This window comes from Streptosporangium nanhuense (genome assembly GCF_059358815.1).
This window is the reverse complement of the sequence record NZ_JCADBG010000001.1, coordinates 287,849-344,591: the sequence shown is the minus strand read 5'-3', so window position 1 is coordinate 344,591 and position 56,743 is coordinate 287,849. Positions and strand designations below refer to the sequence as shown.

At 71.9% G+C, this 56,743-nt stretch carries 53 protein-coding genes and 1 riboswitch (1 of these 54 only partly in view); of the genes, 24 read left to right on the top strand and 29 right to left on the bottom strand.

What is annotated here, in order from left to right; genetic code table 11:
* Positions 1–20: 20 nt before the first annotated feature.
* Positions 21–1,241, bottom strand: a complete 1,221-nt coding sequence (locus AC5L38_RS01450; RefSeq protein WP_362867144.1) for an ABC transporter ATP-binding protein — start codon at positions 1,239–1,241, stop codon at positions 21–23.
* A gap of 177 nt (positions 1,242–1,418) precedes the next feature.
* Between AC5L38_RS01450 and AC5L38_RS01445 the strand changes: the two genes are divergently transcribed.
* Positions 1,419–2,417, top strand: coding sequence for a LacI family DNA-binding transcriptional regulator (locus AC5L38_RS01445; protein WP_495240889.1), 999 nt, complete (start codon positions 1,419–1,421; stop codon positions 2,415–2,417).
* Here AC5L38_RS01445 and AC5L38_RS01440 read toward each other — a convergent pair.
* A complete protein-coding gene (locus tag AC5L38_RS01440) occupies positions 2,389–2,874 on the bottom strand; it encodes a glutathione peroxidase (RefSeq protein WP_495240888.1) in 486 nt (161 codons plus the stop codon). The two genes, AC5L38_RS01445 and AC5L38_RS01440, sit on opposite strands and share 29 nt — an antisense overlap.
* A gap of 221 nt (positions 2,875–3,095) precedes the next feature.
* Between AC5L38_RS01440 and AC5L38_RS01435 the strand changes: the two genes are divergently transcribed.
* From AC5L38_RS01435 to AC5L38_RS01420, 4 genes are all read left to right on the top strand, one after another.
* Entirely contained in the window at positions 3,096–3,488 is a 393-nt protein-coding gene (locus tag AC5L38_RS01435; protein ID WP_495240887.1) for an aggregation-promoting factor C-terminal-like domain-containing protein, read from the top strand.
* Between the two features lie 339 nt (positions 3,489–3,827).
* Entirely contained in the window at positions 3,828–4,322 is a 495-nt protein-coding gene (locus AC5L38_RS01430) for an aggregation-promoting factor C-terminal-like domain-containing protein (protein ID WP_495240886.1), read from the top strand.
* Positions 4,323–4,763: 441 nt separating this feature from the next.
* Complete coding sequence (locus AC5L38_RS01425; RefSeq protein WP_495240885.1) at positions 4,764–5,183, top strand: effector-associated constant component EACC1; 420 nt, start codon at positions 4,764–4,766, stop codon at positions 5,181–5,183.
* 2 nt (positions 5,184–5,185) lie between these two features.
* Positions 5,186–7,645: a caspase, EACC1-associated type gene (locus AC5L38_RS01420; protein WP_495240884.1), complete on the top strand. Its 2,460-nt coding sequence runs from the start codon at positions 5,186–5,188 to the stop codon at positions 7,643–7,645.
* Positions 7,646–7,811: 166 nt separating this feature from the next.
* On the opposite strand, the gene AC5L38_RS01415 is transcribed toward AC5L38_RS01420, so the two are convergent.
* The 4 genes from AC5L38_RS01415 to AC5L38_RS01400 all read right to left on the bottom strand — a co-directional run bounded on the left by AC5L38_RS01415 (position 7,812) and on the right by AC5L38_RS01400 (position 9,783).
* Positions 7,812–8,537 (bottom strand): hypothetical protein, encoded by a 726-nt coding sequence (locus AC5L38_RS01415; protein ID WP_495240883.1) that lies wholly within the window; start codon positions 8,535–8,537, stop codon positions 7,812–7,814.
* A 24-nt stretch (positions 8,538–8,561) separates the two neighbouring features.
* Positions 8,562–8,894 carry a DUF202 domain-containing protein gene (locus tag AC5L38_RS01410; protein ID WP_495240882.1) on the bottom strand — a complete coding sequence of 111 codons (333 nt, stop codon included), beginning with the start codon at positions 8,892–8,894 and terminating at the stop codon, positions 8,562–8,564.
* Between the two features lie 7 nt (positions 8,895–8,901).
* On the bottom strand, positions 8,902–9,243 hold the full coding sequence (locus AC5L38_RS01405; RefSeq protein WP_495240881.1) for a YidH family protein: 342 nt from the start codon (positions 9,241–9,243) through the stop codon (positions 8,902–8,904).
* A gap of 138 nt (positions 9,244–9,381) precedes the next feature.
* On the bottom strand, positions 9,382–9,783 hold the full coding sequence (locus tag AC5L38_RS01400; RefSeq protein ID WP_495240880.1) for a DUF8711 family protein: 402 nt from the start codon (positions 9,781–9,783) through the stop codon (positions 9,382–9,384).
* 225 nt (positions 9,784–10,008) lie between these two features.
* On the opposite strand from AC5L38_RS01400, the gene AC5L38_RS01395 reads away from it, so the two are divergent.
* Positions 10,009–10,266, top strand: a complete 258-nt coding sequence (locus AC5L38_RS01395) for a ubiquitin carboxyl-terminal hydrolase 14 (RefSeq protein WP_495240879.1) — start codon at positions 10,009–10,011, stop codon at positions 10,264–10,266.
* A 36-nt stretch (positions 10,267–10,302) separates the two neighbouring features.
* Here the strand turns inward: AC5L38_RS01395 and AC5L38_RS01390 are convergent, their stop codons facing one another.
* The gene (locus tag AC5L38_RS01390; RefSeq protein ID WP_495240878.1) at positions 10,303–11,493 is read right to left on the bottom strand and encodes an FAD-dependent monooxygenase; all 1,191 of its coding nucleotides are present in this window, start codon (positions 11,491–11,493) and stop codon (positions 10,303–10,305) included.
* Positions 11,494–11,613: 120 nt separating this feature from the next.
* Between AC5L38_RS01390 and AC5L38_RS01385 the strand changes: the two genes are divergently transcribed.
* A complete protein-coding gene (locus AC5L38_RS01385) occupies positions 11,614–12,120 on the top strand; it encodes a MarR family winged helix-turn-helix transcriptional regulator (RefSeq protein ID WP_495240877.1) in 507 nt (168 codons plus the stop codon).
* A gap of 185 nt (positions 12,121–12,305) precedes the next feature.
* Here AC5L38_RS01385 and AC5L38_RS01380 read toward each other — a convergent pair whose 3' ends face one another.
* Together AC5L38_RS01380 and AC5L38_RS01375 are read right to left on the bottom strand one after the other, a co-directional pair.
* Positions 12,306–13,889, bottom strand: coding sequence for a Na+/H+ antiporter (locus AC5L38_RS01380; RefSeq protein WP_495240876.1), 1,584 nt, complete (start codon positions 13,887–13,889; stop codon positions 12,306–12,308).
* Positions 13,890–14,067: 178 nt separating this feature from the next.
* The gene (locus tag AC5L38_RS01375; protein ID WP_495240875.1) at positions 14,068–15,483 is read right to left on the bottom strand and encodes a hypothetical protein; all 1,416 of its coding nucleotides are present in this window, start codon (positions 15,481–15,483) and stop codon (positions 14,068–14,070) included.
* 267 nt (positions 15,484–15,750) lie between these two features.
* Here AC5L38_RS01375 and AC5L38_RS01370 point away from each other — a divergent pair, with 267 nt between their 5' ends.
* Complete coding sequence (locus AC5L38_RS01370; RefSeq protein ID WP_495240874.1) at positions 15,751–17,862, top strand: ATP-dependent DNA helicase; 2,112 nt, start codon at positions 15,751–15,753, stop codon at positions 17,860–17,862.
* 110 nt (positions 17,863–17,972) lie between these two features.
* On the opposite strand, the gene aroQ is transcribed toward AC5L38_RS01370, so the two are convergent.
* The 5 genes from aroQ to AC5L38_RS01345 all read right to left on the bottom strand — a co-directional run bounded on the left by aroQ (position 17,973) and on the right by AC5L38_RS01345 (position 22,373).
* Positions 17,973–18,407 (bottom strand): type II 3-dehydroquinate dehydratase, encoded by a 435-nt coding sequence (aroQ, locus tag AC5L38_RS01365; protein WP_389921519.1) that lies wholly within the window; start codon positions 18,405–18,407, stop codon positions 17,973–17,975.
* Positions 18,408–18,636: 229 nt separating this feature from the next.
* The gene (gene aroB / locus AC5L38_RS01360) at positions 18,637–19,713 is read right to left on the bottom strand and encodes a 3-dehydroquinate synthase (protein ID WP_495240873.1); all 1,077 of its coding nucleotides are present in this window, start codon (positions 19,711–19,713) and stop codon (positions 18,637–18,639) included.
* A complete protein-coding gene (locus AC5L38_RS01355; RefSeq protein ID WP_495240872.1) occupies positions 19,710–20,213 on the bottom strand; it encodes a shikimate kinase in 504 nt (167 codons plus the stop codon). The genes aroB and AC5L38_RS01355 overlap by 4 nt, the downstream gene beginning before the upstream one ends.
* Positions 20,214–20,277: 64 nt before the next feature.
* Positions 20,278–21,456 carry a chorismate synthase gene (gene aroC, locus AC5L38_RS01350; protein WP_495240871.1) on the bottom strand — a complete coding sequence of 393 codons (1,179 nt, stop codon included), beginning with the start codon at positions 21,454–21,456 and terminating at the stop codon, positions 20,278–20,280.
* 92 nt (positions 21,457–21,548) lie between these two features.
* Entirely contained in the window at positions 21,549–22,373 is an 825-nt protein-coding gene (locus AC5L38_RS01345) for a prepilin peptidase (protein ID WP_495240870.1), read from the bottom strand.
* A 146-nt stretch (positions 22,374–22,519) separates the two neighbouring features.
* On the opposite strand from AC5L38_RS01345, the gene AC5L38_RS01340 reads away from it, so the two are divergent.
* Together AC5L38_RS01340 and AC5L38_RS01335 are read left to right on the top strand one after the other, a co-directional pair.
* Positions 22,520–23,512 carry a hypothetical protein gene (locus AC5L38_RS01340; protein ID WP_495240869.1) on the top strand — a complete coding sequence of 331 codons (993 nt, stop codon included), beginning with the start codon at positions 22,520–22,522 and terminating at the stop codon, positions 23,510–23,512.
* The gene (locus AC5L38_RS01335; RefSeq protein WP_495240868.1) at positions 23,491–24,510 is read left to right on the top strand and encodes a cation:proton antiporter; all 1,020 of its coding nucleotides are present in this window, start codon (positions 23,491–23,493) and stop codon (positions 24,508–24,510) included. The genes AC5L38_RS01340 and AC5L38_RS01335 overlap by 22 nt, the downstream gene beginning before the upstream one ends.
* Here AC5L38_RS01335 and AC5L38_RS01330 read toward each other — a convergent pair.
* From AC5L38_RS01330 to AC5L38_RS01310, 5 genes are all read right to left on the bottom strand, one after another.
* Positions 24,431–24,994, bottom strand: coding sequence for an SseB family protein (locus tag AC5L38_RS01330; RefSeq protein ID WP_495240867.1), 564 nt, complete (start codon positions 24,992–24,994; stop codon positions 24,431–24,433). The two genes, AC5L38_RS01335 and AC5L38_RS01330, sit on opposite strands and share 80 nt — an antisense overlap.
* A 64-nt stretch (positions 24,995–25,058) precedes the next feature.
* Positions 25,059–26,150, bottom strand: a complete 1,092-nt coding sequence (bar, locus tag AC5L38_RS01325) for a barbiturase (RefSeq protein WP_495240866.1) — start codon at positions 26,148–26,150, stop codon at positions 25,059–25,061.
* A 27-nt stretch (positions 26,151–26,177) separates the two neighbouring features.
* Entirely contained in the window at positions 26,178–27,086 is a 909-nt protein-coding gene (locus AC5L38_RS01320; RefSeq protein WP_495240865.1) for a carbamate kinase, read from the bottom strand.
* A gap of 123 nt (positions 27,087–27,209) precedes the next feature.
* Positions 27,210–27,938 carry a thioesterase II family protein gene (locus AC5L38_RS01315; protein WP_495240864.1) on the bottom strand — a complete coding sequence of 243 codons (729 nt, stop codon included), beginning with the start codon at positions 27,936–27,938 and terminating at the stop codon, positions 27,210–27,212.
* 61 nt (positions 27,939–27,999) lie between these two features.
* On the bottom strand, positions 28,000–28,560 hold the full coding sequence (locus tag AC5L38_RS01310) for a TetR/AcrR family transcriptional regulator (RefSeq protein WP_495240863.1): 561 nt from the start codon (positions 28,558–28,560) through the stop codon (positions 28,000–28,002).
* A gap of 80 nt (positions 28,561–28,640) precedes the next feature.
* Between AC5L38_RS01310 and AC5L38_RS01305 the strand changes: the two genes are divergently transcribed.
* Complete coding sequence (locus tag AC5L38_RS01305; RefSeq protein ID WP_495240862.1) at positions 28,641–30,338, top strand: MDR family MFS transporter; 1,698 nt, start codon at positions 28,641–28,643, stop codon at positions 30,336–30,338.
* A 178-nt stretch (positions 30,339–30,516) separates the two neighbouring features.
* Here AC5L38_RS01305 and AC5L38_RS01300 read toward each other — a convergent pair whose 3' ends face one another.
* The 3 genes from AC5L38_RS01300 to AC5L38_RS01290 all read right to left on the bottom strand — a co-directional run bounded on the left by AC5L38_RS01300 (position 30,517) and on the right by AC5L38_RS01290 (position 33,557).
* On the bottom strand, positions 30,517–31,020 hold the full coding sequence (locus tag AC5L38_RS01300) for a ricin-type beta-trefoil lectin domain protein (RefSeq protein ID WP_495240861.1): 504 nt from the start codon (positions 31,018–31,020) through the stop codon (positions 30,517–30,519).
* A 197-nt stretch (positions 31,021–31,217) separates the two neighbouring features.
* A complete protein-coding gene (locus AC5L38_RS01295; RefSeq protein ID WP_495241531.1) occupies positions 31,218–32,159 on the bottom strand; it encodes a bifunctional 5,10-methylenetetrahydrofolate dehydrogenase/5,10-methenyltetrahydrofolate cyclohydrolase in 942 nt (313 codons plus the stop codon).
* A gap of 17 nt (positions 32,160–32,176) precedes the next feature.
* Positions 32,177–32,259: riboswitch (ZMP/ZTP riboswitch) on the bottom strand.
* 107 nt (positions 32,260–32,366) lie between these two features.
* Positions 32,367–33,557, bottom strand: a complete 1,191-nt coding sequence (locus AC5L38_RS01290) for a pyridoxal phosphate-dependent aminotransferase (protein ID WP_495240860.1) — start codon at positions 33,555–33,557, stop codon at positions 32,367–32,369.
* A 599-nt stretch (positions 33,558–34,156) separates the two neighbouring features.
* Between AC5L38_RS01290 and AC5L38_RS01285 the strand changes: the two genes are divergently transcribed.
* The 8 genes from AC5L38_RS01285 to AC5L38_RS01250 all read left to right on the top strand — a co-directional run bounded on the left by AC5L38_RS01285 (position 34,157) and on the right by AC5L38_RS01250 (position 43,145).
* Positions 34,157–36,211 (top strand): vWA domain-containing protein, encoded by a 2,055-nt coding sequence (locus tag AC5L38_RS01285; protein WP_495240859.1) that lies wholly within the window; start codon positions 34,157–34,159, stop codon positions 36,209–36,211.
* A 48-nt stretch (positions 36,212–36,259) separates the two neighbouring features.
* Positions 36,260–37,789, top strand: a complete 1,530-nt coding sequence (locus tag AC5L38_RS01280; RefSeq protein WP_495240858.1) for an extracellular solute-binding protein — start codon at positions 36,260–36,262, stop codon at positions 37,787–37,789.
* A gap of 174 nt (positions 37,790–37,963) precedes the next feature.
* Entirely contained in the window at positions 37,964–39,199 is a 1,236-nt protein-coding gene (locus AC5L38_RS01275; RefSeq protein ID WP_495240857.1) for an MFS transporter, read from the top strand.
* Positions 39,189–39,959 carry a MerR family transcriptional regulator gene (locus AC5L38_RS01270; protein ID WP_495240856.1) on the top strand — a complete coding sequence of 257 codons (771 nt, stop codon included), beginning with the start codon at positions 39,189–39,191 and terminating at the stop codon, positions 39,957–39,959. The genes AC5L38_RS01275 and AC5L38_RS01270 overlap by 11 nt, the downstream gene beginning before the upstream one ends.
* 604 nt (positions 39,960–40,563) lie before the next feature.
* Positions 40,564–41,454 (top strand): DUF418 domain-containing protein, encoded by an 891-nt coding sequence (locus AC5L38_RS01265; RefSeq protein WP_495240855.1) that lies wholly within the window; start codon positions 40,564–40,566, stop codon positions 41,452–41,454.
* Positions 41,451–42,245, top strand: coding sequence for a carbon-nitrogen hydrolase family protein (locus AC5L38_RS01260; RefSeq protein WP_495240854.1), 795 nt, complete (start codon positions 41,451–41,453; stop codon positions 42,243–42,245). Before AC5L38_RS01265 ends, AC5L38_RS01260 begins: the two co-directional genes overlap by 4 nt.
* 10 nt (positions 42,246–42,255) lie before the next feature.
* A complete protein-coding gene (locus AC5L38_RS01255) occupies positions 42,256–42,717 on the top strand; it encodes a hypothetical protein (protein WP_350970422.1) in 462 nt (153 codons plus the stop codon).
* Positions 42,714–43,145, top strand: coding sequence for a hypothetical protein (locus AC5L38_RS01250; protein WP_362871136.1), 432 nt, complete (start codon positions 42,714–42,716; stop codon positions 43,143–43,145). Before AC5L38_RS01255 ends, AC5L38_RS01250 begins: the two co-directional genes overlap by 4 nt.
* 13 nt (positions 43,146–43,158) lie before the next feature.
* Here the strand turns inward: AC5L38_RS01250 and AC5L38_RS01245 are convergent, their stop codons facing one another.
* The 3 genes from AC5L38_RS01245 to AC5L38_RS01235 form a co-directional block, all read right to left on the bottom strand.
* Positions 43,159–44,655 (bottom strand): carboxyl transferase domain-containing protein, encoded by a 1,497-nt coding sequence (locus tag AC5L38_RS01245; RefSeq protein WP_495240853.1) that lies wholly within the window; start codon positions 44,653–44,655, stop codon positions 43,159–43,161.
* Positions 44,656–44,704: 49 nt separating this feature from the next.
* Positions 44,705–45,868, bottom strand: coding sequence for a CaiB/BaiF CoA transferase family protein (locus AC5L38_RS01240; RefSeq protein ID WP_495240852.1), 1,164 nt, complete (start codon positions 45,866–45,868; stop codon positions 44,705–44,707).
* A 496-nt stretch (positions 45,869–46,364) separates the two neighbouring features.
* Complete coding sequence (locus AC5L38_RS01235; RefSeq protein ID WP_049562746.1) at positions 46,365–46,568, bottom strand: cold-shock protein; 204 nt, start codon at positions 46,566–46,568, stop codon at positions 46,365–46,367.
* A gap of 534 nt (positions 46,569–47,102) precedes the next feature.
* Between AC5L38_RS01235 and AC5L38_RS01230 the strand changes: the two genes are divergently transcribed.
* From AC5L38_RS01230 to AC5L38_RS01220, 3 genes are all read left to right on the top strand, one after another.
* The gene (locus AC5L38_RS01230) at positions 47,103–47,558 is read left to right on the top strand and encodes a GntR family transcriptional regulator (protein ID WP_495240851.1); all 456 of its coding nucleotides are present in this window, start codon (positions 47,103–47,105) and stop codon (positions 47,556–47,558) included.
* On the top strand, positions 47,555–48,436 hold the full coding sequence (locus AC5L38_RS01225; protein WP_495240850.1) for an ABC transporter ATP-binding protein: 882 nt from the start codon (positions 47,555–47,557) through the stop codon (positions 48,434–48,436). The genes AC5L38_RS01230 and AC5L38_RS01225 overlap by 4 nt, the downstream gene beginning before the upstream one ends.
* A 177-nt stretch (positions 48,437–48,613) precedes the next feature.
* Positions 48,614–49,582, top strand: coding sequence for an ABC-2 membrane transporter-related protein (locus tag AC5L38_RS01220; RefSeq protein ID WP_495240849.1), 969 nt, complete (start codon positions 48,614–48,616; stop codon positions 49,580–49,582).
* Between the two features lie 25 nt (positions 49,583–49,607).
* Here AC5L38_RS01220 and AC5L38_RS01215 read toward each other — a convergent pair whose 3' ends face one another.
* The 3 genes from AC5L38_RS01215 to AC5L38_RS01205 form a co-directional block, all read right to left on the bottom strand.
* Complete coding sequence (locus tag AC5L38_RS01215; protein ID WP_495240848.1) at positions 49,608–51,641, bottom strand: hydantoinase B/oxoprolinase family protein; 2,034 nt, start codon at positions 51,639–51,641, stop codon at positions 49,608–49,610.
* A 49-nt stretch (positions 51,642–51,690) separates the two neighbouring features.
* A complete protein-coding gene (locus tag AC5L38_RS01210) occupies positions 51,691–53,895 on the bottom strand; it encodes a hydantoinase/oxoprolinase family protein (RefSeq protein ID WP_495240847.1) in 2,205 nt (734 codons plus the stop codon).
* 231 nt (positions 53,896–54,126) lie between these two features.
* Positions 54,127–54,573: a hypothetical protein gene (locus tag AC5L38_RS01205; RefSeq protein WP_495240846.1), complete on the bottom strand. Its 447-nt coding sequence runs from the start codon at positions 54,571–54,573 to the stop codon at positions 54,127–54,129.
* Between the two features lie 324 nt (positions 54,574–54,897).
* Between AC5L38_RS01205 and AC5L38_RS01200 the strand changes: the two genes are divergently transcribed.
* Both AC5L38_RS01200 and AC5L38_RS01195 read left to right on the top strand, forming a co-directional pair.
* Complete coding sequence (locus AC5L38_RS01200; RefSeq protein WP_495240845.1) at positions 54,898–55,536, top strand: hypothetical protein; 639 nt, start codon at positions 54,898–54,900, stop codon at positions 55,534–55,536.
* A gap of 187 nt (positions 55,537–55,723) precedes the next feature.
* Positions 55,724–56,356, top strand: a complete 633-nt coding sequence (locus AC5L38_RS01195; protein WP_495240844.1) for a thymidine kinase — start codon at positions 55,724–55,726, stop codon at positions 56,354–56,356.
* A 102-nt stretch (positions 56,357–56,458) separates the two neighbouring features.
* On the opposite strand, the gene AC5L38_RS01190 is transcribed toward AC5L38_RS01195, so the two are convergent.
* Positions 56,459–56,743, bottom strand: the end of a protein-coding gene (locus tag AC5L38_RS01190) for a DsbA family oxidoreductase (protein WP_495240843.1). 414 nt of this gene lie beyond the right edge of the window; the window shows 285 of its 699 coding nt (coding positions 415–699); the start codon falls outside the window, past its right edge — the gene reads right to left on this strand; its stop codon occupies positions 56,459–56,461.

Below are 56,743 nucleotides of genomic sequence, written 5' to 3'. Positions count from 1 at the left end.
GTCTCGCGGCCCGCGGTGGATCAGACGCGGGCGTTGGCCTCGTGACCGATCGCCAGGCCCGAGACCGGGTCGAAGAAGTGCAGGTTGTGGGTGTCGACGATCAGCTCGATGTTCTGGCCGGGACGGACGTGGCTGCGGGAGTTGACGCGGGCGGTCCACAGCGACTTGTCGCCCACCAGCGGCAGCGTCGCGTCCTCCTCGCCGTCGTCGGCGGCGGCGGCCACGGTGTCCTGGTGCTGGACCGGCGGGGCGTCGATCAGGAACAGCACGTTGATCTCGGAGCCCAGCTCCTCGGTGACCTCGGCGCGGACCGGCAGGCGGACCCAGCCCGAGGAGGAGCCGTTGGCGGCGATCGAGTCGTCGAAGTCGGAGGGGCGGATGCCCAGGATGATCTTTTTGCCGAAGTACTGGTCGAGGCCGCGCTTCTCGGCGAGGGTCTCGGCCGGCACCGGGAGCTTGAAGCCCGCGAACGCGACGGCCGCGCCGCCCTCACCGCGCACCAGCTCGGCGTTGACGAAGTTCATCGACGGGGAGCCCATGAAGCCGGCGACGAACAGGTTGACCGGCTTGTCGAAGAGGTTCTGCGGGGTGTCGACCTGCTGGAGCAGGCCGTCGCGCAGCACGCAGACGCGGTCGCCGAGGGTCATGGCCTCGACCTGGTCGTGGGTGACGTAGACGGTCGTCACGCCCAGGCGCTCGTGCAGGGTGTTGAGGGAGGCCCGCATGGAGACGCGGAGCTTGGCGTCCAGGTTGGACAGCGGCTCGTCCATGAGGAAGGCCTGCGGCTCACGCACGATCGCGCGGCCCATCGCGACACGCTGGCGCTGGCCACCGGAGAGGGCGGCGGGCTTGCGCTTGAGGTACTGGTCGAGGCCGAGCATCTTGGCCGCCTCGCCGACGCGCTTGGCGATCTCCGCCTTGGGCATCTTGCGGAGCTTCAGACCGAAGGCGAGGTTCTCCTCGACGGTCATGTGCGGGTAGAGCGCGTAGTTCTGGAAGACCATGGCGATGTCGCGGTCCTTCGGGGGCAGGTGGTTGACCACCCGGTCGCCGATGGAGATCTCGCCGCCGCTGATGTCCTCAAGCCCGGCGATCATCCGCAGGGCGGTGGACTTGCCACATCCGGACGGCCCGACCAGCACCATGAACTCCCCGTCCTTGATCTCAAGGTCGAGGCCGTTCACGGCTTTGACGCCGCCCGCGTAGATCTTGTCGACTTTGCTGAGAACAATGGATGCCATTGAAGTCCTTGTCGCCTCGGGCCAACCCCGCGTTCACCCGATATTGGATACGTTTTCATGCATCTCATCGGAAACGGACATCAGTGTCAAGAGTCTTCCCGATTCTGGCCTGTCAGCAGGGCGGTTGTCGCCGCTTCGCACTGGATCCGGCGCGGAAACCATGATGGAATCGTTTCCATGAACATGCGTCGTACGACGATCAAGGATGTCGCCGGGGCGGCCGGGGTGGGGGTCGCCACGGTGTCCCGGGTTCTGTCGGGAGGGTCGGCCAGCCCGGAGACCAGGGAGCGGGTGCTGACCGTCGCCGCCCAGCTCGACTACCGGCCCAGCGCGCTCGGGCGCAACCTGCGCCAGCGGCGCTCGGGCGGGATCGGGCTGCTGCTGCCCGACATCACCGACACCTTCTACGGCCGGGTGGCCGACGGCGTGCTCGCCTGCGCGCGCTCGGCGGGCGAGCCGGTGATCGTGGGCGCGACCGGCGACGACCCCGAGAGCGAGGCCGAGCTGATCGGCACGCTGCTGGAGCAGGGCGTCGACCGGGTGATCGCGGTCCCGTCGGGCGACGGCGACAGCTGGGCGCCGACCCTGCGGGCCGGGGTGGTCACGGTGTTCGCGCACCGGGTCGCGGCCGGGCGCGACGACATCCCGGCGGTGGTGGCCGACGACCGCGCGGGGGTCAGGACCGCGGTCGACTACCTGACGGGGCTGGGACACCGGCGCATCGCCTATCTGGGCGGCCCGGGGCAGGCGCAGCGCCTGTCGGTCTTCAGGCAGGCGCTGGGGCCCCTCGTCGACGAGGAGCTGATCGTCGTCGCCCGGGGCAGCCGCGACTCCGCGTACGCCGCCGCGGCCGGGCTCTTCCAGCACCGGCCCGACCTGACCGCGGTGCTGGCCGGGGGCAACCTGCTGGGCGAGGCGGCCGTGCTGGCGGCGCGGGAGCTGGACCTGCGCATCCCCAGGGACCTGTCCATGATCATGTTCGACGACGTGCCCTGGGCCGAGCTGTGCTCGCCGCCGCTGACGGTGATCGCCCAGCCGGCCAGGGACATCGGCTACCGCGCCGCCGAGCTGGTGCTGCGCGGCGGCACCAGGAGGCCTCGGGGCGTGCTGCTGCCCACCGAGCTGATCGTCAGGGGCAGCTGCGCGGCTAGAGGGACTTCTCGATCGCCGCGATGAGGGCGGGGTCGTCGGGCTGGACGGTCGGCCGGAACCTGGCCAGCACCTCCCCGTCCTTCGAGACGAGGAACTTCTCGAAGTTCCACTTGACGTCACCGGCCTCGCCCCCCGCGTCGGGGGTGGCGGTCAGCACGTCGTAGAGGGGGTGCCTGTCGTCGCCGTTGACCTCGGCCTTGGCGAGCAGCGGGAAGTCGACGCCGTAGGTGGTGGAGCAGAACTCCTGGATCTCCTCGGCGGTGCCCGGCTCCTGGCCGAAGAACTGGTTGCACGGCACGCCGACGACGGTGAAGCCCCGGTCGCCGTAGGTCCGCTGGAGGTCCACGAGCCCCGCGTACTGGGGGGTGAGGCCGCACCTGGAGGCGACGTTGACGATCAGGACGGCCCTGTCCCCGGCGAGCTCGGCCAGGGTGGTGGGCGCGCCGGAAAGGGCGTGGAGCGAGATATCACGGATTCCCATGAGCCGCACCCTAATCCCCTTGTCACATTTGAGAGTTATGCCGTCCAAGAAGTGAAATGTGACTGAGCCCACAGATGAGACGGAGCCCGCCTCACCAATGCTCTGATCATTCCCTTACCGATCTTTGACAGGACCCCTGACAGGCGCTGTCGACTCGCCCGGCGCCGGATCGCCCGGCATCGTGTCGGCCGTCCCCCGTCACCGAAGCACAAGGGAGTCCCATGTCGACGCTCCGCCGTACCGGTGTGCTGGCGATCACCTCGGTGCTCGTCCTCGGCACCACCACCACGGTCGCCCAGGCGTCCTCGGCAAGACCGGGCAACCAGGCCGTCGCCAGGCCGATGGTGTCCGCGCACGGCTGGAACAGCGCCCAGTTCAACTGCCTCAGCAGGCTCTGGACCAGGGAGAGCAACTGGAACCACCGCGCCCACAACCGCTCGTCGGGCGCGTACGGCATCCCGCAGGCGCTGCCCGGCGGCAAGATGGCCAGCGCCGGGCGTGACTGGCGCACCAACCCCAGGACGCAGATCCGGTGGGGACTCGGCTACATCAAGAGCCGCTACGGCACACCGTGCCGGGCGTGGACGCACTTCACGACGCGGGGCTGGTACTGATCGGGGAACGGTGAACTGAAACCCCATGGCAGGGTGATTTTCACACCGTCTCCCGGCATGGGTGATTCGCCGGTCGTAACCGCCCTCTCCCCGAACCACCCGTAGATCCCGAAGATCGGGCAAACACCTTTCCTTCGCGTGTCCGATCCGCCGTCCGGCGCGCTCTCGCGTACTAGAAAGCCGCCTAGAGAGATCGCCGCGGCGTCTCATGCCGGAAACAGGCCGGAGAGACCACGCGGACGTTCCCCGTCCGAGCCACGGACGCCGGATCGTCGGACGCCGGAGAGCACCACGTGCCCTCCCGCGCCTTCCGCACGCGGCCCGAGGACAAGGATCCATGTGAACAGCTACCGCGTTCTGCGCAACACCGTCGTGACCGTGCTCACCGCCTCGGCGATGGTCGGTCCACCGACGGTGGGACAGGCTGAAAGCACCTCCGAGACGTCCAGGAAAGGGACGGCGAGGACGGTGTACCGCCTCACCTGGGCCACCCAGGTGAAGCCGAGGGTGAAAGCGGTCGCGAGGACCGCCAAGGGCAGGAACAAGACGATCGCCTATCGTCTCGTGTCCCGCCGAGCGTGGCCGCACAGCCAGTTCCGCTGCCTGGACAGTCTCTGGACCAGGGAGAGCAACTGGAACCACCGTGCGTACAACCGCTCATCGGGTGCGTACGGCATCCCGCAGGCGCTGCCCGGCTCGAAGATGGGCGGCAGTGGCAGGGACTGGCGTTACAACCCGAGCACGCAGATCCACTGGGGTCTGCGCTACATCAAGAGCCGCTACGGGTCACCGTGCGGCGCGTGGGGTCATTTCCAGGCGAGCAACTGGTACTGACCCGCGGAGAGTGACCAGGGGAAGGGAACACTCTCCCGGCGCCCGGGGCCCCAGGGCCCCGGGCGCCGACTCCCGGCCCGCGACGCCGCCCCCGAGCATCAGGGGCACGATCACGTGGTCACCTGATGGCTGGGCGATCTCGCTTTCCACCTCCGCCGAACCGGCCCCGCGACCGTCCGATCCGGGTACCGCTCGATCCACACGGTGAGACTGTCGGTGGACGTGGCGAAACGGGCGCGCCGATTGTCTTTCGTGAAGTGATTCAGTGGCGATCACAATCACCTTCGACGGGTCACCGAGATGCTTATGGAACCGAATTGCTTCACGGAAAGGCCGTTTCCTGAAATGATCCGAGGGCGGCGTTATCGGTTTCCATCAGGTGATGGGACCGGCTGATCGAACGCTTTCGAGGCGGGCCGCCTGAGCGAGAGTGTGGTGGCCGTGGGTGATCGGATGAACGACGGAAACGCGGACGCCGACGGCCTGGTAAGCCTGTCTCTGGTCGTTCATGTGGATCCGGAACTGGACCCGGAGCGGGGTGAGGCGCTGATCCGCCGGTTACGCGGCGAGCTCACCGAACTCGATCTCGTCTCCGTCGCGCCGGTGGCGGCCGGATCGGTTCCCGAAGGGGCGAAGGGCGCCGATCCTGTCACGCTGGCGGCGCTGGTCGTGGCGTTCAGCGCTTCGGGTGGGGTGTTCACGACGCTGATCGGCACGTTGCGGGACTGGCTGGACCGGCAGTCGGGCCGGCACCGGATCTCGGTGACGATCGACGGCGACACCATCGAGCTGGACCGAGCCTCGGCGAAGCAGCGGCAGGAACTCCTGGACGCCTATGTCCGGCGTCATTCCGGCGGATAGCGATGGGCCACCGGCTGGCTCTGCTCATCGCCACCTACCGGTACCAGGACACCGGTCTGCGGCAACTGGCCTCCCCTGCGCATGACGCGGAGGCCCTGGCGGCGGTACTGCGGGACCCGGAGATCGCCGGGTTCGAGGTCACCACCTTGATCAACGAACCGCACCACCGGGTCGGTGAGGCCATCGGCGACTTCTATCGCAATCCGCGCCGGGAGGACCTGACCCTGCTGTACTTCACCGGCCACGGCCTCAAGGACGACGATGGCCGGTTGTATCTGGCGATGACCAACACCCGCCGCGACAGCCTGCTGTTCACCGGGCTGTCCGCCGAGCAGATCGATCAGGCGATGGAGGGCTGCCGCTCGCGGCAGAAAGTACTCATCCTCGACTGCTGCTACAGCGGAGCGTTCCCCGCGGGCCGGATCGCCAAGGCCGACACCGCGGTCAACGCCCTCGAACGTTTCCAGGGCCGCGGCCGCACCGTACTGACCGCCTCCGATGCCACCCAGTACTCCTTCGAAGGAGACCGGGCACACGGCCAGGCCGTTCAATCCGTGTTCACCCGCTACCTGGTGGACGGCCTGCGCGACGGCAGTGCCGACCTGGACGGCGACGGCGACATCACCGTCGACGAGTTGTACTCCTACGTCCACGACCGGGTCGTGGAGGAGATGCCGCAGCAGCGGCCCAAGAAACAGGACAACGTCGAAGGCCGCACCGTCATCGCCCAGAACATCAACTGGACGCTGCCGGCCTACCTGCGCAACGCGATCGGCAGCCCGATCGCCACCGACCGGCTCGCCGCCCTGGACGGGCTCGCCCACCTGCACCGAATCGGCAACAGCACCGTCCGCGGCCACGTACGCGAAGAAATCCACCGCCTCACCGACGACGACAGCAAACAGGTGTCGGCCACCGCCACCGCACGCCTGGAATCCCTTTTCCCCTCACCGTCCCGACCACCCGGCCGAGCACTCGACACGCCGGAGCCGGCCACCCCGCCGCCCGCCGCCCGTCCCACCGAGCCCGACCGGCCGGCTCCCACCGGCCCCGACCCGGTGACCGCCCCCACGAGCCCCCCGCCCTCGGGTCACGTCTCCACCGCTGACGCCCCCGTCGTCGACGTGGATGCCGATCCGAGGACCTCGCCACCGGCGACCGGAGACACGGCGGCCGCAGACACCGCGGCCAGAGACACGGCGGCCAAAGACACGGTGGCCAGAGACACGGCGGCCAAAGACACGGCGACCGCAGGCACCGCGGCCAGAGACACCGTGGCCGGAAGCGAGCCGCCCCCGGGATCCGGCTCGGCGCCGGTCCTCCGGTCACGGCTGCCGCTCAACACCGGTCGCGCCAGAGTCCTCGCCGTCGTAGCGGTCGTCGTGGTGGTGGCGATCGTCGTCGGGGCGGTGTCCTACCTGCGAAACACGACGCGCACGTCGAGCGGAAGCGGGTCCGCCGCCACCGTCGTCACCGCTTCGACCGTCTTGGACGGCTATTCCGGCGAGGTGGACCGGGTCGAGTTCAGCCCCGACGGCACGATCCTGGCCACCGTCGGCGACACCGGGACCGCCAAGCGGGCGTGGCGGCTCTGGGAGCCCGCCACCAAGAAATTCATCGCGACACTCACCGGCGTCGGCGACGCGGCGTTCAGCCCCGACGGCAGGACCCTCGCCATCCTCAAGGGGGACGGCAAGGTACGGCTGTGGGACGTGGCCACCAGGAAGACCCGAGCGTCCCTGCCTCGCCGCCATCAGGGCGCGGCCTTGATGGCGTTCAACCCGGACGGCACGATTCTCGCCACCGCCGCCACCTGCGCCTGCGTCGACGGTTTCGACAACCCGGTGCAGCTGTGGGATGTGGCCACCGGCAGGTCCGTCGCCACCCTGGTCGGCCATACCAACGGAGTCCAGACAATGGCGTTCGGTCCCGACGGGAAGACCCTCGCCTCCGGTGCCGTCGACAAGACGGTACGGCTGTGGGACGTGGCCACCAGAAAGGCCACGTTCACCCTCACTACGGGCTGGGCGGTGCGGTTCGATCCCGACGGCACGACGTTGGCCACCAGTAGTCCGTACACCGACAATCGGGTGCGGCTGTGGGACGTGACCACGGGCAAGATCACTGCCACCCTCGGCACGGGCCACCCCCTGGCGTTCCTCGACGACACGACTCTTGCCATCAGCAACAGTGGCGAAGACTCGTTACAGGTGTGGAACGTCGCCTCCGGGCTGATGACCGCCAGCCTCCCCTCCGGGGTGGTGTTCAGCCCGGACGGCAAGGCATACGCCTACGCCACCGCCGATTCCATCAGGCTGTGGAACCTGGCCACCGGCAGGCCCATCGCCGATCTGGCCGGCCACACCGATCGCGTCAACGACATCGCGTTCAGTCCCGACGGCGCGACCCTCGCCACCGCCGGCTCCGACAAGACGGTACGGCTGTGGCCCGCCGTCCGTTGACCGGGGGTGACAGCGGTGAGAAGGAAAAAACGTGACACGGAACCGGTGTCCCGGCGTGCGGTGATCGCGCCGGTTCAAGGGAGGTCGACCGCGGCGGCCGGCGGCACCGCCTCCCGGTGGGTTCCGTCAAGACGCGGGATTCTCAAAGCCTCTCAGGCTCGGGACCTCAGGGCAGGTCGAGGGCGCTCAGGCCCAGCAGGAGGGCCTGGCGGTCACGGGTGGTCAGGCTCTCGTACGGCCGCGCGGCGCGGCGGTTCGTCTCGGCCTCGATCCGGTCGCGGGCGGGCCCCGGGGGCAGGGCGATGATCTGCGCCGCGGTGAGGCCCTCCCCTCTCCAGGCGTCGGCGTGCGCGTCGGCGCGGTGGTAGCGCAGCACGGCCAGCCGGTTGAACAGCAGCACGCCCGGCGGGGTGCCCGCCGGCTCGTGGGGCGGTGAGGCCTGGGCGAAGGCCGCGCCGCCGGTGGCGGCACCGGCCTCCAGGAGCCTGCCCGCGAGGTCCGCCAGCTCGGGCAGCCGGTCGGCCTGGGCCGCCCACAGCTCGCCGGTCACCGCCGCGTGCGCCTCGTACAGGGAGGCGATGAAGGACAGGGCGGTCGCGGTGGCGCGCAGCGTGCCGTCGGCGGCGGCGACGAGGGTGCCCTGGGTGATCTGTACGTCGATCTCCGACCGGTTGAAGGGGTTGTAGCGGTAGAGGGCGGTCAGTCCCTCGGCGGTGAGCGGCCTGGCGGGGAGCACGAATCGGAGATCGGCCAGCAGGTCCGTCTGGAGGCCGGACCGCTCGGTGAGCTCCCGGCTGAGTGGCCTGCTCGCGATGTGAACGCCGAGGTTGACCGCGTCGATCAGTGAGGCGATCGACGCCGCGTAGCCGGGCAGATCATCGAAGCGTGACATGCTGCGATATCTTGCCGCATTTTTTTACCTTCCGAACCTTCCCAGAACGAAGGCGATGGCTCCGGCCACGGCGGCGAGGGTACCGAACCAGGCGATGAGGGCGTCGGCCCGGTTGTCGAGGGGACGCTCCCCGTGCAGGGCCTCCTGGGCGCGCCGGTAGCGGATGCCCGTGTGGGTCAGCAGCAGGACGGCGCAGAACACGGCCGGGACGAAGGGGATGATCGCCACCGCGGGCGTGCCGGCGCGCAGGGCCACCCCCGCGCCGGCCAGGCTGGTGACGGCCAGCATGGCGGTGGTGCGGACCCAGGCCAGGCGGGTCCGCTCGCTCTGCAGGCCCGCGTCCCACAGCCTGTTCACCGCGCGCTCACCGGGACAGCAGGATGAGGATCAGGGCGAGCACGGCGACCGCCGCCACGCCGTACCCGAACAGGGGCGCGAGGGCGGGGGGCGGGAGCGGGGCGGAGCTGCGCAGGGCGCGCTGGACACGGCGCCAGCGGGGGTAGGCCATCGCGGCCGCCAGGGCCGACAGCGACACCAGGACCACCGCGAGCACGGTGCGCATCCAGGGGACGAAGACGTCGGCGGAGACGGCGGCCATGGCCACGCCGCCCGCGCTCAGCGCGAGCGACGTGCTCAACCAGGTCAGGTAGGTGCGTTCGTTCGCAAGGGTGAACCGGGGGTCGGGCTCGTTGTCCGGAGAGTTCATGAACTGTCCTGGGTCTTCATGGAAATAACGGTATTTCAACCACATTTCCCCTAGAGAACCCGGGATTTCCGGAGGTGCCCGCGGGCACCCCCGGACGATCTCGCGGGGCGGCGCGCCGGCCGCCACCGTGGGGCGGGGCTAGCCGCAGGCGTTGGTCAGCTGCTGGACCCACTGCACCGAGTCGGCGGCCACCTTCTGGGCGGCGTCGACGGCGCTGTTGGCGTCGGTGACGGTGAAGCCCTCCAGGGTGCCGGAGACGCCCTCGGCGGCCTCCTTCAGCGAGGTGTTGGCCGCCTTGTCGGCCAGGTCGCCCAGCTTGGCGCCACCGTCGTTCAGCGCCTTCTCCATCGCGGCGGGGTCGTCGAGCAGCCCGGAGACCTTGGCGGCGGTCTCGGTGACGATGCCCGCGGCCTGCACGCACTGCTGCGCCTTGTCGATGCCCTGGCTCACCTCCTGGATCTCGGAGCAGCCGGTGGTGATGAGGGCGGCGGCCAGCGCAGAGGCGGCGAGGACGGGAATTCGTCGCGGAAGGGGTCGCATGCCCAGACCCTACCCAACGGGCCGCCGCCGCAGGCGCCGCCGTACCGGCTCGTTACCCGCCGTTCCGCTCGCGGGCCGGAACGCCGGGCAGAGCGCGGAACCGGGACGCGGGGAGACCGCGGAACCGGGACGCGGGAAGATCGCGGAACCAGGACGCGGGGAGGGGGCGGAACCGGGACTCCCCACTGGTCGTACGATCATCTGTAGTCACACAAGGGGGAGACCATGACGACCTGTGAACACATCCTGGAGGCCCAGGACCCGCCGGCGCGCACGCCCGAGGGGTGCGAGGAGTGCCTGGCGGACGGCGGACGCTGGGTCCACCTGCGCAGGTGCCTGTCCTGCGGGCACATCGGCTGCTGCGACTCCTCACCCGGCAAGCACGCCACCGCCCACTTCCACCAGACCTCCGACCCGGTCGTCGCCTCGTTCGAGCCGGGCGAGGACTGGCGCTGGTGCTACGTGGACAACGTCATCGGCTAGCGCCTCGCTCCTTTCCGAGCTTGGGGGAACGAGGCACTAGGCGGCGAAGTCCGGAAGGGTGAGCGCCGAGTGGGCGGGGCGGCCCTCCCCGGCGGGCATGACGGTCAGGCCGCGCAGCATACGGTCGCGTCGCGCCAGGGCCTCGTCGGTGCCGGGGAAGAGGGTGGCGTCGCCCTCCGTGACGAGCGCCTGGTTCATCTCGACGAACGGCCGGGCGCGCCGCTCGTAGGCGTTCAGCGCGGCCACGTGGTCACGGTTCGTGGCCAGTTCCCCGGCGAGCAGGTAGGCGCCGACGAGGGCGAGGCTCGACCCCTGCCCGGTGAGGAACGATGGGGCGTGGGCGGCGTCGCCGACGAGGGCGACCCGGCCGGCGGACCACCGGGGCATCCGGATCTGGCTGACGACGTCGAAGAAGAGGTCATCGGCCGTACGCATGGCCGCTACCAGGCGCGGGACCTCCCACCCGCCGCCGTCGAAGATCGACGCGACGAGATCGCGTTGCGCGTCGGGGTCCCGGAAGGCCTCGAACGGCGGTTCCGGCCGGCTGAAGCTCAGGAACCCGTGCACCGTGTCGCCGTCGCCGACGGCGTAGAGGGCCGCCGACCGGCCCGGGGTGTTCCACATGACGCCCTCGCGCGTGAGCCCCAGGTCGTTGCTCATGGTGAAGCCGGCGAAGCAGTACCCCAGATACCGGTGGAACCGCTCCTCGGGGCCGAAGACGAGGCCCCTGGTGTGCGAGTGCAGACCGTCGGCACCGACGACCACGTCGAACGTGCGCCGTCCCCCGCCGCGGAAGGTGACGTCGACGCCGTCCGCGCGGGCGTCGAGGGCGGTGATGGTGTCGTCGAACAGGAACTCGACCTCGTCGCGGACGGTGTCGTAGAGGATCTCGGTGAGGTCACCGCGTCTCACCTCCAGGTCGCCGGCCTCGGCCCCGCCCGCCACGGACTGGGCCCCGACGGCGGCGATCACGCCGCCGTCCGGGTCGAGGAAGGTGATCCGCCGGGTGTCGACGTGAGCCGCCCGCAGGGCGGGAAGCAGGCCCATCCGCCGGACGACCTCGAGCGCGGTGCCGCGGACGTCGATGGGATATCCACCGCCGCGCACCGCGCCCGCCTTCTCCACGACCGTGACCTCGAAGCCGTACCGGTGCAGCCAGTAGGCCAGCGCGGGACCGGCGATGCTCGCCCCGGAGACCAGCACCCGGCCCTTCGGCGTTGTGATCATTCGCCTCTCCTCCATAATGGATAGCTACCTTAGGTAGGCTTTTCCGGGACACGGCAGGTGCCCGCTCCCGGAGAGCCCAGGAGTAACTATATACCTAAGTTAGGTATCTAATGGAGTGTGATGGCTGACACACGATCGCCGGCCGCGGAGAACGCGGACGACGGCGAACTCGACCTGCTCTCGGTGCTGCCCCGCCTGATGCAGGTGGGCAACGTGCTGAACCGCAGCCGGCTCATCGAACGCGCCATGGACGCGGCCGCCGTCACCCTGGACCGGCCCGCGATGTCCGTCCTGGTCACGCTGCAGATGGCCGCCCGCCCGCTGCGCGTCGGCGAGATCGCCGCGCGCATGCAGGTCGTGGGGCCGCACGTCACCCGGCAGCTGCACGAGCTGGAGCGGCGCGGCCTGACGCGCCGGGTCCCGGATCCGCTCGACCAGCGGGCCCGGCTGGTCGAGCAGACCCCCGAAGGGGCCGCCGTCGTCGGCCGCTACCTGCAGACCGTCCTCGGCTGGTTCGGCGACGCCCTCGCGGACTGGTCCCCGCAGGATCGCCAGACCTTCGGCCGCCTTCTCGAGCGCTTCGCGGGCGACCTCACCGCCCGGCTGGAAGCCTTCGACGGGGAATGACCGGCCGGACGATCCCCGCGCGGCGACGGTCCCGGACCACCTGACCTGCCGGACGCCCCCGCGCGGCGACGGTTCCGCACCACCTGACCGGCCGGACGATCCCCCACGGCGACACTCCCGCACCACCTGACCGATCGACGACGCGCCGGGGCGTCGTCACGAGCCGGCCGGCTTCGGCACGGACCCTAGTCGCGCTCCAGGGTGGCCTCTTCGAAGTCGATCTCGTGGAGGACCCGGCGGAGCACCTCGTCGTCGATGCGCCGCTCGTCGCGGAGGCGGACGAACACGTCGCGCTCCACCGTCAGCATCTCCCGGCGGAGCCGCCGGTAGACGTTGCTCGGCGTCTCCGCCCCCTCCTGCCCCGTACCGCCGCCCAGGCGCTCCCAGGCGGTGAGGGTGCGGCGCTCGGAGCGGGTCCTGAGCTGGTCGACGACCTCCCGGTGGACCTCGTCGACGCCCTCGGCCACCAGCTCGTCCAGCCGGGCCAGCGAGGCCGTGGCGGCCGCCTGCTGCGCGGCCGCCTCCGCCAGGTTGTCGGTGTAGATCTCCTGCTCGTTGGAGACCTTCAGCCTGCGGATCAGCGCCGGGAACGTCAGGCCCTGGACCAGGAGGGTGCCGATCACCACCGAGAAGGTGAGGAAGAGGAGCAGGTCGCGGCCGGGGAAGGTCTCCGGGATGGCGAAGGCCGCGGCCAGGGAGACCACGCCGCGCATGCCCGCCCAGCTCACGATGGTCACGTTCTGCCAGGTGGGCGCGTGGGTCTCGGTCCTGCGGATCTTCTTCGACAGCATCCGGGGCAGGTAGATGCTGGGCACGACCCAGACCACCCTGGCGACCACCGCGGCGGCGAAGACGGCGAGTGCCATCCCGGCGAGCTTCCACCCGTCGCCCCACTCCAGCCCGCGCATGATCGGCCACATCTGCAGGCCGATCAGCGCGAAGACGATCGTCTCCAGGAAGAAGTCGAGGACCTTCCAGACCGCGTCGGACAGCAGCCGGGTGCCGAAGGCCGCCTTGGGCATGCGGTGGCCGATGTAGAGGCCGACGATCACCACGACGATCACGCCGGAGACGTGCACGCTCTCGGCCGCCAGGTAGACGGCGAACGGGATGAGCAGCATGACGGTGTTCTCGACGAGCGCGTCGCGCAGCCGGACCAGCACCCAGGCCAGGACCCAGGCGAGCGCGAGGCCCATCACCACGCCGCCCGCCGCGGAGCGGACGAAGTCGAGGGCGGCGTCCTGCCAGGTGATGCCCTGCCCGACCGCCGCCGCGATGGCCACCCGGTAGGCGGTGAGCGCGGTGGCGTCGTTGAACAGGCTCTCCCCCACCAGGATGGTGACCACCTTGCGGGGCAGCCCGAGCCTGCGGGCCACGGCGACGGCGGCGACCGCGTCGGGCGGGGCCACGATCGCGCCCAGCGCGAACGCGGCGGCCAGCGGCAGCTGGGGCAGGAGCAGGTGGGTCACCCACCCGATGACCAGCGTGGTGAACAGCACCAGGCCGACCGAGAGCAGCGCGACCGGCCTGCGGAAGTCCTTGAGCCTCAGGTAGGAGCTGTCGATCGCCGCCGAGTAGAGCAGCGGGGGCAGGAAGACCAGCAGGACCAGCTGGGGGTCGAGCTCGTAGGTGGGGACGAACGGCGACAGCACCACGCCGGCGAGCACCAGCAGCAGCGGCGAGGGCCACCCCTTGTGCCTGGCCACCGCGGCCACCGCGATCGCGACGACCGACACGGCCAGCATCTGCAGCACCGTCGACTCGTCCACGCCACCCCGCCCGATAGGGATTGATCAACTTACCTGTCCCGGCGCGCCTCGCGAACCGCCCGGGACGGCCGAGGCCGCCACACGGCGCCGGGCCACACACCCGGCGGACGCCACACGCTATCCCCTCGGACGAGGAGCTCGCGACCGGGACGCGGCGGCGCCGGGTCCCGGGGGGAGATCACCAGTCGCGGCGCTCGTCGCGGTCGTCGCGGCGGCGCCCCTCGCGGCGGCGGTCGTCGTAGCGCTCGTCGTAGCGCTGGTCCTCGTAGTGCTGCTCGGGGCGGAGCCTCTCGCCGGTGGAGTGCGGCGGCGGATCCTGGACGTAGGGGCGGGGCAGCCTCTGGTCGGGCGCCCCGGGCGCCCCGGGCGCCGCCTGGCCGCGCAGCCCCAGCGGGTCGGAGGGGTCGACGTCCTGCTGGGGGTACGCGGGCGGCGAGCCGTACAGGTCGCGCAGGTCGGCCGGGTGGCCGGCCTGCTGGGGCTGCCGGCCGCCGAACGCGTAGGGGTCGGGCTGCGAGGGGGGCGGGTAGCCGCCGTACTGGTCGGCCTGCGCGGCCCCGTAGGAGGCCTGCTGCTGGGCGGCGAACCCGAAGGGGTCGGTCGAGTTCTGCTGGCCCTGCGCGTAGGGGTCGGGCTCGGGCCGCTGCTGGGCGGACTCGGCGAACTGGCCGAAGAACTGGTCGGGGCGCGGCGTGAACGAGGCGGCCGGCTTCTGCCGGCCCTCCGGGGGCGCGAACGGGTCGACGGGCCGGGGCTGGGGCGGCACGCCGTAGGAGTCGGGCCGCTGGGCGCCGAACCGGTCGGCGGGCCCGGCGTAGGCGTCGGGCCGCTGCTGGGCGGGAGTCGCCGCGTAGGGGTCGGGCTGCTGGACGGGCGCGGCGTAGGGGTCGGGCTGCTGGGCGCCGTACGGGGGCTGGGCGGGCGGGTAGCGGTCGCCGGGCAGCTGGTAGGGCTGCTCGCCGGGGACGGGACCCGCGCCGAGCGGCTCGACGGGCTGCGGCTGCCCGTAGGGCAGGGCGTCGTTCACGATCATGTTCTCGCGCGGCACGGCGTCGGAGGAGCCGTACCCGGGGGACACCCGGTCCATCCGGTCCACCCGCTCCTGGAGCCGGTCGGACCGGTCGGACCGGTCCAGCGGGGGCACCACACCGCGCGCGACGAGCACGTCGTTCGGGCCGAGGGCGGCGACCTGGCGGGGCTCGTCCAGCGGCGAGGGGACATGACCGGCCGGGCCCGCCGGGTCGGGGTACTGCTGCGGCTGGGCGTAGTCCTCGGGCCGGGGCCGGGCGTACTGGCCGGTGCCCGGATACTCGCCGTAGGCCTGCGGCTCGTCCCGCGCCGGCTGCTCGGCGTGGACGGGCTCGCCCACCTCGTCGGGATACTGCCCACCGGCCTCGACGAAGCCCTCGTCAAGGGTGTCGACCAGGCGCCCCACGTCGCTCATGGGCATGCGGAAACTCGCGGTGCACATCTCACCGCGCCACAGACTCAACACCAGCGTGCCTTCGTGCCAGGTGACCCGGAGCACCCGCTCCTGGCCACGCTCGTCAAAGAACACCTCGCCGAACGACGGCAACGGGACAACTTCCGACATGGAGGACATAGTGCGATAACCAGCCTTTATTCGTCCACTCGACCTCGGGAAACCCTACCGAACCGGTCTTTCCGTCCCCATCTTCCGCCTCAGCGGCACCAGAGCGGTAGCCCCTTCCCTTGACCTTACGAGGATTGATGAGCCGGGTGATCCAGCCAGTTTGCCACGTGACGTGAATCTCGGGTTCCGGAATACGGGTATGCGTACACGCCGCGACTCGCCGGAGCCAGCCGCGACTGTCGGGCCGAGCGGGTACGGTTGGCTGTCGTGCCGACCGACTCCATCGCCCCATCCGAAGACGTCTCCTCAAAGGTGGATATTCCCCCGGTTGAGGATTTGCTGAGCACCGCCGTCGAGGCGGTGGGCGGGGTCGAGCGCCCCGGCCAGATCACCATGGTGAGGGCGGTGCAGCGCGCGATCGAGTCGGGCGACCACCTGGCCGTGCAGGCGGGCACCGGCACCGGCAAGTCGCTCGCCTACCTGATCCCCTCGATCAGGCACGCGATGACCTCCAAGGGCGCCGTGGTCGTCTCCACCGCCACCATCGCGCTCCAGCGCCAGCTCGTCGACCGCGACCTGCCCCGCCTCTCCAAGGCGCTGGCCCCGCAGCTGCCGCACGAGCCGGCGTTCGCGATCCTCAAGGGCCGCCGCAACTACCTGTGCCGCTACAAGGCGAGCGCCGGGTGGCCCGACGAGGAGCAGGACCAGCTCTTCGACCCCCGGGAGGTCAACGCGACGGGCCGGATGGTCCAGCGCATCCAGGAGTGGGCGAACGAGACCGAGACCGGCGACCGCGACGAGCTCGTCCCCGGCGTCAACGAGCAGGCCTGGCGGCAGTTCTCGGTGAGCGCCAGGGAGTGCCTGGGCGCCACCCGCTGCCCGAGCGGCATGGAGTGCTTCGCCGAGCTGGCCCGCGCCCGCGCCGGCGAGTCCGACGTGGTCGTGACCAACCACGCGCTGCTCGCCATCGACGCGATGGAGGACTTCCCGCTCCTGCCCGAGCACGAGGTGGTCGTGGTCGACGAGGCCCACGAGCTGGTCGACCGCGTCACCTCCGTGGTGAGCGGGGAGCTGTCGGAGACCATGGTCACGGTGGCCGCGCGGCGCGTCGGCAAGCTCATCGAGCAGCACCTCGCCGACCGGCTCATGGAGGCCGGCGAGGACCTCAAGGCCCTGCTGACCGTCGCTCCCCCCGGGCGCCTCGACGAGCTCCCCCAGGTGCTCGGCATGACGCTCGCCCTGGTCCGCGACGCGGCGTGGGCGTGCATCACCGCCCTGGGCCCGCGCAACGGCGACAAGGACGACCCGGAGGGCGCGGGGCTGCGCAGGGCGGCCTTCACCTCGCTGGACGAGGTCCACGACACCGCGCAGCGCATGCTCGACGCCTTCGGCCACGCCGAGGAGGTCGACCGCGCCGAGGTGGTCTGGCTGGAGGCGGGCACCGACCGGCGCCCGCCCCTGCTGCGGGTGGCGCCGCTGACGGTGGCGGGCATGCTCCGCGACAAGCTCTTCGGCGACCGTACGGTCATCCTGACCTCGGCCACGCTCGCCCTGGGCGGCGCCTTCGAGGGCCTGGCCCGCCAGTGGGGCCTGGGCAACGGCACGGGCGCCGCGAAGGACACCGGGGACGCCAAGGACACGAAGGACACCGGGGGCGCGGAGTCCTCGGAGGGGAAGGGGAAGAAGGACGGCAAGGGCGGCAGGGGCCGGGCCGGATGGGCCGGCATCGACGTCGGCTCCCCCTTCGACCACCCGCGCAGCGGCATCCTCTACGTCGCCAAGCACCTGCCCCAGCCGGGCCGCGACGGCCTGCCCGAGGCCTACCTCGAGGAGATCACCGAGCTGATCGAGGCCGCCGGAGGCCGCACGCTCGGCCTGTTCTCCTCGATGCGCGCCGCCAAGGCGGCGACCGAGGCGTTGCGCGACCGGCTGAGCGTGCCGCTGCTCTGCCAGGGCGACGACTCCACGATGCTGCTGGTCAAGCAGTTCGCCGAGGACGAGCCGACCTGCCTGTTCGGCACGCTGTCGCTCTGGCAGGGGGTCGACGTCCCCGGCCCCTCGCTGCGCCTGGTCATCATCGACCGCATCCCCTTCCCCCGCCCGGACGACCCGCTCAGCTCCGCCCGGCAGCGCCACGTCGCCGCCAAGGGCGGCAACGGGTTCATGGCGGTCGCCGCCACCCACGCCGCGCTGCTCCTCGCCCAGGGCGCGGGCCGCCTGCTGCGCAGCCAGCACGACAAGGGCGTGGTCGCGGTGCTCGACCCCCGGCTGGCGACGGCCCGCTACGCCGGGTTCCTGCGTGACTCGCTGCCGCCCTTCTGGCCCACCAACGACCCGGCGAAGGTCCGCAGCGCCCTCAAGCGCCTCAACGACTCCTGAGCCCCCCGCGCGAGACACCCCGGGCGAGCTCCCGCGCGTGGGTCATGGGCGAAGGGGCGGTGCGGATCCGCTCCGGCGCCCGGCGCGGGCCGCGGGGACGCGGGCTCGGCTCAGGAGGTGGTCTCGGCGATGGCCTGCAGGGCCAGCACGTACGACCTCAGCCCGAAGCCCGCGATGGTGCCGGTCGCCACGGCGGCGACCACCGAGGTGTGCCGGAACTCCTCGCGGGCGGCCGGGTTGCTGATGTGCACCTCGACCAGGGGCGCGGTGCGCTGGGCGATGGCGTCGCGCAGCGCGTAGGAGTAGTGGGTGAAGGCCGCGGGGTTCAGCACCACGGGGATCCGGCCGTCGGCCGCCTCGTGCAGCCAGCCCAGCATCTCTGCCTCGTCGTCGGTCTGCCGGACCTCGACCGACAGGCCGAGCTCCCTGCCGGTGTCCCGGCAGAGCGCGGCCAGGTCGGCGAAGGTCTCCGCGCCGTAGACATCCGGCTCGCGGGTGCCGAGCCGCCCCAGGTTGGGGCCGTTGAGCACGTAGACGGGTCTCATCGGGTCACTCACCGCTCCTCGGTGGCCGCGCCTGCCGCGCGGCCGACATTCCTCGCCGGACTCCCGCCGGACGCCCCCACGCCACCGGACGGCCCTGCCCCGCCCGCCGTGCCCGCCGCGCGGTCGGCGTTTCTCGCCGAACTCCCGCCGGACGGCCTCGCGCCGCCCGCCGTGCTCACCGGACCCGCATGGCCCGCATGGCCCGTACGGCCCGCATGGCGGACCGTGCTCACCGGGCGACCTCCTGGTAGGCGGCCTCGAGGAGCTCCTCCGGCGGGTCGACCAGCGGGGACACCTTCGCCAGGTCGTCCAGGAGGACGAAGCGCAGCGTGGCGCCGCGGCTCTTCTTGTCGAGGCGCATGTGGTCGCGCAGCTCGGGCCAGGCCTCGCGGCGGTAGGCGGTGGGCAGGCCGACGGAGCTCAGGATGGCCCTGGTCCGCTCCACGACGTCGGCGCCGATCCTGCCGTCCAGGCGGGACAGCTCGGCCGCGTAGACCATGCCGATCGCGACGGCCTCGCCGTGGCGCATCCGGTACTCCTCGACGCGCTCGATGGCGTGCGCCAGGGTGTGGCCGTAGTTGAGGATCTCCCGCAGGCCGCCCTCGCGCAGGTCGGCGCCGACAACGGTGGCCTTGATCCGGATCTTCCGCTCGATCAGCTCCCGGGTGTGCCGCCCCTCGGGGCGCCTGGCGCCCTCCGGGTCGTCCTCGATGAGCGTGAGGATCTCCGGGTCGGCGATGAAGCCCCCCTTGATGATCTCCGCGAGGCCGCCCACGTAGTCGTCGCGGGGCACCGAGACCAGCGTCGCCAGGTCGCACAGCACCCCGGCCGGGGGGTGGAAGGACCCGACCAGGTTCTTGCCCTCGGGGGTGTTGATGCCGGTCTTGCCGCCCACCGCCGCGTCGACCATGCCCAGCAGGGTCGTCGGCACCTGCACGACCTTGACGCCGCGCAGCCAGGTGGCGGCGGCGAACCCGGCCAGGTCGGTGGTGGCGCCGCCGCCGACGCCGACCACGGCGTCGGAACGGGTGAGGCCCGCGCGGCCGAGGGCGGACCACAGCCCCGCGAGCACCTCGACCGTCTTGGCACGCTCGGCGTCGGGCACCGGCAGCGCGACGACCTCGTACCCGGCCGCCTCGACCGCGCCGCAGACGGGGCGGGCGATCTCCGGCAGGCTCTCCGGGTGGATCACGGCGACGGTGCGGACCCCCGCGCCGAGCAGGCCCGGCAGCTCGCCGAGGACGCCGGTGCCGACCACCACGTCGTACGGGCTCTCGCCGGGGACCTCGATCCTGGAGATCGTCACGGCTTCAGGCTCCCCACGATCTCGTCGACGATCTGGCCGGGGTCGCGCTCGTCGGTCGCCACGACGATCGTGGCCAGCCCCTCGTAGACGGGGCGCCGGGCGTCCATCAGCTTCTTCAGCTGGCTGCGCGGGTTCAGCACGAGCAGCGGTCGCGCCGAGGCCAGGCCCACCCGCTGGACGGCGTTGGAGAGGCCGACCTCCAGGTAGACCACCGGCCGGCCGGCCAGCAGCTCGCGGGTCGCCTCGGCGAGGATCGCGCCGCCGCCCAGGGAGAGGACGCCGTCGTGCTCGGCCAGCGCCCGCCGTACGGCGTCGGCCTCCATCTCGCGGAAGACCTCCTCGCCGTCCTCGACGAAGACGTCGCTCACCGGCTTGCCCGCCGCGCGCTCCACGTCGGCGTCGGTGTCGCGGAAGGCGACCCCGAGCCGCTCGGCCAGGAGCTGCCCGACGGTCGACTTGCCCGATCCCGGAGGACCGATCAGCACTGCTCGGGGACTCATGTGATCTCCTTCGACGTCGGCCCGCTCACCGGGGAGGTGGTGACGCCCTCGCCCGGACGCCCGCTCACTTGATCACCAACGAGGAGAGGTAACCGGACAGGTTGCGGGCGACCTCCTCGACGGAGTCGCCGCCGAACTTCTCGATCGCCGCGTCGGCCAGGATCAGCGCGACCATCGCCTCGGCGACGATCGCGGCCGCCGGGACCGCGCACACGTCGGAGCGCTCGTGGTGGGCCTTGGCGGCCTCGCCGGTCAGCACGTCGATGGTGGCCAGCGCCCGGGGGACGGTGGAGATCGGCTTCATCGCCGCGCTGACGCGCAGCGGCTCGCCGTTGGTCATGCCGCCCTCGACGCCACCGGCCCGGTTGGTCATCCGGCGTACGCCGTCGGCGGTGTTCTCGATCTCGTCGTGGGCCAGGGAGCCGGGGCGGCGGGCCGTCTCGAACCCGTCGCCGACGCCGACGCCCTTGATCGCCTGGATGCCCATCAGACCGGCCGCGAGGCGGGCGTCGAGGCGGCGGTCCCAGTGGGTGTAGCTGCCCAGGCCCGGCGGCAGGCCGTAGGCGACCACCTCGACGACGCCGCCCAGGGTGTCGCCGTCCTTGTGCGCCCTGTCGATCTCGGCGACCATGGCCGCGCTGCCGTCGGGGTCGGCGCAGCGCACCGGGTCGGCGTCGATCGCCTCCAGGTCGCCGGGGCCGGGGACGACGCCCCGGGTGGCGGCGGCCCCGCCGATCGAGACGACGTGGCTGACGATGTCGACGCCGAGGGCCTGCTTGAGGAAGCTCCGCGCCACCTGGCCGAGCGCGACGCGGGCGGCGGTCTCGCGGGCGCTGGCCCGGTCGAGCACCGGGCGGGCGTCGTCGAAGCCGTACTTCTGCATCCCGGCGAGGTCGGCGTGGCCGGGACGGGGGCGGGAGCGCGGCGCGTTGCGCGCCTGGCCCTCCAGCACGGCCGGGTCGACGGGGTCGGCGGCCATGACCGTCTCCCACTTGGGCCACTCGGTGTTGCCCACCCGGATGGCCACGGGGCTGCCGAGCGTCTTGCCGTGGCGGACCCCGCCCGCGATGGTCACGACGTCCTGCTCGAACTTCATCCGCGCCCCGCGCCCGTAACCGAGGCGGCGACGGCGCAACGCCTCGTCCAGCTGTGCCGTGGTCACCTCCACCCCGGCGGGCAGGCCTTCCAGGATCGCGACGAGCTCGGGGCCGTGGGACTCTCCGGCGGTCAACCAGCGCAACATGGTGACAAGTCTTCCACGTGTCGCCCACTGGAATGGCCCCCGTTCACTGGATGAGACATCCGGCGGTGATCGTCACCGCGGGGGCGGTCCGGTCAGAGGGCGGTGAGGACGGCGGCCAGGGTGCCGACGGCCATGAAGGGGCCGAAGGGGATCTCGCTCTTGCGGCCCGCGCGGCGCAGCGCCATCAGGGCGGCCCCGTAGAGCCCCCCGGCCAGGAGGCCGAGGAAGGCCCCGGCGACCAGGGTGTCCCAGCCCAGCCAGCCGAGGGCGGTGCCCAGGCTCGCCGCGAACTTGACGTCGCCCAGCCCCATGCCCGCCGGGTTGACCAGGAGCAGCACCAGGTAGAAGCCCGCCAGGGCGAGGCCGCCCAGCCCGGCGCCGAGCAGGTCCCCGAGGCGGCCGCCGGCGAGGGCCGGCACGACCAGCGGGGCGGCGGTGCCCAGGTAGGCGGCCAGGGTGAGCCGGTCGGGCAGCCGGTGGACGGCGGCGTCGACGAAGGACAGGGCGACGGCCACCACCGCCAGCCAGCCGAAGGCGAGCAGCTCCCCCGCCCTGCCGACCGGCGTGAGCTCCGTCCCCGTCGGCGTGTCCGGCCACAGCGCCCGCAGCGCGAGAGCGGCCAGCACCGCCGCGGTGACCCCCTCCACCGCCCCGGCCGGGGGCCAGGAGCCGTACCGCTCCCCTTCGGCCCTCCCGGCCCTCCCTGCCGTCTCAGCCCTCTCGGCCTCTTCAGCCCCTTCGGCCCTCTCGGCCCTCTCGGCCCTCTCGGCCCTCTCGGCCCTCTCGGCCCTCTCGGCCCTCTCGGCCCTCTCGGCCCGCGAGTGGCGGGCCACCACGCGCCGCGTCAGGAGCCCGATCGCCAGCCCCGCCAGGGCCGCCAGCGCGGGGAGGACCAGAAGGGTCACCGGGGGGCTCATGGAGCCGACCATAATCCGCGAACCCCTGCCGCGCCGGGGATCCGGCCACTCCGGCCGGTGGACCGAAGTGACCTCGGAGGTCATTGACGGGAGCCGCGATGATCACGGAGGCTGGGGGCATTCCTACCCCCGGAGGGCCGGATCGCGTGGACACGGATCGCTTCAGCAAGCTTCCCGCGGTCATCGCGTCGCTCGTCCTCCTGCCGGTGCTGCTCGAACTCCTCGCGTGGTACATCGAGGGCGAGGAGTACGACGTGGCCCGCGCGGTCACCGTGGTCCTGGTGATCGTGGCGCTCGCCCTCATCGCCACCGTGCTCGGCCGGATCAGGGCGCGGCTGCCGGTGCTGCTGGTGGTCGCGCTGACGGTCACCGCGGCGGGCGAGGCGGTGCTGGGGTTCGTGGCGGCGTTCGGCCCGGTGCTCTGGCGGGGCGGGGTGCCCGGCGAGCTGCACGGGCTGGTCACCGCGGGGGTGAGCGCGTTCGCCGTCGCCACCGGCGTCTACCTGCTCGTCCAGTATCGCCGGGGCCTCTACCTCCCGTACCTGGAGGCCGGGATGGGCCCGCTGCCCACCGTCACCAAGCGCAGGGTGATCGGCGAGTCGGAGATCCTGATCCGCACCATGCCGAACATCGGCCCCTCGGTGGAGAAGTCGCTGGCCAGCTGCGTGGCCATGGTCGACCAGGACGACCTGCACTTCGTGGCCTACTTCGCCGACCAGAAGTGCTGCTTCTACACCGACGTGCTGGAGGACGGCGACCTGGCCCACTTCTTCCACGAGACCGACCAGGAGGAGCGCCGGAAGATCTATCTGAAGGCGGGCAACCAGCTCAACTGGCTCACCCAGCGGCTCAACCGGCAGCTGCGCAGGCTGGAGGGCGGCGTCCTGATCCGCACGGTCCTCGACGTGGAGCGCGGGGCCATGTTCTTCTACTGGATCGACGAGAGCCGGTACCTCATCGGGGTGACGCTGGACCAGCGCAAGGTCGATGTCTCCGACGACAAGATGGCCAGGCTCGTGGACACGATCCGCGGGCACTTCACCCTGCCTCCGATCAACCAGCGGGAACGCGCCCCGAAACCCCAGGGACACCTGCGATCCATTCCGAGGAGTGAGCGGTGGCCCGAATCGGGCTCTTGATCGTCGTCGTCGGGTTCGGCTGGCTCGCCGCCGACCTGGGCGGGATGCGCGACCTGGAACACTCGAGCGCGTACGTGCTGTTCAGCAGCCTGCTGCTCGCGATCGGCCTGTACGGCAGCACGCACGGGATCGACCGCGCCGAGGCCAGGGAGCACTCCCGGCTGATCGTGCTCGCGGTCACCGTCGGGGTGCTGCTCAAGACCGCGTTCATCGCCGGGGTCGTCTACCTCGTCTCCGGCGACCCCCGGGCGCTGATCATGGCGGTGGTGGTCGCCCAGATCGACCCGCTGTCGGTCGCCGGGGTTATGCGGGACGACCGGCTCTCGAACCGGGCGAAGACGATCCTCGGGGCGTGGTCGTCCTTCGACGACCCGGTGACGATCATCCTCGCCGTCTACGCGGCGGCGCTGGTGAGCGGCTCGGGGGGCGGCGGGCTGTCGGCCTCGTACTTCGCCGACCTGGGGTTGAACGTGCTGTTCGCGGGCGCGGTCTACCTGCTGTGGCGGCTGGTCAGGAACGCCCCGCCGGTGCTGACCTACGTGACGGCGGCCGGGGCGGTCGTGTCGGCCGCGTGGAGCTCCCTCATGCTCGGCCTGGCGACCGCCGGGCTCTATCTGCGCCTGCCCGACGCGCGCTGGCTGGGCCGGGCGGTGAGCGCGGCGTTCGTGCTGTCGGCGTTCCTGATGGGGCTGCTGCTCGTCGGCGGGACGAACATGGGCATGGGCGTGCTGCTCGGGCTGGCCGCGTACGCCGCGCAGATGGTCGCCGCGCTGGTGCTCACCCACGGCCTGCCGATGATCGACCGGGTGCACCTGGGGCTGGCCCAGCAGAACGGGGTGACGGCGGTGATCCTCGCCCTGGTCTTCGAGCGCGACTTCGGCGGGTTCGTCGCCGTGATCGCCCCGGCGATCCTGACGGTCAACCTCGTCCACGCGGCGGCCAACCGAACCGCCGACGCCTGGGGGGCTCGGCGATCTCTTCCATCCGCGCCACGGTGACGTCGGGGGCCTCGGCCCCCAGCCGGTCGAGGGTGCCGGACTCGACCGCGGCGAGCGCCTTCAGCAGACCGCCCTCGATCACGAAGGGCACCGGGCCCGCGACGTCCATCACCACGGCCGCGGTGCCCTCGTGCACCGCCGCCTGGCAGACCTGGAGGATCGTGGCCTGGATGGGCCTGGCGTCGGGGCGCCAGCGCCGCAACGCTTCCATCCCGGTGAAGGCGAGCACCGCCTCGCGGCCGTCCGCGCCGACGAGCTTCGGGAGAGCCATCTCGCTCTCCTTCTCCTGCCGCAGCCCGTGCTCGCCGATCTCCGACTCCTTGAGCAGGGCGACCACCGGCACGAGCAGCCGGGCCCCGCTCAGCGCGGCGACGACCTCGCCGGCCTGCGCCCTTCCCTCGGCGAAGGCCGCGAGCGCGGATATCACGGCGGCGTCGGCGGCGCCGTCGTCGCCGGGGACCAGGGGCTGCGGAATGCTCGGCACGAACCGGGAGCCTACCCGGGGCGGGGAGGGGGGACGACCTTCCCACCCCGGTACGGGCCGCCCGTCAGCCGAGGTCGGCGATGGCGGCCACCGGGCCGCCGCCGCTCGGCCCCTGGTGGACCGCCGCGACCGAGACGAACACGGCCGGATCACCGGTGACGCTGGCCGCGACACCGCCGACGGTGGCCTTGATCTGGCGGTGCCAGTGCACGTCGGAGTCGTCGAGCATGATGTTGCGGCGGCCCCGCACGCTGCCCGACGGGTCGGCCTCGCACTTCATGAAGACGTTGACGAGCCGGTCGCCCAGGTCGGACGGGTGCGGACGCTCGGGCAGCTCGATGCCGCTGGAGCGGATGGCCTCCCAGATGCCGTCGGCGTCCAGCGCGTCCTTCATGACCGAGTGGCCGATCCGGTACCGGCCGCCGATCCCCCGTACGTTGCCGACGACCACGATCTGGGCCCGGTCCAGCTCGACGCCCGAGGAGCACGACGCGACGGAGGAGTACAGCGACAGGTCGCGGTGGATCTGGTCGGCGGCGGGCATCTCGATCTCGCCGAGGGCGACGGCGACGCCGAGCGCGGTGGTGGAGTTGGAGATGTCCATCGACGGGCCGGTGTCCTCGATGACCACGTCCTTGCCGCGTGACTTGGCGTCGTTGATCGTGGACAGGGTGAGCAGCGGGGTCTTGGTCTGGACGTAGTGGACGTCGGCGGGGTCGTCGATCCCGGCGAGCTTCATGGCCTCGCGCACCCCGGCGGCGACCTTCTCCACCATCGCGGGGCGGCCGATGTCCTCGGGCAGGATCACCTCGCTCATCGCGATGCCGACACTCACCCTCGGCTCATCGCCGGGCTCGGCGTTCGCGGTGGTGGCGAAGATCGTGGCGTGCGGGCTGAGCACGCCGTCGGTCCCGCCCGACCACACCAGCGGCACGCTCTCGGGCGAGGGGTGCCCCTTGGCCGCGAGCACCCCGCGGAAGGCGGTGTCGGCCAGGATGCGGGTGTAGTCGTTCACCCCGCCGTTGCCCTCGGTCTTGCCGATCACCGCGAGCACCCGGTGCGCCTCGATCACCCCGTCGTCGATGAGCCGGGCCAGCCCGGAGGCGTCGGTCACGCTCTCGATGGGCACCTTGCGCACTTCAATGGGTTCGGGCATCCCTGCCACCTTTCGATCGCCTCATGTTCACTTTCGCACCACGGTGCCGGTCTCCCCGGTGAGCGCCGCTCCCATGTCCTCGAGGGAGGTGATCACCGACCGGTCGCCGCCCTGCTCGACGAAGCGCAGCGCGGCCTCGACCTTCGGGCCCATGCTGCCCCCGGCGAAGTGCCCGGCGGCGTGCAACACGCGCAGTTCGGCCGCGGTGACGTGGCCCAGGGGCCGGGCGCGGGGCGTGCCGAACCCGACGACGGCCCGGGGGACGTCGGTCGCGATGACCAGGACCGTGGCCCGCACCGCCCGGGCGAGCACGGCGGCGGCCAGGTCCTTGTCGATCACGGCCTCGACCCCGGCCAGCCGTCCCTCGCCGTCGCGGGTCACGGGCACGCCGCCGCCGCCCGCGGCCACGACGGTGAAGCCCGCGCCCACCAGCGCGGCCACCGCGGGCGCGTCGAGGATCTCCAGCGGCTCGGGGGAGGCCACCACGCGGCGCCAGCCGCGCTCGAAGCGGCGCCAGGTCTGGCCGAGGTCCTCGAAGCGGCGCGCCTCCGCCTCGCTGAAGTAGCGGCCGATCGGCTTGACCGGGTCGCCGAAGGCGGGGTCTGCGGGGTCGACGAGCGTGCGGGTGACCACGACCGCGGCGCGGCCGTCGAGCGCGTTGAGGATGAGGGTGCCGACGGTGGCCTGGGGCTGCGCCCCGCACCAGTCGAGCGGCACCGGGGGTACGACGTGGGCGGCGAGCTGGTTCTTCAGGATCAGGTTGCCGACCTGGGGGCCGTTGCCGTGGGTGAGGGTGACCTGGTGGCCGTCCTCGATGAGCGCGACGACGTGGCGCATGGCCCGCTCGATCGCGCGGTGCTGGTCGCCCGGCGAGGCGCCGCCGTCGGGCCCGGTCATCGCGTTGCCGCCGAGCGCGATCAGTACTCGTTCACCCACCAGGCCGACGCTAACGGCCTCCCCGCCCCACCTCATGGGCACTCATTGCCCAAGGAGCGCCCGCCCTTCGACATATCCAGCCAACCGGCCGGCTTCCGCGGGAACCGCTCCGGGACGGTGCGCTCATCCGGCGAGCGTCCGGGCGATCTCCTCCACCACCCGTACGCGCTGCGGCTGCAGGTAGAAGTGGTCGCCGGGGAAGACCGTCAGGGAGAAGTCGGAGCTCGTGCGGGTCTCCCACGACTTGGCCTGGACCGGGGTGACCACCGGGTCGGCGTCGCTGACGAAGGCGGAGATCGGGGTGTGCAGCGCAGGGCCGGGGCGGTGGCGGTAGGCCTCGACCAGGCGGAAGTCCGCGCGGACGTAGGGCAGGATGATCTCGCGCATCGCCCGGTGGGACAGGACCTCCACCTCGGTGCCGCCGAGTTTCGCTATCTCGGCCACGAAGCGGTCGTCGTCGTACTCCGAGATCGGGGGCCTGTCGCGGGGGTCGTGCGGCGCTCTCGCGCCGGACACGAACAGCCGCGCGGGGGCGATCCCCCTGGCCTCCAGGCGACGCGTGACCTCGTAGGCGAGCGTCGCCCCCATGCTGTGCCCGAACAGCGCGAAACGCCTGTCCAGCAGCGGCAGCATCGAGCCGGTCACCTCGTCGGCCAGCGTGTCCAGGTCGTCCGGCAGCGGCTCGTTGAACCGGTCGGCCCTGCCGGGCAGCTGCGTCGCGTGCAGCTCCACGGACGCGGGCAGCGGCTCGGACCACGCGCGGTAGGCGGTGGCCGACCCTCCCGCGTGCGTGAAGCAGAACAGCCTCGTGGCCGCCCCCGGGCGGGGAAAGGCGCAGCGCAACCAGGTCATGCGACCATGCTCCCACGCCGCGGGCGGCCGGATGATCGCGTGCCCCGGGGGCAGGCGGGCCTCAGGCCCCGAGGCAGGCCTCGAAGACGGCGGTGAGCCGGGCGACCACGGCCTCGTGGCCGGGGCCGTCGGCGGCGTCGGGGCCGTAGAGCTGGCGCATCGTGCCGGTGCCGGCGACGAGCGCGGCGGCGACCGTCGCCCGGAAGGCCGCGTCGGGACCGGAGAGGCGCGCCGAGAGGGGTTCCAGGATCGCCGAGCTGAGCCGGTCGCGGATGATCTCGTGGATCTCCGGGGAGCTGGACGACCGGATGAGCGCGGCCAGCACCACACTCCCGTGGTCGGAGCGGAGCCGGTCGGCGACGTACTCGGCCAGGCGGCGGGGCAGCTCCTCCTCGGGGCCCTCCAGGATGCCGGGGAAGCGCCCCTGCATCGCGAGCACCTCGGCGAACAGTTCCCGCTTGCTCCCGAAGTAGCGGTTGATCAGCGCGATGTTGGCGTCCGCCTCCGCGGCGATCATCCGCATCGTCACCTGGTCGTACCCGAGGTCGGCGAACAGCCGGCGGGCGGCGTCGAGGATGCGCCGCCTGGTGCCCTCTCTGTCGCGCTGCCGTATCTCATCCACCTGAGGGATCCTTCCAGATTTGACGAGTAAACAAGCGTCTACTAAATTCATATGTACTGTACATGCATTGGGGGAAGGTCATGCCGACCGAACAACAGATCCAGGCCGAGGCCGCACCGAGTTTCACGCACAGACAGGTGCTGGAGATCCTGGCCGGACTGATGCTCGCCATGCTGACGTCGATGATCTCGACGTCCGTGGTGGGGACCGCGCTGCCGACCATCGTCGGCACGCTCGGCGGTCAGGACCAGCTCGCCTGGGTGGCGAGCGCGACCCTGCTGACCATGACCGCCTCCACCCCGATCTGGGGCAAGCTCTCCGACCTCTACGGCCGCAAGCTCATGTTCCAGGTCGCGCTGGTCGTCTTCGTGCTGTCCTCCGTCGCCGCCGGGTTCTCCCAGGACATGGGCCAGCTCATCGCGGCCAGGGCGCTGCAGGGCATCGGCACCGGCGGCCTCGCCGCGCTGCCGCAGATCATCCTCGGCGACGTGGTCGAGCCCCGCGAGCGCGGGCGCTACTCCGGGTACATCGGCGCGGTCTTCGGCGTCTCGACGGTGGCCGGCCCGCTGCTCGGCGGGTTCATCGTGGACAACCTGTCCTGGCGCTGGACCTTCTGGCTCTGCGTGCCGCTGGCCGTGGTCGCGTTCGTCGTCATCCAGAAGGTGCTGAAGCTGCCGCTCGTCCGCCGCGACACGAAGATCGACTGGTGGGGGGCGACCTTCATCACCGGCGGCACCACCGCGCTGATGCTGCTGCTGTCCCTCGGGGGCAAGGAGTTCGACTGGAACTCCGCGTGGACCTACGGCCTGGGCGCGCTCAGCCTGGCGCTGTTCGGGCTCACCGTCGTCGCCGAGCGCAGGGCCGCCGACCCGATCCTGCCGCCGCACCTGTTCCGCAACCGCACCTTCGTGCTCACCGCCACCGCCTCCCTGCTGGTCGGCGCGGCGATGTTCGGCGCGCTGATGTTCCTGCCCCAGTACCTGCAGATCGTCAAGGGCCTGAGCCCCACCGGCTCGGGCCTGATGACCCTGCCCCTGGTGCTCGGCCTGCTCACCTCCTCGATCCTGACCGGCCGGTTCGTCAGCCGCACGGGCCGCTGGAAGATCTTCCCCGTCGTGGGCATGCTGCTGGTCGCGGTCGGCCTGTTCCTGCTCTCCCGCCTGCACGTCGACAGCTCGCTGGTGATCGTCGGCATCGACAACGCGGTGCTCGGCATCGGGCTCGGCGCCTCCATGCAGATCCTGATCCTGGCCGCCCAGAACGCGGTGACCCGCGCGAACCTCGCCTCGGCGACCTCCGGGGTGTCGTTCTTCCGCTCCCTCGGCGGCGCGGTGGGCGTCGCGGCCTTCGGCGCGATCCTGTCCAACCGGCTCGCCGCGGAGCTGGTCTCCCTGGCGAAGGCGGCGCACCTGCCGCTGAGCGGCGGCGCGGTCCCCAGCCTCGGCTCCCCCAAGGCCATTCACAGCCTCCCCGCCCCGATCCTGGAGATCATTCTGGAGGCCTTCACCCGGGCGATGAGCGCGGTCTTCGTGGTCGGCGTCCCGATCGCCCTGCTGGCCGCGGTGGCCGCCCTGATGCTCAAGGAGATCCCCCTGCGCTCGGCGCGGAACGCCACCCCGGCGGCCCCCGCCGACCCGGCCGCCCCCGCGTCCGGCGCGGCCGTCCCGGCCGTCCCGGCCGTCCCGGTCGCCCCGCCGGCCGCCACGGACAGCCCGGCCGCCCCGCCGTTCGCCACGACCGATCCGGCCACCCCGCCGGTCGGTGCGGGACGGCCGTAACCCCCCGCGCCGCCCGGGGCCGGCCCGCTCTCCGGCCGGCCCCGGGCCCTCTCACATCCGCCTCGCGCGAGCCGCCCGCCCCGGACAGGGGCGGTCCTCCCGGCCGCGCCGCGAGGACCGCCCCCCTTCCCCGTCCGTGGTCAGATCCCGTCGTACGGTCGCCCGCGGGCGGCGGCCGTCAGAGGGTCCACTTCTGGTTGGCCCAGCCGTTGCAGTTCCACAGCTGCACCTTGGTCCCGTTCGCGTTGATGGTCCCCAGGTCCGCGTCCAGGCAGCGCCCGTTGTACATGCTGTAGATCGTGCGGCTCGTCGCGTCGTAGATCCATTTCTGGTTGGCCCAGCCGTTGCAGTCCCAGAGCTGCACCTTGGTCCCGTTCGCGTTGATCGTCCCGAGATCGGCGTCCAGACAGCGGCCGTTCTCCCTGCTGTGGATCGTGTGGCTGGACACGTCGTAGCTCCACGACTGGTTGTCCCAGCCGTTGCAGCCCCACAGTTGCACCTTCGTCCCGTTCGGGCCGATGGTGCCGAGGTCGGCGTCCAGGCAGCGCCAGTTCTGGTGGCTGCGAACGGGCCCCCAGGCCGCGGACTCCGAGCCCGTGGCGGTCGCCGCGCCCGGGACGAATCCCGCGCAACCGAGCGCGACCGCCGCCGCCGACGCCAGCACCCTGAATCTCCGTCGCATCGTCGATGCTCTCCTTCCCCCGGAAAACGGCAGTGGAGAGCGGCGCACGCCACCGGCCGCCCCGCACCGCGCGCACCGCTCCCGCGAGCACGCCCGGCCATCACTCTCCGCAGCAGAAGGTACACGCAGCGAGATCGATTCCGGGGCGGCGACACGACGAGACGGCGACCGGCGTTTCGCGGGGCGCGGGCGGCCTCCTACCGGAGTTCCTGCCCCGCCGGGAAACCGGTGGGACCAGCGGTGCCCACGGCGCGCTCGGCCGCCGTGATCGCGTTGCGGAACAGCATCGCGACCGTGGTGGGACCGACCCCGCCGACCCTGGGGGTGATGGCCCCGGCCACCCGGGCGCAGGACTCGTCGACGTCGGGCAGCAGGCGCCTGCCCTCGTAGCGCACCCCGCCGCCGATGACGACGGCGCCGGGCTTGACGTGCTCGGGCTGGACGATTCCCGGCACGCCCGCCGCGGCCACGAGGACGTCGGCGCGGCGCGTGTAGCGGGGCCAGTCGCTCACCCCGGTGTGGACCACGGTGACGGCCGCGTTCGCCGTCGGGCGCTTCTGCGCGAGGAGGATCGACAGGGGACGGCCGAGGGTGGCCCCGCGCCCCAGGACGACCACCTCCCGCCCCGCGACCGGGATGTCGTAGTGCGCGAGCAGCGCCTCGATCCCGGCGGGAGTGCACGGCAGCGGGCCGGGGAGCTCCAGTGCCAGCCGCCCGATGTTGAGCGGGTGCATGCCGTCGACGTCCTTGTCCGGGTCCATGACCTGCAGGGCCCGGTCGTAGTCGAGGTGCCTGGGGACGGGGTGCTGCACCAGCAGCCCGTGCACCGCCGGGTCGTCGTTGAAGGCGGTGATGACCGCGTGCAGGTCCGCCTGGGTGGCGCTCGCGGGCAGGTGCTCGTGCGGCGAGGCGAAGCCGAGCTCGGCGGCCTGCCGCTGCTTGATGCGGATGTATCCGGCGCTGGCGTCGTCGTCGCCGACGAGGACCGTCGCCAGGCTCGGGGTGACGCCCTGGCGGGTCAGCGCGGCCACCCGCGTGGCCACGTCGGCGAGGATGCTCTCGGCCACCGGGCCGCCCGGGAGAAGCCGGGCGGACGGCGCGCTCCCGGATTCGGAGCCGTTCGATGCGGGCTGGGACATGCGCGTCCTCTCGTCGGCGTGGGCGCCCAGGCGGTCGACTCCCACGACGAGCTCCCCGATGGTTGATGCCATCCCCTAGCCGCCAGTCGCGTCACTCCCAGGATGCCCGATCACCCCCCTCCCGGTCGAACCGCCCACGCCGTCAGCCCCTCCGGCGTTCCTGTTCCGTACGCCTTCGCGGGTACGACCTCGCGGGCGTCCGGCTCGTCAGGCCGGGCCGACGGCGCCCCCGGCCGCGCCGAGACCCGCCAGGCGGCTCACCGCCTCGTCGATGATCTCGTCCCGCTTGCAGAAGGCGAAGCGGACGAAGTGGCTCCCGCGCTCGGGGCGGGCGTAGAAGACCTGGGTCGGGATGGCGACCACGCCCGCCAGCGAGGGCAGCTCGCGGGTCAGGGCGAGGCCGTCGGTGAAGCCCAGGGGACGGATGTCGGTCTGCACGAAGTAGGTGCCCGCGGGACGGTAGACCTCGAAGCCCGCCGCGGACAGCCCAGCCGCCAGGCGGTCGCGCTTGGACTCCAGGTCCGCCCGCAGGGAGGAGACCCAGCCGAGCTCGTGGCGCAGGCCGTGGGCGACGGCGAGCTGCCAGGGCGCGGCGGCGGTGAAGGTGAGGAACTGCTTGACCGTCTGCGCGGCCCTGACGAGCTCGGGCGGCGCGCAGATCCAGCCCGTCTTCCAGCCGGTGACCGAGAAGGTCTTGCCCGCCGAGGAGATCATCACGGTGCGCTCGCGCATGCCCGGCAGGGTCGCCATCGGCACGTGCTCGACGCCGTCGAAGGTGAGGTGTTCGTAGACCTCGTCGGTGACGGCCACCAGGTCGCGCTCCAGGCACAGGCGGGCGATCTCCTCCAGCTCGGCGCGGGTGAGGACCGTGCCGGTGGGATTGTGCGGGGAGTTGACCAGCACGGCCCGGGTGCGCGGTCCGGCGGCGGCGCGCAGCTCGGCGGGGTCGAAGGTGAAGCGGCCCTCGACCGGGCGCAGGGTGACGGGCCGGAGCACGGCCCCGGCCAGGGCGACGGCGGCGGCGTAGGAGTCGTAGTACGGCTCGAAGACGATCACCTCGTCGCCGGGCTCGCACAGGGCGAGGATCGTCGCGGCGACGGCCTCGGTGGCGCCGACGGTGACGAGGACCTCGCCGTCGGGGTCGTAGTCGAGCCCGTAGTGGTCCTTGCGGTGCTCGGAGACGGCCTGGCGCAGCTCGGGCACGCCCGGTCCCGGCGGGTACTGGTTGGAGCCCTCGCGGATCGCCGACACCGCGCGTTCCAGCATCGCGGCGGGCCCGTCGGTGTCGGGGAAACCCTGCCCGAGGTTGATCGAGCCGGTCCGCAGGGCAAGCGCCGACATCTCGGCGAAGATGGTCGTGCCGAACTCGCGCATCCGCGCCACCAGAGGATCACTCACGCGCTCCAGCGTAGTCCGCTCCCGCGCGGCGCCCCGGGGAACGTCCCCTTCGGGGAACGCCCTTTCCCGGGTACGCCGTGAACGCGGCGTCGGGGTGGCCGGGCGGTCCGTGACCGTGAGAAGGCGCGATCCGCCGCCGTTCACCGGGGACGTTCGGAAAACACTCGGAAGCGCGCCCGGGAAACCCTTTGGAGCGCGACCGGGAAACCCGGTGGGGGCGCGGCCGGGAATTCGCGGAGGCCGAACGGTGAAGACGTACGGAAAACGACCGGAACGCGTTTTGTGAATCGGGGACCGGCGGCCCGCGGCGAGCAGGCATCCGATTGTCGCCCGCGTCATCTGACCGTTGGCGGAGCCTCTCGGCGGCCGGTGCTCCCCTCCCCGGCAACCGGACCCCCATTCCGCCGGAGTACGCGACACGGACGTAAGTCGACACCCGAATGCCCTGGTCACCCCCGGCTGCGTGAATGCGGCCGGCCGTAAACACTCCGGCGGTGCATCCCCGCCCCGTAGATCACAGAAAGCCTCTCTCGGTGGTGATGGTCGGACGTAGGGTGAACGCGAAGTCTCGGGAAACCACCGGCGGAGACGACTGACAGATGGTGAACGGCGAGAAGACCACGGAGACCTCAGGGACGACAGAAACGACGGAGACCTCGGAGACCTCGGAGACCTCGGCGGACACCACCGGCTCGACGGAACGCGCGTGGCAGATGGTGACCGCTTTCTCCAACGCCCTCGTCCAGACGTTGCTGGTGCTTCTCGCCCTCTCCATTTCCACGGTCTCGAAAGTGGCCCTGGTCCTCGGGATTCTCGCCCTGACGGCACTGACCATTTTCCCCGGCCACCTGCTGAGAAGCACCGCCTGGCTGCGCCGCGTGATTCCGGCGCGGCTGCACGGCGTTCTCGGGACGTTCTCCCAGTGGGTGCGCCAGGACGTCTGGTGGCTGCTCTCGGCCGGTGTCCTGGTCACCGTCGTCGTCACCCTGGCCGTCGTTCCCAAGGACGAGCCGTGGGTCACCTGCCAGATCCCCGACGAGATCACGTTCCTGGCGTCCGACGAGACCTCCCCCGCCATCCAGCGGGCGGCCGGGGAGTTCACGGCCAGGAAGGTCGACTGGTGGGGCTGCCGGCAGATGAACATCAACGTCAGCGGGCTGCGCGCCGACGAGGTGCGAGACCGGCTGGGCGACTGGACGTTCCCCGTCCAGCCGGCGACCGGGCGGACGGCCGGGCGGATGGCGCGCAAACCCCCGGGCGCCCGGCCCGACGGGTGGATCGCCGACTCCCTCCAGGAGATCGACTACCTCGACAGGAGCGCCGACGGCATGCCGGCGTTCGGCGAGCGGACGGTCGTCGCGACCTCGCCGCTGGTCATCGCCGCGCGGGAGGATCTCGCCGAGGAGCTCACCGAGGCCAACAGGAACCCGGGCGACCGCGACTGGGCCGACCTGCTGCGAGAGCGCCCGGGCGCCCGGCAAAGGGTCGTGCGCACCCACCCGCTCGCCTCCAACGTCGGCCTGATGGCCACGGCCGCCGCCCCCGGCCACGTGGAGGGGCTGTCCGCGAGGGTGCGGCCGGGCGACAACGTCCGCGACGTGATGTGCCGGTACGCCGGCTCCCTCGACACGTCCGCGATGGTCCTGACCGAGCAGCAGTTCCACGAGCTCAACGTCTCCCTGTCGGGGGCCGACCCCGCGCTCCCGGCGTCGGGCGGCTGCGCCGTCCCCGGCGCGGTCGGCGGGTGGCCGTCGCCGGGCGCCGCCGCCACGCCGGGGAACGCCAGGGAGAGGCCGCCGCGGCTGACCGCCGTCTACCCCAAGGGCGGCCACGCCATGCGGTACGCCTGCGTCTCCAAGCGGTGGCCGGACCTGAGGCGGCCCCCCGCCGTCGAGCGCACGGTCAGGGAGTTCTGCGACTTCCTGCGGGAGGCCCTGCCCCGCTACGGGTTCCGCGACGCCGACGGCCGCCTGAACGTCGGGAGGCTGCCGGCGAAGGCGCCCTGGCTGCGGGCCGCCGCGCCGGTGGCGGCGACCTGGGAGCCGGACATCCCCAAGCTGCTGTACAAGCTGGCGACCCCGCTCGCCGACCACGTCCTCGTCGTGGTCGATGTCTCGGGCTCGATGGCGCGCAACAGGGTGAACGACGGCAGGTCACGGCTGGAGGCGGCGATCCAGGTGGCCCAGCTCGCCGTCACCTCCAAGCGCGGTGAGCGGACCACGGGCGTCATGACGTTCTTCCCCGACGACGACCGCGGTGTCCCCCTCGCGCCCGTCGGCGACGAGGGAAAGGCCCTCGCCGACAGGCTCACCGCCATCCAGAACGCCTACCGGAACGGCTCGCGCCCCGACCCCCCGATGCGCCCCGTCATCCGGAGGGCACTCGACCAGCTGAGAGGGGTCGGCGACCCCGGGGAACGGAAGGCCGTGCTCGTGCTCACCGACGGAGGAAACCCCCGCGGGCTGACCGGCGAGGACATCGGGGAACACGACGGCGTCCGCCTGCTGATGCTCTCCTTCGACCTGCACGGCTGCGGCACGTCCCCGCTGCCGGAGCTTCGGGACAAGGGCCTGATGTCCTGCTACGACGCGAGCACCGACCCCGACCAGAAGCTGGACGACGCGTTCACCGAACTCCGGACGGTCACCGATTGACGCCCTCCCCGGGGCCGAGGCCCGGGGTCCCCACGCCGGAGGTATCCGATGAGCCGCCCCTCGCCGCCCTCGCCGCCCTCCCCGCCCTCCCCGGCCTCCCCGTCCCCGACCACGCCGTCCTCGGTGGCCGTGTCGTCCACGCCGTCCACCCCGTCCACGCCGTCCACGCCGGGCGGGGCCGGCAGGCGGAGCGGGCAGGGCGCGCCCTCCGGGACGGAGCCGGCCGGCCGCGGAGTGATCCTTCTCCTCCTGCTGCTGGTCTGCCTTCCCTCCCTGGCGGCGAGCGCCGCGCCCACCCCGCCTCCCGGACCGCCCAGGGACGACTGCGTCCTGCGCATCGCCAGCGGCGCCGACGTCTCGGGAGGGGCCCGTGAGCGGGCGCTCGAAGCCGTCTGGAACGGGATCGAGGGCAGGCCCCGGGCGTGCTTCGTGGCGATCTCCTCGGTCGCGGACGAGCAGCGCAGCGCGATGATCTCGGCCGCCCAGTCGAAGGCCGGGCACTACGACGTGTACAACCTCGACATCCAGTGGATCCCCGAGTTCGCCGAGGGCGGCTACCTGCGCCCGATCGACACCGCCGCGCACGGCGGGACCAACGACTTCCTCTCCCAGATCTGGTCCGCGGGCGCCTGGAACGGCGTCCAGTACGCCGTGCCGTTCAACACCGACGTGGGACTCCTCTACCACCGCGGCGACCTGCGGACGCCTGAGAACTGGCAGGACATGACCGGCCTGGCGAAGGCGCGCCGGGCCGGGCCCGACCCCACCGCTCTCGGGCTCGCCGGGCAGTTCGCCTCCTACGAGGGGCTCACGGTCAACGCGCTGGAGGCGATCTGGGCCAACGGCGGGGACGTGGTCGACGCGAACGGCCAGGTGGTGATCACCCAGAGGCGCGCGGTGGAGGCCGTCGGGCGGCTCATCGAGACGGTGCGGGCCGGCGTGATCTCCGGGGAGACCCTCGGCAGCACGGAGGCCGAGTCGCTGACCGCCTTCCGCGAGAGGCACGCGCTGTTCCTGCGGCACTGGCCCTCCGCCCACGAGGTGCTCTCCGGGGAACGGAAGTCGGGCGGGATCGCCTTCCGCGCGGTGGCGCTGCCCTGGCAGGGAGTCCTCGGCGGCCAGTATCTCGCCGTCTCCCGGCACACCGTCCGGCGCGACGCCGCGCAGCGCCTGGTGGCGGCGCTGACCGGCGGGGAGGCGGCCAGGCTGCTCTACCAGTGCGGCGGGTTCGCCCCGGCCAGGGTCTCGGCCCTCTACGCGGAGGCGGAGCCCGGCTGCGGCGGCCCGTCGCCCGCGGCTACCCCGTCCGAACCCGCCTCCGAACCCGCCTCCGAGTCCGGGACGGCCGAGCCCGAGCCCGAGTCCGAGGGCGTGCGGCCCGACACGCTGCTGCGCGCGCTGACACAGGCCAGGGCCCGCCCGTCCTCCCCGTACTACAGCCAGTTCAGCCGGGTCTTCCGCACGGAGGTCCACGAGCTGCTCGGCTGCTGGTCGCTCGGGCGCAAGGGCTGCGAGGACGCGAGGACGTTCACGGCCGGCCTCGCTCCCAAGCTGAGAAAGGCGCTGGCCGGCGGCTGATCCGGCCGGACGAGGGACGTCCGCGAGCCCGGCCGGCGCGACGGGACGCACCGCTCGCCGGCGACCCGGTCCGGCCCCCGCGTCACCGGCACGGCCCGCGCGGCCCCGGTCGCTCGAACCCGCCCCGGCTCCGGCACTTGCCCCCGACGTAAGGTCATGGTTTCCACTGGGGGCATGAAGCCCGTTCCCCTGGTCTACCTGGCCTCGTACGCCCTGTCGTTGCTGGGAAACTCGATTGCCGCGGTGGCTCTCCCCCTGATCGTGTTGCAGACGACGGGAAGTGTCCTCTCCTCGGGGATCCTCTCCGCCGCCACCGCGGTGCCGGCCTTCGTCTCGGGTCTGGTCATGGGTGTCGTGATCGACCGGATCAACAGGCGCACGTCGTCGGTGATCACCGATCTGGTCTCCGCGGCGTCGCTGGCCGCCCTGCCCGTCGTCGACCTCGTGACCGGGTTGAACCTGGGGTGGTTCATCCTCTTCGGCATCGTCGGCGCGGTCGGTGACGTACCGGGGATGACGGCCCGCGAGGCGCTCCTGCCCGCGATCGTGCGGACCGGTGGCATCCCCGCGCACCGGCTCATGGGCGTCAGGGAGGGCCTCGGCGCATTGATCATGGTGATCGGGCCGGCCGCGGCCGGGAGCCTGCTGGTCCTGTTCGACGGGTCCATGGTGCTGTGGATCACGGCAGGCACCTCGTCCGCCGCGGCGATGCTCACACTCCTGATCCCGAGGAACGTCGGCGTGATCCCCGCCGGGACCGGCCCTGTGTCTCCGCCCGCTTCGGGATGGGGGCAGTTGAAGGAGGGCTGGCGGGTGCTGTTCCGGCGCGACCGGTTCCTGCTCGCGGTCACGATGCTCAACCTGGTGCTGATCACCGTGATCGTCTCCCTGCAGGGAATCGTCCTGCCCGCGCACTTCACGCTGATCGGCCGCCCGGAGACGCTCGGTTTCGTACTCACCGCGATCGCCGCGGGAACCCTCGTGGGCGGCGGCCTCTACGCCGCTCTGGGGACACGCGGGTCACGCCGGATCTGGTTCGTGACCGGGCTGCTGGGCAGCGCCGTGGGCGTCGGTGTCATCTCGGTCCTTCCCCCGATGTGGGCCGTCTTCGCCGGCGCGTTCGTGCTGGGGCTCTCCTCGGGCCTGCTCGGCAGCCTGCTCGGGGTGCTCATGATCGAACGAATCCCCGAGGACCTGCGCGGGCGCGTCATGGGTACGCAGAACTCCCTCATGACGATCGCCGGACCGATGGGGATCCTCGCCGCCGCGCTCATCGGCCACCTCGGTGGCCTGGCCGCCGCGGGAACCACCATGGGGGTCGTCTGGGTCGTCGCCGTGCTGGCGGCGCTCCGCGCGCCCGCGCTGCGTAGCCTTGAGGTGGAGCGGGAGGTGACCGCACGTGCGGAGTAGTGAGCTGGCGTCACTCGCGGACGTGACGGTCCGTACGCTGCGCCACTACCACCGGATCGGCATCCTGCCCGAGCCCCGGCGCGACCCGAGCGGATACCGGCGCTACACGATCCAGGACCTGGTCAGGTTGCTGCGCATCAAACGGCTCGCCGCGCTCGGGATTCCCCTCGACAAGGTGGGGGGCCTCCTCGACTCGGAGGGGGAGGACCACCACGATCTGCTGAGCGACCTCGAGCACGAGCTCGACGCCCAGATCGCCCGCCTCACCCGGCAGAAGACGATGCTGGGGATCATCCGTAAGCACCGCGCCCTGCCCGATGTGCCCCCGGAACTCGCGCGGTTCTTCGAGGTCTTCGCCCTGTCGGGCCTCTCACCGGCCATGAACAAGATCGACCGGGAGCAGTCCGTCCTTCTCGCGCACCTCGTCGGCGAGGCCGGCATCGAACACCTCGCCGCGTTCTACGAGCACATCGCCGCGCCCGGCACCGCCGAGGTGGTGGCAGGACTCGCCCGGCGCTTCGACCGGCTGGACGCGGACGCGGATCCGGCGGTCGCCGACCGCCTCGCCGAGGACTTCACCGAGCGGGTCGGGACGATCGTCGTCGAGTTCGACGGGCGGGACGAGGGTGCCGGTCTCATCCACGAGGAGCTGTACGGCCTCTTCGAACAGTACCTGCGCGAGGCCCTGAACCCCGCGCAGCGGATGGTGGTCGCCCGGATCACGGAAAGGCTGGAAGCGCTCACCGGCCCGTCGGCGTGAGAGCCGGCCACCGCCGAGTGCCGTGCCCGCGCCCCGGGTGGCCTCCGATGCGGGTGTCCCATGTTCACGCGGTGACGCCCTCCGCGAGGACGGTGACGCCCTCGCGGAGAGACGCGGGCCCGGATCCGCCGGCGACCGGCCGACGACGGTACGAGACCCCTGCGGTCAGCCGGTGACGATCTCGAACTGCTCCCAGGGGCCGATCGCGTCGCGGCTGGCGATCAGCGGCTGCGCGCCGCCGCGCGCTCGCCGCGGCCCCTCGCCGGCGAGGGGCCGCCGTCATAGGTGTGCCGGGCACCGGCACCGCCCGCGTCCGGGACTGCGGGCGGCCTTATCGATGGGTCGTCTATGCGTAAGTGATTATGGGGTGGTACGTCTATTTCCTGTGACCCGACCGACCCAACCGACCGGACCGGCCGATCCGACCAGACCCACCGGTCCGGCCGATCCGGTCAGACCGATCGGCCCGCCCCGACCTGCGGCGTCCCAACCCGCGCGAACCTCACCGACCGGACCGGCCCAACCGGCGGGACCGGACCGGCCGACCGGGTCGGCCCGGCTCCACGCGCTCGACGCGCTCCGCGGCTTCGCGGTGTGCGGGATCATGCTGGTCAACACCTGGCAGCACACGCGTGAGCACCTGAGGCCGTCCGATCGCAACGCGGTCGACTGGGCGATGGACAACCTGCTGCAGAGCAGGTTCTATCCGATCTTCTCGTTCCTGTTCGGGCTGAGCTTCGTCCTCTTCCTGAGGTCGGCGGCCGGGCGGACCGATCGCCCCTGGGCCGTGCTGCTGCGCAGGCTGGCGGTGCTCGCGGTCCTCGGCGCGGTCCACCAGATCTTCAACTCGGGCGAGGTGCTCCTGCCGTACGCGATCTTCGGGGTGCTTGTCCTGCTGCCCGCCTCGTTCCTCCCCCGGCCCGCGGTGCTGGTGCTGGGCCTCGCCTTCACCGGATGGGCGGTGTACCAGGGCGGCGGGATCGTCCTCGTCCCCGGGCTGTTCCTGCTGGGCATGGTGCTGATGGAGCGCCCGCCGCCCGGGTGGCTGCTGGCACCGGCGTTCGTGGCGAGCGCGGTGCTGGGCGTGACGCTCACCTGGCTCTGGGTGCGCATCGCCAAGGACCCCGTCCTCTTCCACGCGGCCGTCCACCCGGCCGCCGGGCTCGCCGCCGCCACGGCCTACGGCACCGGGCTGCTGCTCCTGCTGCGGACCCGGCTGCGCGACCCGCTGCTGGCGGCGCTCGCCCCGCTCGGCCGCATGGCGCTGACGAACTATCTGGTGAGCACCCCGGTCATCCTGCTCTTCGTGCCGCTGCTCGTCGCGGACACGACCCGGCTCGCCGGGGTCGCGCTCTCCGTCGCCACCCTGGTGCTTCAGGTGCTGTTCAGCCGCGCGTGGCTGGCAAGGTTCAGGTACGGGCCGCTGGAATGGGCGTGGCGGAGCCTCACGTGGATGGAACGAGTGCCGAACAGACGGATAGGGTCACACCCGTGACTCGCATAGCCCTCTGCCAGATACCGGTGGCCGAAGATCCGTCCGCCAACCTGAGCCGTGCCCTCGACGCCCTCGCCGAGGCCGCCGCGGGCGGCGCCGAGCTGGCGATCCTCCCGGAGGCCGCCCTCACCCGGTACGGCAAACGCGTCACCGACCTCGCCCAGCCGCTGGACGGGCCGTTCGTCACCGGGCTGGCCGCCGCGGCGCGGGAGCACGGCCTGCCGGTGATCGCGGGGGTGTTCGAGCCCGGCGAGGGCCGGGTCCACAACACCGCGGTCGCCATCGGCCCCTCGGGCTCGATCGAGGCGGCCTACCGGAAGATCCACCTGTTCGACTCCTTCGGCGCCCGCGAGTCCGAGCTGGTCGCGCCGGGCGACACCCCGGTCGTGGTGGAGCTGGCCGGGATCCGGGTGGGCCTGGTCACCTGCTACGACATCCGCTTCCCCGAGCTGACCCGGGCCCTGGTCGATCAGGGGGCCGAGGTGTTCGCGGTGATCGCCGCGTGGGGGTCGGGGCCGATGAAGGAGGAGCACTGGACCACGCTCGTCAGGGCCCGCGCGATCGAGAACACCACCTGGGTCGCGGCCGTGGGCCAGGCTCCCAACCCGGAGGCCCGCGACGGCTTCGGGATCGGGCGGAGCATGCTGGTCGATCCGATGGGAGTGGTACGCGCCGACATGGGGCCGACAGCCGCCGTCCATATATGCGAAATCGACTCTCAGATCACGATTGCCACCCGGAATGCCCTACCGTGCCTGGAACACCGGCGGCTCCAGGTCGGCGGATCGTAAAATGCCGACCGTGAGTGAGCCACCTGGGCGTAGAACGCAGATGCAGAAGGTCATACCTCCTCGGCTGCTCGTGCCCTATCTGGCCGGCAGACGCACCGTGATCTCCGGATACGTGTACCGGGTTCAGGACTGCGCGCGGCTGACCACCCCCGCGCAGCTGTTCGCCGGTCTCGACCTGGGGTTCGAGGGTTCGGAGCTGGCCGAGACGGTCCCGGAGATCTACCTGATGCGCTGGTTCGCCCGCGACATGGACGCCTACGTCGTGCCGTACGGCCCGCACATGGGCGGTGACTGGAACGATTCACCACCCTTCACCGGAAACGGCTTCACCACCTCGCGGGAGCACGTCGTGCCGCAGTTCCACACCACGCCCATGCCGATCCCCGCGGGGGCCGAGATCATCCACGTGGTCCCCGGCGAGGAGCGTCTCTTCGGCCTCTACGACGGCCTGAGCTGGCGGCCCGCCTCATGAGCGCCGAGATCGAGCCGGTCGCCTCGGGGTTCGCCGCCCGCTACCTGGGCCGTACGTACGCCGCGGCCCTGGGTCCCGGCGGCTCCGAGGTGGTGCTGTTCAACGAGGAGGCCCAGAAGGGCTTCGAGGCGGCCTCCGGCTACTGGCGGCTGGTCGTCGCCCGCGAGGACCTCGAATGGCTGGTGCTGGTCCGCACGGTCGGCGCGTTCGGCGGCGAGCCGTGCCTGGTCCTCGACGTCTCCGAGGAGAACGGCGAGGAGAGCCTGCACATCGCCTACACCGGGCACAGCGGGATGAAGGCCGAGGCGCTGGGCTACTGGATGGTCGACCACGGGGCCTACGAGGTCGTCGTCCCCCGCGACGAGGTCTTCTCCATCAGGATCGAGCGCCTGCCCGTCCCGCTCGCCCCGGAGGGCGCGGAGCCGTAGCGTCCCGTCCCCCTCAACCGACGCCGAGCCGCCGGTAACGGGCCAGCCTGGCGGCGAGGCGGTCGGCGGGGGCCCGGCCCAGCAGTCCCGCGATCTCGTGTTCCAGGGTGCGCGCGACCCGGGCGCAGAACGCCTCCGGCTCGTAGGCGGCGTCGGGGAACTCCGGGATGATCCGGTCGACGAGGCCGTCCCTGCGCAGGTCGGTGGATCTCACCCCCTGCGCGGCGGCGATCTCCGGGGCGAAGTCGACGCTCCGGTACAGCAGCGCCGAGGCCCCCTCGGGAGACAGCGGCGACAGCCAGCCGTGCTGGGCGCACAGCACCCGGTCGGCGGGGAGCAGCGCGAGCGCGGCGCCGCCCGCGCCCTCCCCCAGCAGCAGGCACACGGTCGGGGCGTCGAGCATCACCAGATCGGCCACCGAACGGGCGATCTCCGCGGCCAGGCCGCCCTCCTCGGCCGCCTTGGACAGCGCGGCCCCGGCGGTGTCGATCACGGTGACCAGCGGCAGTCCCAGCTCCGAGGCCAGGCGCATGCCGCGCCTGGCGACCCTGAGCCCGGCCGGGCCGAGCGGGGCGTCGATCCGCTGGTGCCGCCGGTCCTGGCCGAGCACGATCGCGGGAGCCTCGCCGAACCTGGCCAGGGCGAGGACCAGGCCGGGGTCGTTCTCACCCACCCCGGTGCCGTTGAGCGGGGTGACGTCGGAGGCGCCGAGCTTGAGCAGCGCCCGGACCCCGGGACGGTCGTCGCGCCGGGAGCGGCTGATCGCGTCCCACGCCTGGACCGTCGGGACCCGCTCGTCCGGCTCGGGCCCCGGGTCCAGGTCCCGGCGGGGGGCGCACAGCACGGCGAGCGCCCGTACGGCGACCCGCCGGGCGTCCTCCGCCGACACGACGGCGTCGACCAGGCCGTGGGCGAAGAGGTTCTCGGAGACCTGGACGCCCTCGGGGAACGGGTAGCCGTGCAGCGACTCGAACACCCTCGGCCCCAGGAACCCGATCAGCGCGCCCGGCTCGGCGGCGGTGACGTGCCCGAGCGACCCCCAGGAGGCGAAGACGCCGCCGGTGGTGGGATGGCGCAGGTAGACGATGTACGGCAGTCCCGCGGCGCGGTGCGCGGCGACGGCGGCGGTGATCTTCACCATCTGGACGAAGGCCACCGCGCCCTCCTGCATGCGGGTCCCGCCCGAGGCGGGGGCGGCCAGCAGCGGTAGCCCCTCGGCGGTGGCCCGCTCGACCGCGGCGGTGAGCCGCTCGGCGGCGGCCACCCCGATCGAACCGGCCAGGAAGGAGAACTCGCACACCACGATCGCCACCCGGCGCCCGTCGAGCAGGCCCTCCCCGGTGATCACCGACTCGTCGTATCCCGTCTTGACCCGGACCGCGGCCAGTTCCTCGGCGTACCCCGAACCGGGCGCGGCGGGGTCGGCGGGCGGCCCGTCCCACGACAGCCACGTTCCCGGGTCGAGGAAGGTGTCGATCAGCGTGCGCGCGTCGGGCCGCGCCGGGGTCATACCCGTGCTCCGTGGGACGGTACCCGGGCGTGGAGGGGGGGTGTGCCTGTCATCGCTCGCGCGCCTCCAGCCAGGCGAGGACCTCGTCGCCGTGCTCGCCGAGCGCGGGCGGGGCGGTATGGCGCGCGGGAGGGTCGCCGTCGAAGCGGAGCGGCGGTCCCGGCAGCTCGATGGGGCCGAGCACGGGATGGTCCACCTCGACGACCAGGCCCTGGGAACGGGTCTGGTCCCAGGCGTAGACCTCGTCGAGGGACCTGATCGCCCCGGCGGGCACCCCGGCCTCGCCGAGCGCGGCGAGCCAGTGCGCCCGGTCGTGCTTGGTGAGCGTCCGCTCCATGTCGGCGATCAGGTCATCCCGATGCGCGAATCTTTCCCTGTTGGTCGCATATTTCGCGATATATGGGTCGACGTCCAACTCCAGCAGGGCGGCGACCTTGCGCCACTGCGTGTCGTTCGCCGCCGCGATCTGGATCATGCCGTCGGCACAGCGGAAGGCGCCGTACGGGGCGATGGAGGCGTGGTGGTTGCCGCCCGCCCGGGGCACCTGGCCGCCGACCGTCCAGGCCGTGCCGTGGTAGGAGTGCACCCCGGTCACCGCGGCCAGCAACGAGGTCCGCACGACCTTGCCCCGCCCGGTCCGCTCCCGCTCGTACAGCGCGGCGACCACGCCGTACGCGCCGTGGATGCCGCCGAGCAGGTCCGCGACCGAGGCGCCCACCCGGTACGGCTCCTCGGGCGACGGGCCGGTCAGGCTCATCAGCCCCGCCTCGCCCTGCGCGATCTGGTCGTAACCGGGCCTGCCGCCCTCCGGGCCGTCATGGCCGAAACCGGTGATCGACAGGATGACCAGGCGGGGGTTGAGCTCGTGCAGCCGCTCGACGGAGAAGCCCAGCCGGTCCATGACCCCGGTGCGGAAGTTCTCCACCAGCACGTCGCTCTGCCGCACCAGGCGCTCGACGAGCGACCTGCCCCCGGCGGACTTGAGGTCGACGGCGATCGACTGCTTGTTGCGGTTCGCCGCCAGGAAATACGTGGATATGTCGTGGTCTGGACCCACGAACGGCGGCCCCCAGCCCCGCGACTCGTCACCCCCCGCGGGATGCTCCACCTTGATCACCCGGGCACCCAGATCACCGAGCATCTGCGCGGCGTGCGGGCCCGCGAGCGCGCGAGAGAGATCGAGGACGACGATGTCGCCGAGTGCTCCCTGCAAGATCAACCTCCGGTGCGTGGCGGCCGGCCCGGCCGGCAAGGGTTCCCCGTTCCCTGCCCGTTTCGTCCTGGGACCACTTGGCACGATATCCAGAAGGGGGAACACCCATGATCTCCCATACCATCACCGGGCGGGACGGGAGGGGGCGAGATCAAGAGGACGTGTTCGTCACGATCTCCCTCACGGCTCCGGCCCGGAGGAACCCCGGGTCACTCACGCAACGGCTCGCCCGTACGCGACATCGGACACTCCGGCGGGCCGGGCGAAGCGGCCACCCCGGTCACGCGCCGGCGGCGACGCCCGGCCCCGCGATCCCGGGGCCGCGTGGACGTGGGCCGCGTGGACGTGGGCCGCGTGGACGTGGAAAGCCCGCCGGATCGCGCTCGCCGGGGTGCTCCCGCCTCCGCGTCCGTGAGTCTCGGCGGGGAGACGCGAAACGAGCCGGGGCCCGCACCTCTGAGAGGTGCGGGCCCCGGCCCGTGATGTGCCGGTGCTACTAGGCGGGAACGATGTTCTCCGCCTGCGGGCCCTTCTGGCCCTGCGTGACGTCGAAGGAGACCTTCTGGCCCTCCTGCAGCTCACGGTAGCCCTGGGCGGCGATGTTGGAGTAGTGGGCGAAGACGTCGGCGCCGCCGCCGTCCTGCTCGATGAAGCCGAAGCCCTTTTCCGCGTTGAACCACTTCACGGTGCCAGTTGCCATGATCATTCTCCTTCGATAGGGGGCAGAGCCGAGATCCACACCGCGTGGATCTCGCGTCGCCGCGATGAGCCCATCCGGAGATGACCGGGAAAACAAAATGCACCTGAAGGGTTATCCGCCAGGTGCACACAAAGTTTCATGGGTACCACAACCGCAACTACGTTCAGGCTAGCACCTGTACGGACCAACTCACGAGCCCACCCGCCCCGAATGCGGAACCGGCGAGGATCCCCCCCCCCCGGCCGCTCCTCGCGCGCCAACGCCCGACTGTGCGCGGCGTCCAGGAACGCGATCACGGCGAGGGCCGCGACCGTCGCGCCCGTGGCCGCGAGGTAGCACCAGGGGGCGGGCAGGTAGTTGGCCGCGGTCAGGGCGTCGGGCCCCTTGATGGACGTCCTCCACGGACGGCGCACCGTGGCCGAGGTCCGGCGGGCCATCGACTACCACCTCGGCCGCCTCTTCCCCGGCGACCCGAGAGAGGCTTGACATTCCCTCACCCCGGCTCCACCCTTTCACTACTTAATTAGTGAAAGGGTGTGGACGTTGATCGAATTCCGCCTCGACCGGGGGTCGGGGGTGGCGACGTACCTCCAGCTGGTGCATCAGGTCCGGCACGCGCTGCGGCTCGGCGTGCTGCGGCCGGGTGACCGGCTGCCGACGGCCAAGGAGGTCGTGACCCAGCTGGCGATCAATCCGAACACCGTGCTGAAGGCGTACCGCGAGCTGGAGCGTGAGGGCCTGGTCAGCGGGCGGCCGGGGCAGGGCACCTTCGTGGAGCGGTCGCTGGGCCGGACCTCCATGGGCGACCACGCGCGGTTGCGCGCCGACCTGGTGCGCTGGGTGCGCGACGGGCGCCAGGCGGGTCTGGACCTGGAGGATCTGCAGGCGCTGGTCGCCTCAGTCCTGACCGATCTCTCCCACGAGACCCCCGAGGGCCCGGGAAGCCACGAAGGCCACGGAGGCCACGGATCCCGCGAGGAGATCGCGTGAACGCGCTGGAGACCGAGGCCCTGGGCAGGCGTTACCGGCGGACCTGGGCGCTGCGCGACTGCTCGGTGGCGGTGCCGTCCGGGCGGGTGGTCGCGCTGGTGGGCCCCAACGGCGCGGGCAAGTCGACCCTGCTCCACATGGCCGTCGGCCTGCTCGCCCCGACCACGGGGACCGTGCGGGTGTTCGGCGGGCCCGCGCACGAGAGCCGGCGGCGGATCGCGTTCATGGCGCAGGGCAAGCCGCTGTACGCGGGCTTCAGCGTGGCCGAGATGCTCACGTTCGGACGCGGGCTCAATCCCCGGTGGGACGACGCGGCGGCCAGGAGGCGGCTGGCGGAGCTGGACATCCCGCTCGACCGCAGGGTCGGCAGGCTCTCGGGCGGGCAGCGGACGCAGGTGGCGCTCACCGTCGCGCTGGCCAAGCGCCCGGACCTGCTGGTGCTGGACGAGCCGCTGGCCGACCTCGACCCGCTGGCCCGTCAGGACGTGATGCGCGCCCTGATGACGGCGGTCGCCGAGACAGGGCTGACCGTGTTGCTCTCCTCGCACGTGGTGTCGGAGCTGGAGGGGACCTGCGACTGGCTGATGGTGGTCAACGGGGGCCGGGTCCAGGTCAGCGGCGACATCGACGAGCTGGTGGCCGGGCACCGGCTGCTGACCGGTCCCGCCGAGGGCGCCGACGCGCTCGCCGCCCGGCTGCCGGTGATCTCGCGGGGCGGGACCGGACGGCAGGCCACCCTGCTCGTCCGGGACGGCACCCCGCCGACCGACCCGCGCTGGACCGCCCGCCCGGTGAACCTGGAGGAGACGGTGCTGGCCTATCTGCGCGCCCCGGACCTCGCGGCCCTCCCCCGCCCCACCCTGACCTCCGCCCGCTGATCCCCTGCCTTGCCCTTGTCACAGGGAACCGGCACAAAAACCGGCACGGGACCGGCGGGTTCGCACGGTCATTCGCGCGGACCGCCACGGGACCGCCGATGTTCGCATGATCGTCCGTACGGAACCGCTACGGAACCACCCGGGTGAACCGGGCGTACCACCTGAAGGGATGTCTTCTTGCTCTGGCTGACCTGGCGACAGCATCGCGCGCAGATCCTGGTGACCTGCGGTCTGCTGCTCGCCCTGGGAGTGCTGCTGCTGGTCTCCGGCCTGCGGGCGACCGCCTACGTCACCGGCCAGGCCCCTCCCGGCTGCCCCGGGCCCGCCGCCGCGTGCTCCGGCGTGAACTCGACGATCTACCACGATTACTACTACCCGGTCTTCATGGTCTTCGGCCTGCTTCCCATCGCCGGGTCCGCGCTGGTCGGGGCCTTCTGGGGCGCGCCGCTGCTGGCGGCCGAGTTCGAGCGCGGGACCAGCGCGCTGGCCTGGACCCAGTCGGTCTCCCCCCGGCGGTGGCTCGCGGTCAAGCTCTGCCTGCTCGGCGGCATGGTCGTGGCCGCCGCCCTCCTCCTGTCGGCGATGATCAGCGCGTGGCTGCCGGTGTTCCGGGACGTGATCGGCGACAAGTCACTGGAAGCCGGGACGTTCACCGTCATCGGCGTCGTCCCGGCCGCGTGGTGGCTGTTCGCGTTCGTCCTGGGCGCCGCCGCCGGGACGTTCTTCCGGCGCACCCTGGCCGCGATGGCGGTGACCGTCGCGCTGGTCGCGCTGGCCGTTCCGGCCGTCTTCTTCTCCCGCGACTCCTACGCCGAGCCCGTGCGTACCGTCACCACCGGCTGGACGGCGCTCTACGAGGGCGGCGGCACCCTGGTCGGAGAGGCCTGGGTCGATCCCTCCGGCCGGGAAATGCCGGAGCCGCCGGCCGGTGCCTGCCCCCCGCCCCCCGGGGTGGACTCCCGTTCGGAACGGGCCCAGTTGCTGAAGGAGGAGTGCCTGATCGACGAGGGCTACCGAAAGGCGGTCTACCACCATCCGGCCGACCGGTTCTGGCGCTTCCAGTGGACCGAGACCGCCATCCTGCTGACCGGCACCCTCGCCCTCGGCGGGCTCACCGCCACCCGCACCCTCCGCCGCCGCAGGTGAGCCGCCCCACGAGCCCCCACGAGCGTCACATGAGGTCCACCTCCGCGTATGGCAGGCCGCCCGACAGGGTGGGGAAGCCAGGACCCCGGTCGAAGAAGGGCCTTACGGCCGGATCGGCCGGATCGGCCAGGAGGAGGGCGCGCAGATCGGCGCGGCGGGTCTCGGTGGCCTCGGCGTCCACCCGGGGGCCGTCGAGATCGTCGGGGTCGCAGCGCAGGACGACCCCGTAGTCGTCGCGGGCGCCCTCGGCGGAGACCTTGCCGTCTCGGACGTCGGCGGCCACCAGGGCGGGGTCGCGGTCCAGCGGGGAGCCCCAGCCGCCCCCGCCCGTGGTGCGCACCCGGATGATCTCGCCCTCGCGGACCGGTGAGTCGTCCACCAGACCCTCCATCGTTCTTAGCGAGGGGACTGCCGAGTTCACCTGCCGTCTGGATTGCTTCCCTGCTACCGTTCTTGTGTTTGAAACGGTCAGGGCTTGGCCGTCGCCTACCTCAACTGAGGGAAGCGAGAAGCCGCTCTCTTTGGGGAGCGGAGGAGTCACCTCCCTGCCCTCGATCTCCACGACGAAGGGCTGTCCGGCCCTGCCGCCGTTCACGCCCCAGCACGACAGGATCGAGCGGTCGGCGATGGACATGAACGAGGCGTCGCGGAGCATCCGCAGGTGCTTGTCGTAGCCGAGGCCGCCCCGGTAGAGGCCGGGTCCGCCGGAGTCGCGGGCCAGGCCGAGCCGCTCGACCCGGAACGGCCAGCGGGACTCGGCGAACTCGACCGGGATGTTGCGCGAGTCGGGCACCACGTGGATGGTGTCCTCGCCGTCCGCGTACCACCGGCCGCCGGAGCCCCCGCCGAGGACCTCCCTCATCAGGTACGGGGTGCCGTCGGCGCCCTCGCCGTAGACACCGGTGTAGCGGATGGTCTCCTGGTCGGCGGGCATCCGGCCGCCGGTCGCCTTGGCCAGCACCCCGGCCAGCACGCCCAGCAGGCGCAGGATCACGAACGTGCGGGCGTTGGTGGGGGCGGGGAAGATGGGGGTGAGCAGGGTGCCCTTCTCCGGGAACCGCATCTCGATGAGGGGGACGACACCCTCGTTGACGTCGAGCTCGGCCATCCGCTCGGGGGTGTCGGCCAGGTTGCGCAGGATCGGCGCCAGCCACTTCTTGAGGAACACCCCGTCGGCGTAGTCGCCCGCGTGGTTGATCGGGCCCTTGGCCTGCGGGGAGGTGCCGGTGAAGTCGATGACCAGGGGAGAGGCCGCGGAGTGGTCGACGGTGAGGGTCATCCGCTGCGTGTGCAGGCGGGGCTCGTCGACGCCGTCGTGCTCGGCGTAGTCCTCCCACACGTGCGTGCCCTCGGGGATCTTGGCCAGCAGTTCCCTGCGGAACGTGTCGGTGGTGCTGGAGATGATCGCGTCGAAGCACGCCTCGACCGCCTCGCGCCCGTAGCGGTCGAACAGCTCCCCCAGCCGCCGCGCGCCCATCAGGCAGGCCGAGCACTCGGCGTCCAGGTCTCCGGCGAGGGAGTCGGGCATCCGGGAGTTGCGCGTCATGATCGTGAGCGCCGCCCGGTTGGGCACGCCCTCGTCCCACAGCCTGATCGGCGGGACCATCAGCCCCTCCTCGAACACGCTGCGCGCGTTGCTCGGCATGGAGCCCGGCACGGCCCCGCCGATGTCGTCGTGGTGGCCGAACGCCTGCACGAAGGCGACGACCTGCCCGTCGTGGAAGACCGGGACCGTCACGCACAGGTCGGGCAGGTGCCCGATGCCGCCCTCGGACAGGTAGACGTCGTTGTGGAAGAACACGTCGCCGGGCCTCATCCCGGCGATCGGGAAGTCCCTGACGATCGGCTGGACCAGCGCCGAGTAGGACCTGCCGGTCAGTTTGCGCAGCCGTACGTCGTGGATGCCCGCGCGGAAGTCGTGCGCGTCGCGGATCATGGGTGAGCGGGCGGTGCGGGCGATGGCCGTCTCCACCTCCATCTCCACCGACGCGAGCGTCCCCTCGACGATCTCCACCAGCACCGGGTCCGCCCCGTTCACCGTCCGCCCGTCCGTGTTCATCGGTCGCTCGGTGGTCGTCGGTCGCTCGGTGGTCGTCGGTCGCTCCGCGTCATGCACGGCGTACCTCCAGGTTTCCGAACTCGTCCATGGTCGCGGTGAAGCCGGGGTGGAGCGGGAGCGTGGAGCCGTACTCCTCGATGACCGCCGGGCCGGTGATCTCCGCTCCGGCGGTCAGGTCGGGGCGGCGGTGGATGGGGACGGCGCCCCACTCGTCGTAGAAGACCTCGCGGGAGGAGACCGGCTCGGGCCGAGGGTCGCCGTGGGGCCTGCGTGCGATGGCGGGGCGGGTGATGGGGCCGATGCCGGAGACGCGGAGGTTGACCCACTCGACGCCGTGCCGGGGGTCGTCGCGGTAGCCGTACCCGTAGAGCTTGCGGTGCTCGGTGTGGAAGCGGTCCAGCACCTCGGCCCGCCAGGCCTCGTCCAGCGGGCCGGACGGCGCGGGCACCCTGACCTCGTAGGCCTGGCCGTAGTAGCGCAGGTCGGCGCTGCGCGCGTAGACGTGCGCGCCGGCGGCGAAGCCCTCGCGCTCCAGGGCCGAGGCGGCCCGCCCCTCCAGGTCGCCGAAGATCTCCCCGGCGGTCTCCAGGGAGAGGTCGCGGGTGACGAAGGTGCGGACGTAGTCGTTCTTGACGTCCACGGTGAGCAATCCGAAGGCCGAGACGTTGCCCGGGTCGGGCGGGACGATCACCGACGGCAGGCCGAGGATGTCGATCAACCGGCAGACCAGCAGCGGCCCCGAGCCGCCGAAGGCGACCATCGGGAAGTCGCGCACGTCCAGGCCGCGTTTGACGGTGATCTGGCGGATCGCGTTCGACTGGTTGAACGCGCTGATCTCCAGGATGCCCGCCGCGGTCCGTTCCGGGGACAGCCCGATCTTGCCCGCGAGCGCCTCGATCCCCTCTCGGGCGGCATCGGCGTCGAGCGGGATCTCACCGCCGAGCAGGTGCGGGGGGACCCGGCCGAGGAAGACGTGCGCGTCGGTGACGGTGACCTCGGTGCCGCCCCGGCCGTAGCAGAGCGGGCCGGGGTCGGCCCCGGCCGATCTGGGCCCGACCTTGGGCGTGCCCTCGGGTGAGATCCACGCGACGGAACCGCCGCCCGCGCCGACGGTCACGATGTCGATCATCGGGATCTTGCAGGGGTAGCGGCCGATGCTGCCCTCGGTGGTCAGGGACGGCTCCCCGTCGACGACCACCGCGACGTCGGTCGAGGTGCCGCCGCCGTCCAGGGTGATCACCGAGGGGTGCCCGGCGGTGGCGGCGATCAGCGCGGCGCCGAGCGCGCCCGCGGCCGGTCCCGAGAGCACGGTGGTGATCGGCTGGTGCACGACCTCGGCCGCGGACAGCACGCCGCCGTTGCTCTTCATCACGGAGAACGGCATGCCGCTCCCCCGCCCCGCCCGCGCGACCTCCGTCGCATCCGCCACGGACGGGGCCACCGTCGCATCCCGCGCGGACGGCTCGGCGTCCCCTGCGCGGCTCGCCGCCTCAAGGCGTTCGGCCAGGTTGGCGATGTAGCGGCGCATGGTCGGTTTGACCGCAGCGTCGACCAGGGTGGTGACCGACCGCTCGTACTCGCGGTACTCGCGCAGCACGTCGCACGAGATCGAGACGACGGCGTCCGGGTGCTCCCGTTCGAGGACCTCCCGCATGCGCAGCTCGTGGGCGGGGTTGGCGTACGAGTGCAGGAAGCACACGCCGATCGCGGTGACTCCGCGGTCGCGGAACCACCGGGCCGTCGCGACGGCCTGCTCCTCGTCGAACGGCCGCACCTCGGCCCCGGTGTGGTCCAGGCGCCCGCCGACGGTCCTGACCCGGTGCACCGGGACGATGCGGGGTGGCTTCACCCAGAAGTAGGAGTTGCCGTAGCCGTCCGGAACGCTCTGGCGGGCGATCTCCAGGATGAACTCGAAGCCCTCGGTGGTGACGAAGCCCAGGTCGGCGATGCGGTCCTCGAGGAGCTGGTTCGTGGCGACCGTGGTGCCGTGCACGACGGCCGACACGACCTCCAGGCCCACGTCACCCAGGCCCACGTCACCCAGGCCCGTGTCGCCCGGGCCGCTCGCGCCGGTTGTGCCCTCCGCCCCGGCGGCCTTCCGCAGGACCTTCCGCACCCCCTCCATGAACCCGTCGGCCGGGTTGGCGGGGGTGGAGGGAGTCTTGGTCGTGGTGATCTCACCGGTCTGCTCGTCCACCGCGACCACGTCGGTGAACGTGCCTCCGGTGTCGACCCCGATACGGACGCTGCGCATGCCCCCGTGTCTACCCAGTCCCGGCGAGTACGCAAATCGGCGGACCCTGCCGAAGCTGTGCCCGGCCCTTGGGCAGTGTTGGCGGGAAACGGCCGGGAAACGCCTCGAAAACGGCCTCCCCGGAAACGGCCTTCCCGGAAACGCCCCCGGCCGGAAGGCCCCCAGGGGACGACCTGGCCGGGGACGATCCCGCCGCCACGGTCACGGACCGGCCGGCGGCGGGAGCGGACCCTAGCGGCGGCGGGGACCCATGGTGGTGTTGATCACCGCGTCGGCGTCGTGCGCGTGGATCTTGGCGGCGAGGCGGATGGCCATCTCGTTCGTACGGCGCAGTTCGGCCTCGACCCGGTCCTTGCCGGACTGGCCGACCTGGACGCCGAAGTAGGCGCCGATGACCGCGCCCGAGACCCCGACGAGCCCGGCGAACGGCGCGGCCGTGTCGCCCTCGCGCAGCGCGATCACCACGAAGCCGATCAGGATGACCACGAGCCCCATGACGACGACGTAGAACCCGTACCGCCAGCGAGCCGCCTCCGCCTGGGCGGCGACGGCCTCGTCCTCGGTCATCATCGCCGCGAGCGCCGTGGGCATCTCCGTGCTCTCCGTGCCGGAGGGACCGGGGGTCACGACGGCCGGTGTCTTGCCGAGGGGTGGAGCGGAATTGTTGGTGGTCGTCACATGTTCTCCCACTTTTCGATGTACCAAAAAGGAATCTCCCACGGTTCTCGCCGTCAAGCCAAGTCAAGGCAAGTCAGGTCACGCCATGGCCCGCCATGGTTTGCCAACCAGGGGTCACCCCCTTCTACCAGCGCATCTTCATGCCAAACGTCCCCATGTACCCCACGGTTCGCCACCGGCTGTGGATCATCACCTTTCCGGCGGGCGTACGGGGGTGAACCATCCATGAAACATGGAGATCACGATCCGCGATCAGCGCGGGAAAACGGGACTCAGATGAGATAGAAGACATTCACCACTCTCATTCGGTTTTCAGAGGTATCTGTGACAAAGCTCCTCCGACTCCTCGTGGCCCCGCTGTCCGCCGCGGCCCTCCTTCTCACCATGTTCTCGACCCCCGCCCGAGCCGACACCGACCCCGTGCTCGCCGCCCAGTGGCAGGTCGCGTGGAACACCTACCGCTTCTACGAGTGCCTGACCGCTCCCCTCCCGATAACGGGACGGAGCCAGGCCAAGCGCGACATCTCCATCGAGATCAACGCGCCGGTGGAGCACGTGTTCGACGCCTACTCGAACATCAACAACCACCTCGGCATGCACTCGTTCCTGAAGCGGGTCGTCACCCACGCGGACTGGACCGACGCGGGGACGCGCTACGTCAACTTCACGGCCGTGGAGGACATCCCGGTCGCCGGGCTGCCCGTCACCTCCAACACGCACGCGCAGCAGCGCATCCACCGCGACGACCTCTACTACGAGACCGACACCTGGACGCTGCCGAACGTCGTCACGCACCAGAAGATCGTCTTCGAGGACCTGGGCGACGGGCGGACGCGCGTCACCGAGCACCTCACCTTCGAGGCGAGCGTCCTGCTCATCGACTTCACCGTGACGAACGGCGTCTCCTCCCACCAGGCAACGCAGGCGGGTCTCAAGGCGGCGATCGAGAGCGGCGAGCTCTGAGCCGACTCACCTGGCCGAGGGGCCGTGGGGGCCCGCCCGCCGGAACCGGGCGGCCCCCACGGTTCTCATCGGTTCGCCCCGGCCGGCCGGAAGCGTTCCCGTACGCCCGGCCGCCGGGTGAAGGCGACGAACCGATGACCAGGGGTGGAGATCGCGGAGCGTGTCCGGAGTACTAGGCTGGCCCCCCGTGACCGAACTGTCTGCCCTCTCCGCCGTCCCCGCCGGTTCCCGGGACGGGGTGCTGCGCTTCTACTTCGGCCCGATGGACTGCGGCAAGTCCACGCTGGCCCTGCAGATGAACTACAACCACGGCCGCCAGGGCAGGCGCGGCCTGGTGCTCACCAAGCACGACCGCTCGGGCACCCCGCAGGTCACCAGCCGGATAGGCCTGGGCAGCGAGGCCGTCGAGGTCGTCGACGACCTCGACCTGGTGGCCCTGGTCCGCGCGCACGAGCCCATCGACTACGTCATATGCGACGAGGCGTGCTTCTACACGGTCGCCCAGATCGAGCAGCTCGCCGATCTCACCGACGACTTCGGCGTCGACGTCTACGCCTTCGGCCTGGCCTCGGACTTCCGCTCGCAGATGTTCCCCGCCGCCCAGCGGCTGTTCGAGCTGGCCGACGAGATCAGCCGCCTGCAGGTCGAGGTCCTGTGCTGGTGCGGGCGTCCCGGACGCCTGAACGCCCGGGTGGTCGGCGGCAGGATGGTCCGTACCGGCGAGCAGGTCGTCATAGGCGACACGGGCGCCGACCCGATCCGCTATCAGGTGCTGTGCCGCCGCCACTACCGCTCCGGCGAGCTCGGCCTGGCCGGCTGACCTCACCGCGAGACCTCACCGCGAGACCTCACCGCGAGACCTCACCGCGAGACCTCACCGCGAGACCTCACCGCGGGGCGGGGGTCCCCCCGCCCCGCGGTGTCAGACGGCGCAGTAACCCTCGTCGTCGCAGGCGTCGCCGCCGGTCGCGGCGGCCTTGACGGCCCTGGCGGCCGGCGACTGGCCGGTGCGCTCGGCGACCTCTTCCAGGGCGGCGAGCAGGGTGTCCTCCGGCTGGGCGCCGGAGACCGCGAACTGGCCCTCGAAGAGGAACAGCGGCACCGAGCTGACGCCGATGGCGCGAGCCTGGGCCAGCTCCTCCCGTACCGCCGCCACGCCGTCCTGACCGTCCAGGTCGGCCCGCACGCCGAGCTCGCGGGCCAGTCC

Coding starts and splice junctions, on each gene's coding strand:
- AC5L38_RS01315 (WP_495240864.1), bottom strand. CDS start 27,938: ATGACCTGGTTGCGCTGCGCCTTTCCCCGCCCGGGGGCGGCCACGAGG.
- AC5L38_RS01390 (WP_495240878.1), bottom strand. CDS start 11,493: ATGATCACAACGCCGAAGGGCCGGGTGCTGGTCTCCGGGGCGAGCATC.
- AC5L38_RS01280 (WP_495240858.1), top strand. CDS start 36,260: ATGAGCCGCCCCTCGCCGCCCTCGCCGCCCTCCCCGCCCTCCCCGGCC.
- AC5L38_RS01405 (WP_495240881.1), bottom strand. CDS start 9,243: ATGAACTCTCCGGACAACGAGCCCGACCCCCGGTTCACCCTTGCGAAC.
- aroC (WP_495240871.1), bottom strand. CDS start 21,456: ATGTTGCGCTGGTTGACCGCCGGAGAGTCCCACGGCCCCGAGCTCGTC.
- AC5L38_RS01415 (WP_495240883.1), bottom strand. CDS start 8,537: ATGTCACGCTTCGATGATCTGCCCGGCTACGCGGCGTCGATCGCCTCA.
- AC5L38_RS01210 (WP_495240847.1), bottom strand. CDS start 53,895: ATGCGCAGCGTCCGTATCGGGGTCGACACCGGAGGCACGTTCACCGAC.
- AC5L38_RS01445 (WP_495240889.1), top strand. CDS start 1,419: ATGAACATGCGTCGTACGACGATCAAGGATGTCGCCGGGGCGGCCGGG.
- AC5L38_RS01285 (WP_495240859.1), top strand. CDS start 34,157: ATGGTGAACGGCGAGAAGACCACGGAGACCTCAGGGACGACAGAAACG.
- AC5L38_RS01450 (WP_362867144.1), bottom strand. CDS start 1,241: ATGGCATCCATTGTTCTCAGCAAAGTCGACAAGATCTACGCGGGCGGC.
- AC5L38_RS01250 (WP_362871136.1), top strand. CDS start 42,714: ATGAGCGCCGAGATCGAGCCGGTCGCCTCGGGGTTCGCCGCCCGCTAC.
- bar (WP_495240866.1), bottom strand. CDS start 26,150: ATGCCCGAACCCATTGAAGTGCGCAAGGTGCCCATCGAGAGCGTGACC.
- AC5L38_RS01385 (WP_495240877.1), top strand. CDS start 11,614: ATGGCTGACACACGATCGCCGGCCGCGGAGAACGCGGACGACGGCGAA.
- AC5L38_RS01265 (WP_495240855.1), top strand. CDS start 40,564: ATGCTGGTCAACACCTGGCAGCACACGCGTGAGCACCTGAGGCCGTCC.
- AC5L38_RS01395 (WP_495240879.1), top strand. CDS start 10,009: ATGACGACCTGTGAACACATCCTGGAGGCCCAGGACCCGCCGGCGCGC.
- aroQ (WP_389921519.1), bottom strand. CDS start 18,407: ATGAGACCCGTCTACGTGCTCAACGGCCCCAACCTGGGGCGGCTCGGC.
- AC5L38_RS01275 (WP_495240857.1), top strand. CDS start 37,964: ATGAAGCCCGTTCCCCTGGTCTACCTGGCCTCGTACGCCCTGTCGTTG.
- AC5L38_RS01215 (WP_495240848.1), bottom strand. CDS start 51,641: ATGAACACGGACGGGCGGACGGTGAACGGGGCGGACCCGGTGCTGGTG.
- AC5L38_RS01305 (WP_495240862.1), top strand. CDS start 28,641: ATGCCGACCGAACAACAGATCCAGGCCGAGGCCGCACCGAGTTTCACG.
- AC5L38_RS01300 (WP_495240861.1), bottom strand. CDS start 31,020: ATGCGACGGAGATTCAGGGTGCTGGCGTCGGCGGCGGCGGTCGCGCTC.
- AC5L38_RS01375 (WP_495240875.1), bottom strand. CDS start 15,483: ATGTCGGAAGTTGTCCCGTTGCCGTCGTTCGGCGAGGTGTTCTTTGAC.
- AC5L38_RS01400 (WP_495240880.1), bottom strand. CDS start 9,783: ATGCGACCCCTTCCGCGACGAATTCCCGTCCTCGCCGCCTCTGCGCTG.
- AC5L38_RS01345 (WP_495240870.1), bottom strand. CDS start 22,373: ATGAGCCCCCCGGTGACCCTTCTGGTCCTCCCCGCGCTGGCGGCCCTG.
- AC5L38_RS01235 (WP_049562746.1), bottom strand. CDS start 46,568: ATGGCAACTGGCACCGTGAAGTGGTTCAACGCGGAAAAGGGCTTCGGC.
- AC5L38_RS01295 (WP_495241531.1), bottom strand. CDS start 32,159: ATGTCCCAGCCCGCATCGAACGGCTCCGAATCCGGGAGCGCGCCGTCC.
- AC5L38_RS01435 (WP_495240887.1), top strand. CDS start 3,096: ATGTCGACGCTCCGCCGTACCGGTGTGCTGGCGATCACCTCGGTGCTC.
- AC5L38_RS01355 (WP_495240872.1), bottom strand. CDS start 20,213: ATGAGTCCCCGAGCAGTGCTGATCGGTCCTCCGGGATCGGGCAAGTCG.
- AC5L38_RS01440 (WP_495240888.1), bottom strand. CDS start 2,874: ATGGGAATCCGTGATATCTCGCTCCACGCCCTTTCCGGCGCGCCCACC.
- AC5L38_RS01245 (WP_495240853.1), bottom strand. CDS start 44,655: ATGACCCCGGCGCGGCCCGACGCGCGCACGCTGATCGACACCTTCCTC.
- AC5L38_RS01420 (WP_495240884.1), top strand. CDS start 5,186: ATGGGCCACCGGCTGGCTCTGCTCATCGCCACCTACCGGTACCAGGAC.